Source organism: Micromonospora sp. LOL_014 (assembly GCF_048060245.1).
Classification (GTDB): Bacteria; Actinomycetota; Actinomycetes; order Mycobacteriales; family Micromonosporaceae; genus Micromonospora_E.
The window spans coordinates 172,264-227,154 of sequence record NZ_JBHMIP010000001.1; the positions used below are offsets into that span (position 1 = coordinate 172,264).

General features: G+C 69.3%; 61 protein-coding genes and 4 tRNA genes (2 of these 65 cut by a window edge). 62 read left to right on the forward strand and 3 right to left on the reverse strand.

What is annotated here, in order from left to right; all coding sequences use genetic code 11:
* On the forward strand, window positions 1-271 hold the 3' end of the coding sequence (locus ACFHW1_RS00765) for an NADH-quinone oxidoreductase subunit B (protein ID WP_416551402.1). 347 nt of this gene lie to the left of the window's left edge; only the last 271 of its 618 coding nucleotides appear in the window; its start codon lies beyond the left edge, outside the window; it ends in the stop codon at window positions 269-271.
* Window positions 272-1,218: 947 nt separating this feature from the next.
* Window positions 1,219-2,475, forward strand: a complete 1,257-nt coding sequence (locus ACFHW1_RS00770) for a DUF2252 domain-containing protein (RefSeq protein WP_416614673.1) — start codon at window positions 1,219-1,221, stop codon at window positions 2,473-2,475.
* A gap of 13 nt (window positions 2,476-2,488) precedes the next feature.
* Here ACFHW1_RS00770 and ACFHW1_RS00775 read toward each other — a convergent pair whose 3' ends face one another.
* Window positions 2,489-3,526: a glucose 1-dehydrogenase gene (locus ACFHW1_RS00775; protein WP_416567398.1), complete on the reverse strand. Its 1,038-nt coding sequence runs from the start codon at window positions 3,524-3,526 to the stop codon at window positions 2,489-2,491.
* 86 nt (window positions 3,527-3,612) lie between these two features.
* Here ACFHW1_RS00775 and ACFHW1_RS00780 point away from each other — a divergent pair, with 86 nt between their 5' ends.
* From ACFHW1_RS00780 to ACFHW1_RS00830, 11 genes are all read left to right on the forward strand, one after another.
* On the forward strand, window positions 3,613-4,335 hold the full coding sequence (locus tag ACFHW1_RS00780) for an NADH-quinone oxidoreductase subunit C (protein ID WP_416614643.1): 723 nt from the start codon (window positions 3,613-3,615) through the stop codon (window positions 4,333-4,335).
* Window positions 4,335-5,300: an NADH-quinone oxidoreductase subunit NuoH gene (gene nuoH / locus ACFHW1_RS00785; protein WP_416551248.1), complete on the forward strand. Its 966-nt coding sequence runs from the start codon at window positions 4,335-4,337 to the stop codon at window positions 5,298-5,300. Before ACFHW1_RS00780 ends, nuoH begins: the two co-directional genes overlap by 1 nt.
* Window positions 5,297-7,057 (forward strand): hypothetical protein, encoded by a 1,761-nt coding sequence (locus tag ACFHW1_RS00790; protein WP_416551249.1) that lies wholly within the window; start codon window positions 5,297-5,299, stop codon window positions 7,055-7,057. The genes nuoH and ACFHW1_RS00790 overlap by 4 nt, the downstream gene beginning before the upstream one ends.
* A 126-nt stretch (window positions 7,058-7,183) precedes the next feature.
* Window positions 7,184-7,810 (forward strand): NuoI/complex I 23 kDa subunit family protein, encoded by a 627-nt coding sequence (locus ACFHW1_RS00795; RefSeq protein ID WP_416567402.1) that lies wholly within the window; start codon window positions 7,184-7,186, stop codon window positions 7,808-7,810.
* Window positions 7,807-8,379, forward strand: coding sequence for an NADH-quinone oxidoreductase subunit J (locus tag ACFHW1_RS00800; protein ID WP_416551251.1), 573 nt, complete (start codon window positions 7,807-7,809; stop codon window positions 8,377-8,379). The genes ACFHW1_RS00795 and ACFHW1_RS00800 overlap by 4 nt, the downstream gene beginning before the upstream one ends.
* The gene (gene nuoK, locus ACFHW1_RS00805; protein ID WP_416551252.1) at window positions 8,379-8,753 is read left to right on the forward strand and encodes an NADH-quinone oxidoreductase subunit NuoK; all 375 of its coding nucleotides are present in this window, start codon (window positions 8,379-8,381) and stop codon (window positions 8,751-8,753) included. Before ACFHW1_RS00800 ends, nuoK begins: the two co-directional genes overlap by 1 nt.
* A complete protein-coding gene (locus ACFHW1_RS00810; protein WP_416614645.1) occupies window positions 8,750-10,639 on the forward strand; it encodes an NADH-quinone oxidoreductase subunit L in 1,890 nt (629 codons plus the stop codon). The genes nuoK and ACFHW1_RS00810 overlap by 4 nt, the downstream gene beginning before the upstream one ends.
* A gap of 16 nt (window positions 10,640-10,655) precedes the next feature.
* A complete protein-coding gene (locus ACFHW1_RS00815) occupies window positions 10,656-12,242 on the forward strand; it encodes a complex I subunit 4 family protein (RefSeq protein WP_416614675.1) in 1,587 nt (528 codons plus the stop codon).
* Window positions 12,239-13,825 carry an NADH-quinone oxidoreductase subunit N gene (locus ACFHW1_RS00820; protein ID WP_416614648.1) on the forward strand — a complete coding sequence of 529 codons (1,587 nt, stop codon included), beginning with the start codon at window positions 12,239-12,241 and terminating at the stop codon, window positions 13,823-13,825. Before ACFHW1_RS00815 ends, ACFHW1_RS00820 begins: the two co-directional genes overlap by 4 nt.
* 143 nt (window positions 13,826-13,968) lie before the next feature.
* Complete coding sequence (gene htpX / locus ACFHW1_RS00825) at window positions 13,969-14,856, forward strand: zinc metalloprotease HtpX (RefSeq protein ID WP_416551405.1); 888 nt, start codon at window positions 13,969-13,971, stop codon at window positions 14,854-14,856.
* A 92-nt stretch (window positions 14,857-14,948) separates the two neighbouring features.
* Complete coding sequence (locus ACFHW1_RS00830) at window positions 14,949-16,223, forward strand: MFS transporter (protein WP_416551255.1); 1,275 nt, start codon at window positions 14,949-14,951, stop codon at window positions 16,221-16,223.
* A 6-nt stretch (window positions 16,224-16,229) separates the two neighbouring features.
* Here ACFHW1_RS00830 and ACFHW1_RS00835 read toward each other — a convergent pair whose 3' ends face one another.
* Window positions 16,230-16,724: a YajQ family cyclic di-GMP-binding protein gene (locus tag ACFHW1_RS00835; RefSeq protein WP_123607343.1), complete on the reverse strand. Its 495-nt coding sequence runs from the start codon at window positions 16,722-16,724 to the stop codon at window positions 16,230-16,232.
* A 165-nt stretch (window positions 16,725-16,889) separates the two neighbouring features.
* On the opposite strand from ACFHW1_RS00835, the gene ACFHW1_RS00840 reads away from it, so the two are divergent.
* Window positions 16,890-16,973 (forward strand) — tRNA-Tyr (locus ACFHW1_RS00840).
* Window positions 16,974-17,373: 400 nt separating this feature from the next.
* Here ACFHW1_RS00840 and ACFHW1_RS00845 read toward each other — a convergent pair.
* On the reverse strand, window positions 17,374-17,730 hold the full coding sequence (locus ACFHW1_RS00845; RefSeq protein ID WP_416551259.1) for a hypothetical protein: 357 nt from the start codon (window positions 17,728-17,730) through the stop codon (window positions 17,374-17,376).
* A 27-nt stretch (window positions 17,731-17,757) separates the two neighbouring features.
* On the opposite strand from ACFHW1_RS00845, the gene ACFHW1_RS00850 reads away from it, so the two are divergent.
* From ACFHW1_RS00850 to infA, 48 genes are all read left to right on the forward strand, one after another.
* On the forward strand, window positions 17,758-17,973 hold the full coding sequence (locus ACFHW1_RS00850) for a hypothetical protein (protein WP_416589859.1): 216 nt from the start codon (window positions 17,758-17,760) through the stop codon (window positions 17,971-17,973).
* A gap of 28 nt (window positions 17,974-18,001) precedes the next feature.
* Window positions 18,002-20,527: a putative bifunctional diguanylate cyclase/phosphodiesterase gene (locus ACFHW1_RS00855; protein ID WP_416614649.1), complete on the forward strand. Its 2,526-nt coding sequence runs from the start codon at window positions 18,002-18,004 to the stop codon at window positions 20,525-20,527.
* Between the two features lie 139 nt (window positions 20,528-20,666).
* Window positions 20,667-20,739: transfer RNA gene (locus tag ACFHW1_RS00860), tRNA-Thr, on the forward strand.
* Window positions 20,740-20,764: 25 nt separating this feature from the next.
* Window positions 20,765-20,837: transfer RNA gene (locus ACFHW1_RS00865), tRNA-Met, on the forward strand.
* 134 nt (window positions 20,838-20,971) lie between these two features.
* Window positions 20,972-21,139 carry a 50S ribosomal protein L33 gene (gene rpmG / locus ACFHW1_RS00870; protein ID WP_046567246.1) on the forward strand — a complete coding sequence of 56 codons (168 nt, stop codon included), beginning with the start codon at window positions 20,972-20,974 and terminating at the stop codon, window positions 21,137-21,139.
* Between the two features lie 63 nt (window positions 21,140-21,202).
* Window positions 21,203-21,652, forward strand: a complete 450-nt coding sequence (locus tag ACFHW1_RS00875; protein ID WP_416551262.1) for an FAS1-like dehydratase domain-containing protein — start codon at window positions 21,203-21,205, stop codon at window positions 21,650-21,652.
* A gap of 1 nt (window position 21,653) precedes the next feature.
* A complete protein-coding gene (locus ACFHW1_RS00880) occupies window positions 21,654-22,046 on the forward strand; it encodes a MaoC family dehydratase (RefSeq protein ID WP_416551263.1) in 393 nt (130 codons plus the stop codon).
* 156 nt (window positions 22,047-22,202) lie between these two features.
* Window positions 22,203-22,275 (forward strand) — tRNA-Trp (locus ACFHW1_RS00885).
* A 134-nt stretch (window positions 22,276-22,409) separates the two neighbouring features.
* A complete protein-coding gene (secE, locus tag ACFHW1_RS00890) occupies window positions 22,410-22,793 on the forward strand; it encodes a preprotein translocase subunit SecE (protein WP_416551264.1) in 384 nt (127 codons plus the stop codon).
* A 23-nt stretch (window positions 22,794-22,816) separates the two neighbouring features.
* Window positions 22,817-23,632: a transcription termination/antitermination protein NusG gene (gene nusG / locus ACFHW1_RS00895; RefSeq protein WP_416551265.1), complete on the forward strand. Its 816-nt coding sequence runs from the start codon at window positions 22,817-22,819 to the stop codon at window positions 23,630-23,632.
* Window positions 23,633-23,871: 239 nt separating this feature from the next.
* On the forward strand, window positions 23,872-24,303 hold the full coding sequence (gene rplK / locus ACFHW1_RS00900) for a 50S ribosomal protein L11 (protein WP_416551266.1): 432 nt from the start codon (window positions 23,872-23,874) through the stop codon (window positions 24,301-24,303).
* 92 nt (window positions 24,304-24,395) lie between these two features.
* Window positions 24,396-25,112, forward strand: coding sequence for a 50S ribosomal protein L1 (gene rplA / locus ACFHW1_RS00905; RefSeq protein WP_416551267.1), 717 nt, complete (start codon window positions 24,396-24,398; stop codon window positions 25,110-25,112).
* A gap of 336 nt (window positions 25,113-25,448) precedes the next feature.
* A complete protein-coding gene (rplJ, locus tag ACFHW1_RS00910; protein ID WP_416551268.1) occupies window positions 25,449-25,991 on the forward strand; it encodes a 50S ribosomal protein L10 in 543 nt (180 codons plus the stop codon).
* A 46-nt stretch (window positions 25,992-26,037) separates the two neighbouring features.
* Window positions 26,038-26,424 carry a 50S ribosomal protein L7/L12 gene (rplL, locus tag ACFHW1_RS00915; RefSeq protein WP_416551269.1) on the forward strand — a complete coding sequence of 129 codons (387 nt, stop codon included), beginning with the start codon at window positions 26,038-26,040 and terminating at the stop codon, window positions 26,422-26,424.
* Window positions 26,425-26,997: 573 nt separating this feature from the next.
* Window positions 26,998-30,429 (forward strand): DNA-directed RNA polymerase subunit beta, encoded by a 3,432-nt coding sequence (locus tag ACFHW1_RS00920; protein ID WP_416551270.1) that lies wholly within the window; start codon window positions 26,998-27,000, stop codon window positions 30,427-30,429.
* 86 nt (window positions 30,430-30,515) lie between these two features.
* Entirely contained in the window at window positions 30,516-34,403 is a 3,888-nt protein-coding gene (locus ACFHW1_RS00925; protein WP_416551271.1) for a DNA-directed RNA polymerase subunit beta', read from the forward strand.
* An 82-nt stretch (window positions 34,404-34,485) separates the two neighbouring features.
* Window positions 34,486-34,851 carry a hypothetical protein gene (locus ACFHW1_RS00930; protein ID WP_416551272.1) on the forward strand — a complete coding sequence of 122 codons (366 nt, stop codon included), beginning with the start codon at window positions 34,486-34,488 and terminating at the stop codon, window positions 34,849-34,851.
* 196 nt (window positions 34,852-35,047) lie between these two features.
* Entirely contained in the window at window positions 35,048-35,422 is a 375-nt protein-coding gene (locus tag ACFHW1_RS00935) for a hypothetical protein (protein WP_416551406.1), read from the forward strand.
* A 483-nt stretch (window positions 35,423-35,905) separates the two neighbouring features.
* A complete protein-coding gene (rpsL, locus tag ACFHW1_RS00940) occupies window positions 35,906-36,280 on the forward strand; it encodes a 30S ribosomal protein S12 (RefSeq protein ID WP_123606153.1) in 375 nt (124 codons plus the stop codon).
* 1 nt (window position 36,281) lies between these two features.
* Window positions 36,282-36,752: a 30S ribosomal protein S7 gene (rpsG, locus tag ACFHW1_RS00945; RefSeq protein ID WP_278112081.1), complete on the forward strand. Its 471-nt coding sequence runs from the start codon at window positions 36,282-36,284 to the stop codon at window positions 36,750-36,752.
* A 67-nt stretch (window positions 36,753-36,819) separates the two neighbouring features.
* On the forward strand, window positions 36,820-38,916 hold the full coding sequence (gene fusA / locus ACFHW1_RS00950; RefSeq protein WP_416551273.1) for an elongation factor G: 2,097 nt from the start codon (window positions 36,820-36,822) through the stop codon (window positions 38,914-38,916).
* A gap of 187 nt (window positions 38,917-39,103) precedes the next feature.
* Complete coding sequence (gene tuf, locus ACFHW1_RS00955; protein ID WP_281551894.1) at window positions 39,104-40,297, forward strand: elongation factor Tu; 1,194 nt, start codon at window positions 39,104-39,106, stop codon at window positions 40,295-40,297.
* Between the two features lie 408 nt (window positions 40,298-40,705).
* On the forward strand, window positions 40,706-41,014 hold the full coding sequence (rpsJ, locus tag ACFHW1_RS00960) for a 30S ribosomal protein S10 (RefSeq protein WP_007073037.1): 309 nt from the start codon (window positions 40,706-40,708) through the stop codon (window positions 41,012-41,014).
* Between the two features lie 10 nt (window positions 41,015-41,024).
* Entirely contained in the window at window positions 41,025-41,690 is a 666-nt protein-coding gene (rplC, locus tag ACFHW1_RS00965; RefSeq protein ID WP_278173677.1) for a 50S ribosomal protein L3, read from the forward strand.
* Complete coding sequence (gene rplD, locus ACFHW1_RS00970) at window positions 41,687-42,346, forward strand: 50S ribosomal protein L4 (RefSeq protein ID WP_416551274.1); 660 nt, start codon at window positions 41,687-41,689, stop codon at window positions 42,344-42,346. Before rplC ends, rplD begins: the two co-directional genes overlap by 4 nt.
* On the forward strand, window positions 42,343-42,645 hold the full coding sequence (rplW, locus tag ACFHW1_RS00975) for a 50S ribosomal protein L23 (RefSeq protein WP_416551275.1): 303 nt from the start codon (window positions 42,343-42,345) through the stop codon (window positions 42,643-42,645). Before rplD ends, rplW begins: the two co-directional genes overlap by 4 nt.
* Before the next feature lie 12 nt (window positions 42,646-42,657).
* Window positions 42,658-43,497, forward strand: a complete 840-nt coding sequence (gene rplB, locus ACFHW1_RS00980) for a 50S ribosomal protein L2 (protein ID WP_416551276.1) — start codon at window positions 42,658-42,660, stop codon at window positions 43,495-43,497.
* 17 nt (window positions 43,498-43,514) lie between these two features.
* The gene (gene rpsS / locus ACFHW1_RS00985; protein ID WP_123606145.1) at window positions 43,515-43,796 is read left to right on the forward strand and encodes a 30S ribosomal protein S19; all 282 of its coding nucleotides are present in this window, start codon (window positions 43,515-43,517) and stop codon (window positions 43,794-43,796) included.
* 37 nt (window positions 43,797-43,833) lie between these two features.
* Window positions 43,834-44,373 (forward strand): 50S ribosomal protein L22, encoded by a 540-nt coding sequence (gene rplV / locus ACFHW1_RS00990; protein WP_416551277.1) that lies wholly within the window; start codon window positions 43,834-43,836, stop codon window positions 44,371-44,373.
* Complete coding sequence (rpsC, locus tag ACFHW1_RS00995; protein ID WP_416551278.1) at window positions 44,373-45,239, forward strand: 30S ribosomal protein S3; 867 nt, start codon at window positions 44,373-44,375, stop codon at window positions 45,237-45,239. Before rplV ends, rpsC begins: the two co-directional genes overlap by 1 nt.
* Window positions 45,240-45,242: 3 nt before the next feature.
* A complete protein-coding gene (rplP, locus tag ACFHW1_RS01000; RefSeq protein ID WP_123606142.1) occupies window positions 45,243-45,668 on the forward strand; it encodes a 50S ribosomal protein L16 in 426 nt (141 codons plus the stop codon).
* Window positions 45,668-45,904, forward strand: a complete 237-nt coding sequence (gene rpmC / locus ACFHW1_RS01005) for a 50S ribosomal protein L29 (protein ID WP_416551279.1) — start codon at window positions 45,668-45,670, stop codon at window positions 45,902-45,904. Before rplP ends, rpmC begins: the two co-directional genes overlap by 1 nt.
* Window positions 45,901-46,191 (forward strand): 30S ribosomal protein S17, encoded by a 291-nt coding sequence (rpsQ, locus tag ACFHW1_RS01010; RefSeq protein WP_123606140.1) that lies wholly within the window; start codon window positions 45,901-45,903, stop codon window positions 46,189-46,191. Before rpmC ends, rpsQ begins: the two co-directional genes overlap by 4 nt.
* Window positions 46,192-46,322: 131 nt before the next feature.
* Window positions 46,323-46,691: a 50S ribosomal protein L14 gene (rplN, locus tag ACFHW1_RS01015; RefSeq protein ID WP_123606139.1), complete on the forward strand. Its 369-nt coding sequence runs from the start codon at window positions 46,323-46,325 to the stop codon at window positions 46,689-46,691.
* On the forward strand, window positions 46,688-47,008 hold the full coding sequence (rplX, locus tag ACFHW1_RS01020; protein WP_123606138.1) for a 50S ribosomal protein L24: 321 nt from the start codon (window positions 46,688-46,690) through the stop codon (window positions 47,006-47,008). Before rplN ends, rplX begins: the two co-directional genes overlap by 4 nt.
* A complete protein-coding gene (rplE, locus tag ACFHW1_RS01025) occupies window positions 47,008-47,577 on the forward strand; it encodes a 50S ribosomal protein L5 (protein WP_278173693.1) in 570 nt (189 codons plus the stop codon). The genes rplX and rplE overlap by 1 nt, the downstream gene beginning before the upstream one ends.
* A gap of 3 nt (window positions 47,578-47,580) precedes the next feature.
* The gene (locus ACFHW1_RS01030; protein ID WP_007465272.1) at window positions 47,581-47,766 is read left to right on the forward strand and encodes a type Z 30S ribosomal protein S14; all 186 of its coding nucleotides are present in this window, start codon (window positions 47,581-47,583) and stop codon (window positions 47,764-47,766) included.
* Window positions 47,767-47,844: 78 nt separating this feature from the next.
* Window positions 47,845-48,252: a 30S ribosomal protein S8 gene (rpsH, locus tag ACFHW1_RS01035; protein WP_123606136.1), complete on the forward strand. Its 408-nt coding sequence runs from the start codon at window positions 47,845-47,847 to the stop codon at window positions 48,250-48,252.
* Window positions 48,253-48,269: 17 nt separating this feature from the next.
* Complete coding sequence (rplF, locus tag ACFHW1_RS01040; RefSeq protein ID WP_416614650.1) at window positions 48,270-48,812, forward strand: 50S ribosomal protein L6; 543 nt, start codon at window positions 48,270-48,272, stop codon at window positions 48,810-48,812.
* Between the two features lie 64 nt (window positions 48,813-48,876).
* The gene (rplR, locus tag ACFHW1_RS01045; RefSeq protein WP_416551407.1) at window positions 48,877-49,260 is read left to right on the forward strand and encodes a 50S ribosomal protein L18; all 384 of its coding nucleotides are present in this window, start codon (window positions 48,877-48,879) and stop codon (window positions 49,258-49,260) included.
* A gap of 69 nt (window positions 49,261-49,329) precedes the next feature.
* Window positions 49,330-49,944: a 30S ribosomal protein S5 gene (gene rpsE / locus ACFHW1_RS01050; protein WP_123606133.1), complete on the forward strand. Its 615-nt coding sequence runs from the start codon at window positions 49,330-49,332 to the stop codon at window positions 49,942-49,944.
* 28 nt (window positions 49,945-49,972) lie between these two features.
* Window positions 49,973-50,155, forward strand: a complete 183-nt coding sequence (gene rpmD / locus ACFHW1_RS01055) for a 50S ribosomal protein L30 (protein ID WP_416551281.1) — start codon at window positions 49,973-49,975, stop codon at window positions 50,153-50,155.
* Window positions 50,155-50,598: a 50S ribosomal protein L15 gene (gene rplO / locus ACFHW1_RS01060; protein ID WP_278173697.1), complete on the forward strand. Its 444-nt coding sequence runs from the start codon at window positions 50,155-50,157 to the stop codon at window positions 50,596-50,598. Before rpmD ends, rplO begins: the two co-directional genes overlap by 1 nt.
* Window positions 50,599-50,828: 230 nt before the next feature.
* Window positions 50,829-52,160 carry a preprotein translocase subunit SecY gene (gene secY / locus ACFHW1_RS01065; RefSeq protein WP_416551282.1) on the forward strand — a complete coding sequence of 444 codons (1,332 nt, stop codon included), beginning with the start codon at window positions 50,829-50,831 and terminating at the stop codon, window positions 52,158-52,160.
* Window positions 52,161-52,814, forward strand: coding sequence for an adenylate kinase (locus ACFHW1_RS01070; RefSeq protein ID WP_416551283.1), 654 nt, complete (start codon window positions 52,161-52,163; stop codon window positions 52,812-52,814).
* 6 nt (window positions 52,815-52,820) lie between these two features.
* Entirely contained in the window at window positions 52,821-53,669 is an 849-nt protein-coding gene (gene map / locus ACFHW1_RS01075) for a type I methionyl aminopeptidase (protein WP_416551284.1), read from the forward strand.
* Window positions 53,670-53,752: 83 nt separating this feature from the next.
* Complete coding sequence (locus ACFHW1_RS01080; protein WP_416551285.1) at window positions 53,753-54,331, forward strand: DUF1707 SHOCT-like domain-containing protein; 579 nt, start codon at window positions 53,753-53,755, stop codon at window positions 54,329-54,331.
* 382 nt (window positions 54,332-54,713) lie between these two features.
* Window positions 54,714-54,891, forward strand: partial view of a translation initiation factor IF-1 gene (infA, locus tag ACFHW1_RS01085; RefSeq protein ID WP_007073013.1) — the 5' portion only. Its footprint extends 44 nt past the window's final position; only the first 178 of its 222 coding nucleotides appear in the window; its start codon is at window positions 54,714-54,716; the stop codon falls past the right edge of the window.

The following is a 54,891-nucleotide window of genomic DNA, read 5'->3' on the forward strand; positions in this document are numbered from 1 at the left end:
CCAGCTGATCCCGGTCGACGTGTACGTGCCCGGCTGCCCGCCCCGGCCCGAAGCCCTGCTGCACGGCATCCTGCGGCTGCAGGACAAGATCGCAGCCGAACGGTCCGGCATCGGCGGCGTGCACCGGCCCGACCCGCTCGCGTCCCCGGCCGACGTCTCCGTCGAGCGGGCCAGCGACCCGACCGACCCGGGGCCCGGTCCGGCACCCGGCTCGCAGCCCGCGCGCGGCGTTGACGCGCTCACCGCACCGGTCGTCAAGCCGCCGAGCTGAGCGGTCTCGCCTCGGGTGGCTCGGCAGGATCCGATCGGATCCCGCGCCGGTCGGTCTTGTCCGCTGACTCTGGCAGCTTGCGGCATGCCGCGACAGCATTTCAATCACCTGCCGGGGAGAAGGTCCAGCCGGCTCCAATCGTGATGTTGGCCCCGCCTTCGTCCGGCAGCACCAACGGCGACTCATTACGCCCTCCCTCAATTAATGGCGAGATCGCGATGATGCGTACCTCGCCAGTCGCATCATTTCTCGGGAGTAGAGCCCTTCCGGCGGCGTCCGACCTTCCAGTCGCCAAGACCTGACCTTCCAAGTTCACCAACGACACATCCGCTTCCGGGACTCCGAGTGCGAAACAACCACCGTCGCTGTCCGCACAAACATTCACCCGCAGCTGCACCTCGACGCTGGCGGCCTCCTCGCCCCCACTACAACCGGCTGCGCCCGTCACCACGAGCATGACCCCGACGAGGGCACTGATCCTTGCGTGCGATCTTCCCACCAAAGCCTCCGTTGTAGAGGTTGACCGAACTCGCCGGAACCCTACCGGCACGACCCTCTCTCCGTATTCTCTGAATCTGACAGATGTCAATCAGGAGGTCTTGACGGCGGATGGTGTGAACTGCGTGAGCGCGCGACCCGGCTGGTGGTCGAAGCCCACCGGGAACCCGGCCGATGCGGTCGGTGCGATCCGGCTGCTCGCCGACCAGGCCGGGGGTCCATCCCGAGGCGTCGCGGGTCTGGATGTAGCAGGCCGAGACCGAGGCCGGACAGCGGCCGATGACCGTGCCCGACCCGCTGAACGGGCCGAGCTGACTCGGCGTACCGCCGGGATCTGACCCGGCGCTCAGTGGCGCGGTTGCTGAAGCGCGGTAGCCTGCGCGAACGTGAGTGATTCTCAGCGCGCGACGCAGATCGTCGACATCCTGACCGCCGAGTTCGGCGAGCTGATGGCGGTGGACCCGGCCGCCTTCCGCCGCAAGTTCCGCAAGATGGCCGCCAGCCCGTTCGCGTTCTACCGGGGCACCGCCTGCCTGTTCTACGCCGACCAGACCGAGCCCGACGGGCCGTTCAACGACGACAGCTTCTGCGACAAGCAGACCAGCCGGGTCTGGATCCACGGCGACCTGCACGCCGAGAACTTCGGCACCTACATGAACGGCTCCGGCGAGCTGGTCTTCAACGTCAACGACTTCGACGAGGCGTACGTCGGCCCGTTCATCTGGGACCTGCGCCGCTTCGCCGCCAGCCTCGCCCTGATCGGCTACGCCAAGGCGCTCTCCGACGAGATCATCGGCACCCTGGTACGCACCTTCGCCACCGCCTACCTGGCCGAGCTGCGGGCCATCGTCGCCGGTGGTGAGGAGGCGATCGGCTCGATCACCCTCGCCAACGCCGACGGGGTGCTGCGCCACGTGCTGCAGGAGGCCCGGCTCAACACCCGCGTCGGCCTGCTGGAGAACCTCACCACCATCAACGACTACGAGCGGCGGTTCATCATCCGCGACGGGGTGTACGAGGTCGACGACGACACCCGGGCCGCGGTCACCGCCGCGTTCGGCGAATACCTGGCCACGCTGCCGCACCGGGCCGGTGGCGGTCGCGCCGTCGCCGCCCAGATCAAGGACATCGTGCTGCGCAAAGGCGTCGGCATCGGCTCGGCCGGGCTGCCGTCGTACAGCATCCTGCTCGAAGGCCACACCCAGGCGCTGGAGAACGACGTCGTCGTCTACATGAAGCAGGCCCAGGTGCCGGCCGTCGCCCGGCACGTCCACGACGAAGGCGTCCGGGCGTACTTCCGGCACCAGGGCCACCGGACCGCCGAGTCGCAGCGTGCGTTGCAGGCCCACGCCGACCCGTGGCTCGGCTACACCGAGCTGGCCGGCGTCGGCCAGCTCGTCGCCGAAGTGTCGCCGTACGCCGCCGACCTGGACTGGTCCGACGTCAACGAGCAGGACGAGCTGACCGGCGTCGTCACCGACCTGGCCCACTCGGTGGCCCGGATGCACTCGGTCGCCGACGACGAGTCCAGCCACGACCTGGTCGACTACTCGACCGAGGAGGCGATCGTCGCGGCGATCGACGCCGACGAGGCCGGCTTCGTCGCGGGCCTGGTCGACTTCGCCCACCGGTACGGTGCCCGCGCCCGCACCGACCACCGGATCTTCGTCGACCTGTTCCGCAACGGCCAGCTGCCCTGGGTCTGAGGGGTCGAAACGGTCAGAACTCGATGACCGTCTTGATGCCTTCCTCCTCGGCGTACGCCAGCTGGTAGTCGTCCAGACCGTACCGGTGGGTGATCATGCTCGTCAGCCAGTCGTTGTCGGCGCGGGCCAGCGCGTCGGCGGCCTGCTGCCAGTGCCGGCGGTTGGCGTTGACCGTGCCGAAGATGACGTTGTTCTTCAACACCAGGCACCGGTTCAACTCGTTGAGGTCCAGCTCGGTGTGGTGGGCGTGGGCGTTGATCCCGGTCAGACAGCCGATGCCGTTCGGCGCCAACCTGTTGAACACCTCACGCACCACCGGCGGCGCGCCGGTGCATTCGATGATGATGTCCGGGTCGAAGTCCAGCTCCTCCACCGGCACCGCGTGGTACGTCGCACCCAGCCTGCGGGCCAGCTCCGGCTTCGGCCCCGACGTGCCCCGGGCCAGCACATGCGTCTCCAGACCGCGCTGCACGCTCAGCAGCGCCGCCAGCAGCCCGATCGGTCCGGCCCCGGTGACCAGCACCCGCTGCGGCGCCCAGAAGCCACGGGCGCCGATCCGGTCGACGTGGTCCCAGGCCTTCGCGACCACACTGGTCGGCTCCAGCAGCACCCCGGCCAGCCCCAGCTCCGGCCGCAGCGGTACGGCGTACTCGGCCGGCACCCGCCACCGCTGCCGGGCGAACCCGTCGATCCCCTTGATCCCGCACTCGGTGTACCGCCCGTTGGTGCACATGTCCCACTCGCCGGCCGCGCAGTACCGGCACGGCACCGGGTCGGGCCGCCGGACGATCCCGGCGACCAGGTCACCCGGCCGCGTCGTCCCACTCGGGTCCTCGATCACCCGGCCCAGCGACTCGTGGCCGAGGACCAGCGTGTCCCGGCCCGGCGGCGGTTCGCCGTAGTCACCGGCGAGGATCTCCCCGTCGGTGCCGCAGATGCCGACCGCGACCGCCTCGACCAGCACCTCACCCTCGTCGGGTGACGGCTCCGGCGCGTCGTCGACGAGCCGCAACGAGTCGGCCTTGCCCGGGGTGACAGTCAGCGCACGCATGCCAGGGGTGTTTCCCCGCAGGTCCGGACCTACACGGGAAATGTCGGACCCGCTCGCGCCCCACCCGCGCCCTTAGGATCAGACCCATGACCCCCGAGGAGATCGGCGCGCACCTGGTCAGCCTGCTCGGCCGGCCGGCGGCTGCGTCGGCGACTGAGGCCGAGGCGGAGGCCGCGCAGGTCACCGCCACGGTCTCCGGCGGCGGCGACCGGTACGCCCGGGCCACCGTCGACGTACCGGCCGACAGCTGGCCGGCCGCGCTCGCCGCCGCCCGCGACGACGCCGACCTGGCCTGCGACTTCTTCGACTGGCTCTCCGCCGTCGACGAGCTCGACGACGGCTTCGCGATCGTCGCCCACCTGTGGTCCACCCGGCACCGGCACGGCCTGCTGCTGCGCACCCGGGTGCCGCGCGAACGCCCCGAACTGCTGTCCGTGGTCGACGTCTTCCCCGGCGCCGACTGGCACGAGCGGGAAACCCACGAGATGTTCGGCGTCCACTTCGTCGGCCACCCCGCCCTCACCCCGCTGCTGCTGCCCCCCGAGTTCGAAGGCCACCCGCTGCGCAAGGAGTTCGTCCTCGCCGCCCGGGTCGCCAAGCCGTGGCCGGGCGCGAAGGAGCCGGGCGAACCGGCCGGCGGCGGCGGGGGAGCCCGGCGGGCCCCGATGCGGCCACCGGGCGTACCACTGCCGACCGAATGGGGTCCGCAGGCCGCCAGGTCCGCGCCCGACGCCGACCCCGACGGCGGTACGCGGTCCGCGCGCGACGCCGGCCCCGACGGCGGCCGACCCGACGGGGGTACGCCCTGATGCCGCTCTGGCTGGAGTTGACGATCCGGGTCGGTGCCGTCGTCGTCGCGTTCCTCACCCTGCCGCTGCTCGTCGGGCAGCTGGAACACAAGGCGATGGCGCACATGCAGGGCCGGCTCGGCCCGATGTACGCCGGTGGCTTCCACGGCTGGGCGCAACTCATCGCCGACGGCGTCAAGTTCGTGCAGAAGGAGGACATCACCCCGCGCGCCGCCGACCGGCCGGTGTTCCGGCTCGCCCCGGCGATCGCCCTGGTGCCGTACCTGCTGGTCCTGCTCGTCATCCCGCTCGGGCCGGGCGACCTCGTCGGCCAACCGCTCGACGTCGGCCTGTTCTTCGTCCTGGCCGTGATGGGCGTCGGCGTCGTCGCCGTGCTGATGGCCGCCTGGGCGTCGGCCAACAAGTACAGCCTGCTCGGCGGGCTGCGCGGCGCCGCCCAGCTGCTCGCCTACGAGTTGCCGCTGGTGCTCGCCGCCGCCAGCGTCGCGATGGCTGCCGGCACCCTGTCGCTGTCCGGCATCGTCGAAGCGTGGCGGCCCTGGTGGCTGCTCTGGCAGGCACCCGCCCTGATCGTGTTCTTCCTCGCCGGCATGGCCGAGATCCGCCGCCCACCGTTCGACATGCCGATCGCCGACTCCGAGCTGGTCTTCGGCTACCTGACCGAGTACACCGGGCTGCGGTTCGCGTTCTTCCTGCTCGCCGAGTACGCCGGCATCGTCGTCATCGCCGCGCTGACCACCGTGCTGTTCCTCGGCGGCTGGCAGGGGCCGTTCGGCGTCGAACAGCTCGGCTGGCTGTGGACGCTGCTGAAGGTCTTCGCCGTCGCGTTCGTGATCATCTGGCTGCGGGTGTCGTTCCCCCGGCTGCGCGAGGACCAGCTGCAACGGTTGTGCTGGCTGGTGCTGGTGCCGCTTGCCCTGGCCCAGCTGGTGCTCACCGCAGGGGTGAAGGTGACCATCGGATGACCGGCGTCACGTCCACCCAGGAGCGTGTGGACGGTCGGGTCGACCAGCCCGACGGATCGCCGTCGGCCAGCACCGGGCGGACGCCCCGGCACCGGCTGCGCCAGCTGGCTCGGCACCGGCTGCGTTGGCCGGCCCGGGTCGCCCTCGCCGTGACCCTGGCCGCCGGCGCCGCCGGGCAGATCATGGTCTGGGCCGCCGGCAACTGGCTGTGGAACGACGAGACCGCCATCGCCATCAACCTGCGCCGCACCTTCCTCGAACTGACCCGGGGGATGGAGTTCCAGCAGGTCGCCCCGGTCGGCTGGCTCTGGCTGGAAAAGACCCTGTGGTGGGCGTTCGGCGACGGCGAACGGGTGCTGCGGCTGCCGTCGCTGGCCGGCATGCTGGCCGTCCTGGCGCTGACCGCGATCATCACCCGCCGGGTGGCCGGGTGGTGGGCGGCGGTCGCCGCGACCGCGCTGGTCGCCGCCGCGCCGATGATCCTGACCTACGTCGGCGAGCTCAAGCAGTACGCCGTCGAGTCGGCGGTCGCCCTGGCGGTACTGCTGCTCGGTGACCGGTACCTGGCGTCGGTCGGCCCCCGCCGGGGCCGGTGCCGCTGGCTGGTCCCGGTCGGCTGGGCGGCGGCCACCTTGGTCGCCGTCTTCATCAGCCTGACCGCGGTGCTGGTGCTCGCCGGTGCCGTCGCCGGGATGACCCTGCTGCTCGCCCTGCGCCGCCGCTGGACCGACGCGGTGGTCCTGCTCGCCGGCTCCGCGCCGGCGGTCGCCTTCGCCGGCTACCTGATCCACCGCCGCCGCCGGTTCCCGTTCATGCCCGGCCAGTCCGACTACTTCGCCGACGGCACCCCACCGGCCGGCTCCGGGCCGGTGGAGATCCTCGCCTGGCTGCCCCGGATGTGGTCCAGCTTCGTCACGGTGACCCTGGACTGGCGGCAACCGCTGCTGGTCCTGCTGTTCGCCGTGGCCGGCGTCGCCGTGCTGATCTGGCGGCGCCGGCCGTTGTGGGCGGCGATGCTCGGCGGGACCCTGCTGGTGGCGGTGGCCGCCGCGGCGGCCCGTGGTCTGCCGCTCGCCGACCGGGTGGCGACCTGGCTGATCGCCCCGACGGTGATCCTGGTCGTCGCCGGCCTGGACGGCGGCGTCCGGCTGGCCCTGCGCGCCAGCGCCGGGCTGACTTCGCGCGTTGGCACCGGGGTGCGGCGGGTCGGCCGGGTGGCGGTGGCGTCCCTGGCACTGCTGGTGGCCGCCGCCGTGCTGCCGGTGATCGCCCACCCGGCGGCCGTCGCGGCGTACCGGCAGGCGATCGACCCACGGATGAAGGACGCCGGACCCGCCGCGCTCACCGACGTGGCCGACCGGGCCCGGCCCGGCGACGTCGTGCTGTTCTACTGGTTCAGCTACCGGATGGTGGTCTGGTACGGGCCGCAGTACGACCTGGCGCCGCGTACCGTGCGGCTGTACCCGTCCGGTCACGACAAATGCGACCCGCAGGCGTTCGGTGAGTGGCTCGGTGACGCCGACCGGGTCTGGTACGTGCACGGCCGCAACCTGAGCAGCGCGCCGGACGACTACGTGACCCGGGTCGCCGCCGAGTTCGCCGAGTACGGCACCATCGTGGAGATCCGCGACTTCCCCGCCGACCGCTGGTCGACGTCCACGGCGGCCTGGGTGCTGGTCGATCTGACCGCCGGCCCGGACCCGCAGCCGCCGGTCGTCGCACCGGATCCGGAACACGCCTGCCTCGGCCGCTGGTGACAGCGTGGCAATCGGCGACGGAGACCGGAAACAGCGGAGATCGAAGGCAACGGAGATCAGGTGCTCGCGTGCCCGGCACGGATTCGGCAGGATGAGGCGCATGGACCGACGCGGCGGACGACCGGCATGAGCGGCGACGAGCACGACACCGGACACGGCGCGACCGGACACGGCGCGACCGGGCACAGCGGCGGCCACGGCGAAGGGCTGCTGAAAGGTCTGGCGACGACCTTCAAGACGATGGTCTCCCCGGCCCACACCCAGCAGTACCCGGACGTCGCCCCCGACCTGCCGCCCCGCTCCCGTGGGGTCATCGCGCTGCTGGCCGAGAACTGCACGGTCTGCATGCTCTGCGCCCGCGAATGCCCCGACTGGTGCATCTACATCGACTCACACAAGGAGGAGGTGCAGGTGCCGGGGGCGGCCCGGGCCCGGCAGCGCAACGTCCTCGACCGGTTCGACATCGACTTCTCGCTCTGCATGTACTGCGGCATCTGCGTCGAGGTCTGCCCGTTCGACGCGCTCTACTGGTCGCCCGAGTTCGAGTACGCCGAGTACGACATCCGGAACCTGCTGCACGACAAGGAACACCTCGGCGAGTGGATGGCGAGCGTACCGCCGCCACCGGCGCACGACCCGAACGGCGAACCAGCCAAGGAGGAGACCGCCGCCGCCCGCAAGGCCGCCGCACCCGGCCGACCCGCACCCGGCCGACCCGCACCCGGTCGGCCTGCCCGTGGGGCGACCACGTGACCGGTACGGACGTGCTGCTGCTCGCCCTCGGCGCGGTCGCCGTCGGTGCCGCCGCCCTGGTGGTGACCACCCGGCACATCGTCCGCGCCGGCCTCTACCTGGTCGGCTGCCTCGGTGCCGTCGCCGGCCTGTACCTGGTGCTGACCGCCGAACTGGTCGCCTGGGTGCAGGTGCTGATCTACGTCGGCGCGGTCGTGGTGCTGCTGCTGTTCGCGGTGATGCTCACCCGCGCACCGATCGGTGCCGCCACCGACCTGGACCGGCCCGGCTGGCCGGCCGCGCTGATCGGCGGCGGGGCCGGGCTGGGGCTGGCCGCGCTGTTCGTCGACGCGTACCGCTGGTCGCGCGTCGACCTGCCCGACGCCGGCACCGCCGACCGGCTCGGTGAAGCCGTCTTCGGTAGCTGGGTGCTGCCGTTCGAGGTGCTGTCGGTGCTGCTGCTGTCCGCGCTGATCGGCGCGATCGTGCTGTCCCGCCCCGACGTCGGCGCGGCGCCGAGCCCCGACGTCGGCGCACAGCCCGAGCAGGCCGGGCAGGCTGAACGGCCCGAGCCGGGCGGGCGCGGCTGATGCGCCCGGTCATCCCGTACCTCGTCGCCGCCGCGCTGTTCGGGCTCGGCCTGTACGGCGTGCTGCGCCGCCGCAACGCCGTCCTGCTGCTGATGTCGGTCGAGCTGATGCTCAACGCCGTCAACCTGGTCCTGGTCACCGCCGACACCACGGTGCGCGCCGCACTGCCGTACACCGGGCAGACGTTCGCCCTGTTCATCATCGTGATCGCCGCCGCCGAGGTGGGTGTCGGGCTGGCCATCGTGCTGCACCTGTACCGGCTGCGGGCCAGCGTGGTCGTCGACGACGTGCCGCTCGCCGGTGACGCAGCCGGGCCGCTCGACGCAGACCAACAAACCGGCAGCGTCGCCGAGCGGCAGGAGGTGACCGGGTGACCGGGTCGACCCTGGGCCACCTGCTGCCCGCCGTACCGTTCGTGGCCGCCCTGGTCGGCCTGCTGGTCAGCCTGCGACCCGACCCGCTGCCCGCCACCCGACGGCGGGTCGCCGCCGGGCTCGGCGTCGGCGGTGCCGCCGCCGCGCTGGCCGTCGCCGTCGCGCTGCTGGCCAGCGGGGCACCGACCGTCGAGCAGTCCCGGTCGTGGGTCGACGTCGGCGGGCTGGCGGTCACCTTCGGCGTACGGCTGGACGGCCCCGCCGCCCTGGTCGCCGTCGCGGTCGGCGCGGTCGCGCTCGCCGTACAGCTGTACTCCGTCGCCTACCTGGCCGGCGACGACCGCTACCCGGCGTACGCCGCCCAGGTCAGCCTGTTCACCGCCGCGATGCTGCTGGTCGTCGTCGCCGGTGACCTGATCATGCTGCTGGTCGGCTGGGAGGTGATGGGCGCCTGCTCGTACCTGCTGATCGCGCACGACCGGCGGCTGCCCGAGGCACCGGCGGCGGCCATGAAGGCGTTCCTGGTGACCCGGGTCGGTGACGTCGGATTCCTGCTCGGCATCGCGGTGCTCGGCATCGGTGCCGGCAGCTTCCAAATCGCCGAGGTGCTCGCCCACGACTACCCGCCGGCCACGGTCACCACGGCGGCGCTGCTGCTGCTCGCCGGGGTGGCCGGCAAGAGCGCCCAGTTCCCGCTGCACACCTGGCTACCGGACGCGATGGCCGGCCCGACGCCGATCTCCGCGCTGATCCACGCCGCCACCATGGTCGCCGCCGGGGTCTACGTGGTGACCCGGCTCTACCCGGTCTTCGTCGCCGCCCCGGCCGCGCTGATACTGCTCGGCGTGCTCGGCGTCGTCACCCTGCTGCTCGGCGCGTTCGCGGCCACCGCCGCCGACGACATCAAACGGGTACTGGCCTGGTCGACCGTCTCCCAGCTGGGCTACATGACCGGCGCGTTGGCCGTCGGCTCCCCACCGGCCGCCCTGTTCCACCTGCTCACCCACGCCGCGTTCAAGGCGCTGCTGTTCCTCGCCGCCGGCTGCGTGATCCACGCCGTCGGCAGCAACCTGATGTCGGCGATGGGCGGGCTGCGCCGGCCGATGCCGGTCACCTTCGCCGCCACCGCCGTCGGGCTCGGCGCGCTCGCCGGGCTGCCGCCGCTGGCCGGCTTCTGGAGCAAGGAGAGCGTGCTGTACGCGGCCGCCGAAGCCGCCCGCCACCCCGGCGACGGGCCGGTGCCGGCGTGGCTGGGCTGGCTGGTCTGGGCCGCCGGGCTCGTCGGGGTGGCGGTCACCGCCTGGTACGCCACCCGGCTGCTGCTGCGTACCTTCCTCGGGCCGTCCCGGGTGCCCGCCGGCGTGCACCCGCACGACCCGCCGGCGTTGATGCGCTGGCCGGTGCTGGCCCTGGCCGTGCCGGCCGGGCTGCTCGGCCTGGCCGCGTTCAGCCCCACCTTCACCGGCTGGCTCGGTGCCCCGCCGGACGAGCTGGTCCACTTCGGTCCCGATCTGGTGCTGCCGGTGCTGCTGCTGGCCGTCGGCGTCGGCGCGGCGGTGTGGCTGCACCGACGTGACCCGGCCGCCGACCCGGCGCGGGTGCTCGGCCCGCTGCGGCCGGCGTTCGCGGCGGCGTTCTGGCTCGACGCGGTGCAGCGGGCCGTGGTGGTCCGCCCGGTGACGGCGCTCGCCGCCGCGGCCCGGGTCGGCGACGAGTCCGGCGTCGACGGCGCGGTCACCGGCACCGGCCGGGCGGTGACCGGGCTGGGCGACTGGCTGCGCCGCCGGCACACCGCCCCGCTGCCCCGGGCGGTCACCATGGTCCTCGCCGGCGTACTGCTGATCGGGTTGGCGACCGCCGCCGTCGCCCTGGGGAGCGCGGGATGAGCGGGGGCCGCCGATGATGACGTACGCCGACGACGGGTGGACCGTCGGGCAGTTCGCCCTGCTGGCCGTGCTGGTCGTGCCGGCTCTCGGCGCGCTGCTGCTCGCCCTGCCGGTCGGCGGCGACCGGGCCGGCCGGATCACCGGCACTGTCTTCGCGGCGGTGACGTTCCTGGTCAGCCTGCTGTTGCTGGGGGATCCGACCGGGGTCGGCTGGTTCGCGTACGGTCCACCGCTGGACGGCCCGCCCGGGGTGCTGCCCTGGCATCAGCTCGACCTGCCCTGGGTGCCGGCCCTGGACCTGCGGTTCCACCTCGGCGTCGACGGGATCTCGTACCCGCTGGTGCTGCTCACCACCGGGCTGACCCTGCTCTGCTGCGCGTACACCGTCTGGCGCGCCCCGCAGGGTCGCAACGGGCGGGCGTTGGTCGCGTTGCTGCTGGTCGTCGAGGTCGGCATCGTCGGCACCTTCCTCGCCCTCGACCTGGTGCTGTTCTTCGTCTTCTTCGAGGTCGTGCTGCTGCCGATGTACGCGATCATCGCCGGCTGGGGCGGCGGCGGCCGTACCGCCGATGGCGGCGACCGGGCCGACGGCGCGCACCGGCGGGCGGCGACCAAGTTCGCCGTCTACACCCTGGCCGGGTCGGTGCTGCTGCTGGTCGGCGTGGTGACCGTGACGACCGCCGCCGGCACCGCCGACCTGACCGTGCTCACCGGCGGCGACGGACTCGGCCGGGGCACCCAGCTCTTCGCGTTCACGCTGCTGGCGCTGGCCTTCGCGGTCAAGGCACCGCTGTGGCCGCTGCACAGTTGGCTGCCCGACGCGCACAGCCAGGCACCCACCGTCGGCAGCGTGATCCTCGCCGGGGTGCTGCTCAAAATGGGCACGTACGGGCTGATCCGGGTCGCCGTCGGCGTCGCCCCCGAAGGAGCCCGCTGGGCCGCCCCGGTGCTCGGCACCCTCGCCGTCGCCGCGATCATCGTCGGCTCCCTGGTGTGCCTGGCGCAGACCGAGCTGAAACGGCTGATCGCCTACTCCAGCGTCGGACACATGGGGTTCGTGCTGCTCGGCATCGCCACGCTGAGCGCCACCGGCATCCAGGCCGCGCTGATCGGCAACATCGCCCACGGCGTCATCACCGGCCTGCTGTTCTTCCTCGCCGGGGCGGTCAAGGACCGCTACCACACCGGCGAGCTGGCGGATCTCGGCGGACTGCGGGAACGCTCCCCGGCGCTGTCCGGGCTGCTCGGCTACGCGGCGATCGCCTCCCTCGGCCTGCCCGGCCTGGCCGGCTTCTGGGGTGAGGCGTTCGCTGTCGTCGCCGCCTGGCAGCGCGGTGGGGCACTGTGGACGACGCTGGCCGTGGCGGCGGCGGTCGGCGCGGCGCTGACCGCCGCGTACCTGCTGCGGATGCTGCGCCGGGTCACCCACGGCCCGGCCGGCCCGGCGGTCCGGGCCGTGACGCCCGCCCCGGCGATCAGCCGGCCCGAGGCGCTGGCCTGGGCACCGCTGGTGCTGCTGGCGCTGGCCATCGGGCTGGTACCGGCGCTGGTGCTCGGCGTCGCCGAGTCGCCGGTCACGATCCTGCTGGAGGTGATCCGGTGACCGACGGGACTGCCGCACAGACGATCGACCACCTGGCGCTGCTGCCGGCGTACCTGGCGGCGGCGACGGCGGTCGCGGTGCTGCTGGCCGACCTGTTCGTCGGCCGGCGGGCGGTCACCGGGGCGACCGCTGTCGCCGGTGCCGCCGGGGTCGGCCTCGCCGCGCTGGTGGCGCTGGCGCATCCGGCGCGGGCCACCTTCTGCGGTACGCCGTCCGGCGTACCCGCCGAGGGCGGACTGCCCGGCGGCGGGCTCGTTGACGGTGGGTTCGCCTGCTCGTACGTCGCCGACAGCCGGGCCGCCCTGGTCACGTTGCTGTTCGCGGCGCTCACCGCTGCCGTGCTCGCGCTGTCCGCGCCGCTGCTGAACTCCGGTGCGGTGCCGGCCGGCGAGTACTGCTTCCTGCTGGCCTGCTCGATGACCGGCGGGGTGGTGCTCGGTGCCGCCGGGGACCTGATCACCCTGGTCGTCGCGGTGGAGACGCTCACCCTGCCGCTGTACATCCTGGTCGGGCTGCGCCGGCAGCGGGCCGCCTCGGCCGAGTCGGCGGTGAGCTTCTTCGTGGTCAGCGTGGTGTCCACGGCGGTGGCGCTGCTCGGCGTCGCGTTGCTGTACGCCGCGTACGGCGCGGTGCACCTCGACCTGCTCGCCGGCGCCAGCGGCCTGGCCGAGCCGGCCGGTACGGTCCTCGGCGGCTCGGCCGACGGGCAGGCCCGGCTGGCCCGGGTCGGTGTGGTGCTGCTGCTGACCGGCCTGGCGTTCAAGGTGGCGGCGGTGCCGCTGCACGCCTGGGCACCGAAGACCTACGACGGTGCGCCGCTGCCGGTCGCCGCGTACCTGTCGACCGCGTCGAAGCTCGGCGGCGTGGTGGCGATCGTCGCGGTGGTGACCGAAGGGCTCACCCCGCAGCTGGCCGCGTCCGGGCCGGTGCTGGCGGTGCTGGCGGTGGCGACCATGACGGTCGGCAACCTGGTCGCGTTGCGGCAGCGGCGGATGGTGCGGCTGCTGGCCTGGTCGTCGATCGCGCAGGCCGGCTACATCCTGGTGCCGCTGGCGGCGGCCGCCGGGGTGGCCGGTCGGGGTGTCGAGGAGCAGGCGGTGGCCGTCGCGGCGGTCTTCGCGTACACCGTCTTCTTCGTGTTGTTGGAGCTGGCCGCCTTCGCTGCGGTGGTGGCGTTGCGGCCGGCGGCCGGCGACGGCGGTCCGATCGCCGCGTATGCGGGCGCGGCCCGCCGTCGGCCGTGGGTCGGTGCGGCGCTGACGCTGGCGTTGATCGGGCTGGCTGGTCTGCCGCCGGGCCTGGCCGGGTTGTTCGCCAAGGTGGCGGTGGTCCGGTCGCTGCTGGTCGGCGGGGCCGGCTGGCTGGCGTTGGTGGTCGCGGCGAATGCGGTCCTCGGCCTGGTCTACTACCTGCGGGTCAGCGCCACGCTGTACGCCCGGGAGCCGGCGCCGAAGTCGACACCGCCACCGGCACCTGGTGGCGCGGTGGCGTGGCCGGTGGTGGCGACGCTCGCCGTCGCGACCGTTCTGGCTGTTCTGCTCGGATTCGCACCACAGGTGGTCTTTGGCGTCGTCGCGGGCTGAGTGAGAGTTTCTGAATGAGTGAAACATGCCCGCCAGGTCTTGATTGACAGCTAATTCTCAGCTATTGCGGGATGCGCTGTGGGTACGTGAGCGTTGCACCTGCCGTGGGGTCCTCCAGACGACCCGGTGGAGAGGGAGTGAACGTGCACAGCCACCACAACGGTCTCAAGACGGCAGCCCTGCTCGGCCTGCTCACCGCCATGATCCTCGGCGTTGGCTACTGGTTCGGCGGCAGCGGCGGCTTGATGATCGCCGTCGGAGTCTCGCTGGCGATGAACGCCGGCACCTACTTCTGGTCCGACAAGATCGCGCTGCGCTCGATGCGGGCCCAGCCGGTCAGCGAAGCGCAGTTTCCGGCGCTGCACCAGATGGTCCGGGAGTTGGCCGCCGAGGCCGGGCAGCCGATGCCCCGGCTCTACGTCAGCCCGACCATGCAGCCCAACGCGTTCGCGACCGGGCGTAACCCGGCCAACGCGGCGGTCTGCGTCACCCAGGGGATCGTGCAGATCCTCGACTACCGCGAGCTGCGCGGGGTGATCGGGCACGAACTGTCCCACGTCTACAACCGGGACATCCTGATCTCCAGCGTCGCGGCGTCGCTCGCCAGCATCGTCACCATGCTGGCCCACCTTGCCTGGTTCCTGCCGCTCGGCGGCGGGGACGACGACGAGGGCGCGAACCCGGCGGCGCTGCTCGCCATGCTGATCCTCGGCCCGCTGGCCGCGTCGATCATCCAGCTGGCGATCAGCCGCAACCGCGAGTACCAGGCGGACGCTTCCGGCGCCGCACTGACCCGCGACCCGCTCGCGCTGGCCAGCGCGCTACGCAAGATCCACATGGGTACGCAGCGCATGCCGCTGCCGGCCGAGGGCCAGCTGGCCAGCTCGGCCCACCTGATGATCGACAACCCGCTGCGCAAGGGCGGGTTCGCCGCGCTGTTCTCCACCCACCCGCCGATGGAGCAGCGGGTGGCCCGGCTGGAGCAGCTGGCGTACGCCGGTGCCGGCGGCCCAGTGCAACGCCGGTTGTGAACTCGCCTATGTGAGCGGCCTCGCACCCCGTACCGGACATAATGCGGTGGGGTGCGGGGCCGTCAGCGGGTCAGGGTGAAGGGAACGGAACAGTGTCCGGATTGCGGAAGTACGTTGCCGTCTGGCGCATCCCCGGCGGACCCACCCTGCTGATTCCAGGCGTCATCGGCCGGCTCAGCATCGGCATGACCCCGCTCGCCCTGCTGCTGGTGATCAGCGACTCCACCGGCCGGTACTCACTCGCCGCGATCGCCGGCGGCGTCTACGCCCTCGCCGGTGCGGCCCTCAGCCCGGTCGCCGGGCGGATCGCCGACCGGCTCGGCCCGAGCCCGGTGCTGCTGGCCACCGGGATCGCCCACCCGGTCGCCCTGATCGCCCTGCTGTTCGCCACCCGCAGCGGCGGCTCGATCCTGGCCGTGTTCCTGGTGTCCGGCCTCGCCGGTGCCAGCTATCCGCCGCTCAGCGCCGCGATCCGGGGCGCCTGGAACAACCTGACCAGCCCGGCCAGCGGCCGGTACCCGCTGCGCAACACCGCGCTCGCCGCCGAGACCACCATCTTCGAGGTGGTGTTCGTAATCGGCCCGCTGCTCGTCGCCGGGCTCGTCGTGATCGCCGACGCCGCGGCCGCACTGGTCGCCGCGGCCGTACTCACCCTGGCCGGCACCACCGTGGTTGCCCTCGGTAGGGCGATGCGCGGCTGGCGACCCCACCTGCGGGAAGGTCACGCCCGGGGTCTCGGCCCGCTGCGGGTGCCCGGCTTCCCGGCGTTGCTCGCCTGCGTCGGCGGGCTGGGCATCGGCTTCGGTACGGCCGGCGTGGCGGTGCCCGCGTACGCCTCCAACTACCTGGGCGCCAACGACGACGGCGGCAGCCTCGCCGGCGTACTGCTGGCGGTCTGGGCCGTCGGTAGCGCCACCGGCGGGATCTACTTCGGTATCCGCCGACCGGCGGTCGACGCCTCCCGGCAGTTCGCCTGGCTGCTCGCCGGGGTCGCCGCCAGCTTCGTCGTGTACGCGGTGATGCCGCACCCGCTGGCCCTGGGCGTGGCACTGACGCTCGGCGGCGCCGTGATCGCCCCGGCGCTGACCGTCGAGAACACCATGGTCGGCCGGATCGCCCCGGTCAGCATGCTGAACGAGGCGTACACCTGGGTGACCACCATGGCGGTCGGTGCCAGCGCGGCCGGCGGCGCGGTCGCCGGGGTGCTCGTGGACCGCGTTGGTGGCCCGGCGGCGGCGTTCCTGTTCGCCGCCGCCGCGCTCGCCCTGGCTGCGCTGCTGGCCGGCTGGCCGGCCGGTCCGATCAGCCGGGCCGAGGCCCGTGCGTCGGTCGACCTGGACCGAGCCCTGCTCGGCGATCCGGCCTGAGCCGGGTCAGCGGTAGTTGGTGAACTGCAGGGCGATGCCGAAGTCCTCCTGCTTGAGCAGGGCGATGACCGCCTGCAGGTCGTCCTTCTTCTTGGCGGTGACCCGGAGCTGGTCGCCCTGGATCTGTGCCTGGACACCCTTGGGCCCGTCGTCGCGAATCTTCTTGCTGATCGCCTTGGCCTTGTCCGACTCGATGCCCTGGATGACCTTGCAGTCGATCTTGTAGGTCTTGCCCGACGAGCGTGGGTCACCGGCGTCCAGCGACTTGAGCGAGATGTTCCGCTTGACCAGCTTCTCCTTGAACACGTCCAGGCTGGCCTTGACCCGCTCCTCGGTCTCCGCCTGCAACGTCACGGCCTCCTCGCCGGACCAGGTGATCTCAGCGCCAGTGCCACGGAAGTCGAAGCGGGTGGACAGCTCCTTCTCGGTCTGCCGGAGGGCGTTGTCGATCTCCTGCCGGTCGACCTTGCTCACGATGTCGAACGACGGGTTGGCTGCCATGGTCTGCTCCCTGCCAGTGCGGGTCTCGGACGGTGCGCGGGTCTCGGACGGTGTATCGGTCGTTGCCGGACAGTTGACTCCCGCTGACGGTACCCGGTTGCGGGAGAGCCCCGGCATGCCGCTATCCTTTCCTGCGTCGCCCCGCGTGACGAGGCGGCACGCCCTGGCGGGTTGCCCGAGCGGCCAATGGGAGCGGACTGTAAATCCGTCGCGAAAGCTACAGAGGTTCGAATCCTCTACCCGCCACCAGGCGCACCAACAGCCCTTGACCTGCACCAACAGGTCAAGGGCTGTTGTCGTACGGGCGGCGAGTCGTCCCGCCCGGTCCGGCCAGATCCAGCCGTCCCTGGCTCCCAGGACCAAGGCTCCGGACCCCAAGGTGCGGCGGATGTTGGGAACCAACGACAGGCCCGGGTGCTCCCAGTCGGCAGGAGAGAGGTGCATCAACTGGTCGCGCCCGCCGGCGCTGTCGATCCGACTGGTGGTGTTCTTGGCCGCAGTACACCGTTTGGGCTGCGATTACCGAACTGGTGAGTAGCCACCGACACCGAGCCGTGACCGAAAAGGGCGCCATCGAGTGGCCGGCAGGGCTTAGCGTCGAGACCCTGCGATGGTCTGTTGTCGGCTGGCTGATGACTCGGCCAGTTGATCATCTATCCCGAATTTTAGTTGCATAAAAGAGCAACAAATCACTTCCCTCGTTGATTCGTAATAAATCCGGCATGTCGGTCATGATATTCACCCAGTCGCGTCGCTCAGTGCGGGGTTTGCCTAGTGTTCGTGCCCGCCAATCCTCTTCGCGGCGCCACCGGCTGTCGTCGAGCCGGATCACCCGGCTGGAGCAGCAGCGGGACGAAAGCCGCAGGGCAAAGCTGCCGCTAAGGTTCTCCTCGTCCGATTGGCTAGGATGGGCGGTGCTGAAGGTGCAGGCCGGCCGCGTCAACCTACCGTTGGTGCGGTCCGGTGTGGCACCATCGGGACTCTGCCCCTCATTCGCGTAACTCATTCGCCTCCTTGGACGGGAGTCTGTAACATGCGTGGACACACGATGGGCCGCCGGCTCGGCAGGGTCGTCGCGGTCGCCGCACTCGGGATTGCTGTCTCGTTCACCGCTGGGACCGCCGCCCAGGCTGCCCAAGCCTGGGTTACGGTCGGTGACGAAGTGCCTGTGGTTTCCCCGGTGGACAAGTACGGCTTCGACGCCATGGTGGATTCGCGGCTCTCGCTCTACGACTTCAGCTGGACCTGATCGCCGCATCCGACACCAAGGGGATCGAGTGCCAAGGCCACAGGCGATCTCACGGCATTCTTCCAGGCGGGCCTGGTTCGTAACCGGGCCACTCGCTCTGATAGCCGTACTCATCTCTGTGGCCTTGGCCATCAACCACCCCAATCCGACCGGAGATTGGCCGCTGGGCCTGCTGTTCTTCGGGCTGTTCCTCGCCGCGCACGCGGCAATCCTGCTGTTCGAGGTACGCCGGCAGTCGTTCACCCTGAACATCGGTGAGATCCCGTTCTTGCTGGGTCTGTTCTTCCTGCCGCCACTCACTCTGATCATCGGTCGGGTGCTGGCCGCCGTGGTCGGTCATCTGAGCCGGCGGCAGCCGCCCGTCAAGTTGTGGTTCAACGTGGCGAACGTGGCCGCCAGCACGTCCATCGCCACCGCGATCGTCGTCAACGCCGACGTGCTCGACGCCGCCGAGCCGCGTACCTGGTTGACGCTGGTCGGGGCGATGATCGCCTGCCAGATCATCACCCTGGTCGCCGTGCTCGTGGTGATCACCCTGGCCCAGGGCCGGCTGTCCACCAAGGAACTCACCACCACGACGGTCCCCGCCCTGGTCGTCGCATCCATCAACATCACTTTTGGTCTGGTGGTGCTGATCCTGCTGGCGCAGAGCGACTGGGCGCTGATCCTGCTGGTCGCGCTGATCACCTTCTTCGTGCTGGCCTACCGGTCGTACGCGAAGTCACTGCGGCAGAACCGCACCCTCTCCGAGATCTACGCGTTGACCCGGGCGATCGCCGACACGCCGCACGACGGGACGATCGTCGACGTACTGCTCAAGCGGGTCCGCGAGGTGCTGCAGTCCGAGTACGCGACACTCTGGCTGCCGAAACAGGGGCGTTATCCCGAGGTGCTGCTGTCCGCGACCGCCGACGGACAGGGGCTGGTTGACACGGTCGGTGCCCCGGAATCGATCCGCGAACACGTCTTCGAGACCGGGAGTTCGCTGGCCGTCGGGGCGAAGTTCGGCGACAGCCCGTTCGATAAGGCACTTCGTCAATGGGGCACGAAGGACGCCGTCGTGGTGCCGCTACGAGCCGGCTCCCTGGTGATCGGCTGCCTGGAGGTATCCGGCCGGCTCGGGGACATCTCCCACTTCGTGCCCGGTGACCTGCGGCTACTCGAAGCGATCGCCGTGCACGCCGCGGTCGCCGTGGAGAATTCGCGCCTGGTCGACCGGCTGCGCTACGACGCGGCCCACGACGGGTTGACCCGGCTGGCCAACCGCCGCCGGCTGACCGCCGCGCTTGACGAGTCGGTGGCCATCCGGACCCCGGGTGAAGTGGTTGCCGTCCTCCTCTTCGACGTCGCCGGGCTGCGGCAGGTCAACGAGTCGCTCGGCCACGCGGCCGGCGACAAGGTCCTGGCCGAGGTCGCCCGGCGGCTGCGGGCCAGCGCCCCGTCGGCGGCGCTGGTCGGTCGCAGCGGCGGGGACGAGTTCGTGGTCACCTTGCGGATGGAGGCTGCGGAGTACGCCGTACAGCTCGCGGTCGAGCTCCGCGACCAGATCCGCGACCAGATGGTCTTCGGTGCGTTGACCCTGGACGTCGACACCGTGGCCGGTGTCGCGGTGCACCCCGATCACGGCAGCGACGCCGCGACGTTGCTGCAGCGGGCGGACCTGGCCGCAACGGCGGCGAAGTCGGTGTCCGGCGGCGTCCAGCTGTTCAACCCGGCGTTGGAGTCCCGTTCGGTACGCCGGCTCGGCCTCGCCGGTGACCTGCGGGTCGCGCTCGATGAGACGCAGCTGGAGGTCTACTACCAGCCGAAGGTGACGCTGCACGGCCGCCGGCTGGTCGGGGTCGAGTGTCTGACCCGGTGGGAGCATCCGACCCACGGTTCGGTCTCGCCGGAGGACTTCGTCGCGGTCGCCGAACACACCGGTCAGGTCGGTCGGCTGACCGAGTTCGTGCTGCGCGAAGGGCTGCGCCGCAGCCGGGAGTGGAATGTCGGTCAACAGCCGTTGCCGGTGGCCGTCAACCTGTCCGCACGTACCCTGACCGATCCGGAGTTTCCCGAGCTGGTCCGGACCCTGCTGGACGAGGCGCAGGTCGCTCCGGAGCTGCTCACCCTGGAGATCGCCGAGCCCGGTGTGCTGGACGGTACGGACCGGCCGGTGCCGACCCTGCGGCGGCTGCGCGACCTCGGGGTACGGCTGTCCGTCGACGATTTCGGCACCGGCTACACCTCGCTGGCGCACCTGCGCCGGCTGCCGGTGCACGAGGTGAAGGTCGACCGGTCGTTCGTGCAGGGGATGGCAACCGACCCGGGGGACCTGGCGATCGTCAACGCGGTCGTGACGTTGTCCCAGCAGTTCGGGCTGACCGTGGTGGCCGAAGGGGTGGAGAGCGAGTTGACCCTGGAGCTGCTGCAGGACATCGGCTGCCAGGTCGGGCAGGGCTTCCTGTTCAGCCGTCCGTTGCCGTACGAGCGGTTGGCCGCCTGGTACGAGGCCCAGGCCGACCCGGAGAGCCTGCAGTCCAGCGAGGTTCGCCGGCTGCGGGCCGTGCCTTGAACGCCGACCGGTAGCGCCTGATTCGCGACGGGCAGGGCCTCTGACCTGCGGCGGCGTGGCCGGGCCAAGCTGATTTCACCTCGCGGGGCGGGCCGTGTACTCTTACCCGTGCACATCCGTCCTGGCGGGTGGGTGTTCGGCCCCCTTAGCTCAGTCGGCAGAGCGTCTCCATGGTAAGGAGAAGGTCTACGGTTCGATTCCGTAAGGGGGCTCAGAGGGTTCCACTGGACCCGTCACGGCGGTGTAGCTCAGGTGGTAGAGCAAACGGCTCATAATCGTTGTGTCGCCGGTTCAAGTCCGGCCACCGCTACGGTCGGCTTCGTGGGTGAGGCCGGTGGTACGAAGTACGGGTGGGCGCCGCAGGCGCCCGCTTTGCATGTCCGCGCTGCCGCAGGCTACGCTGGCACGCTGTAGTTGTTCCGATAGCGAGGAAGGCACCCCGCCGTGGCCAAGGCGACCGACGTCCGTCCAAAGATCACTTTGGCGTGTGTGGAGTGCAAGGAGCGCAACTACATCACGCGGAAGAACCGCCGCAACGACCCGGACCGCATCGAGCTGAAGAAGTTCTGCCCCCGGGACGGCAAGCACACGCTGCACCGCGAGACCCGCTGACCATCGCCGTTCCGGGCGGCCCGCACGTCGTCCGGGCGCCGGCCAGCGGGTAGGTTTCTGCGCATGCCCATGGATCCGTCCTTAGTCGGTCGCAGTTACCCGCCCGGCGGTACGTACCTGGTGGGGCGGGAGAAGATCCGCGAGTTCGCCGCCGCCATCGGGGCCAGCGATGCCGTTCACCACGATCCGGACGCCGCCCGCAAAGCGGGCCATCCGGACGTGGTCGCACCACCGACCTTCCCGGTGGCGGTCACCATGTCCTCGGCCGAGCGGGTGATCTCCGACCCCGATCTCGCCATCGACTACAGCCGGGTCGTGCACGGCGACCAGCGGTTCCGGTACGTCCGCCCAGTGGTCGCCGGCGACGAACTGGCGTGTACCGACACCATCGAGGAGATCATGTCCCGGGGCGGACATGACTTCCTGACCGTCCGTACCGAGGTCGCCACTGCAGCCACCGGTGAGCCGGTGGTCACCGTCTGGATGAAGCTGGTCGTCCGGGGGGAGGACTGAGATGGAGCTGACTCCGCAACGGTTCCGGGTCACCCGGGCCGACCTCGTCCGCTACGCCGGGGCCTCCGGCGACTTCAACCCCATCCACTGGAGCGACCGGTTCGCCACCGGGGTCGGCCTGCCAGGGGTCATCGCCCACGGCATGCTCACCATGGCGTTGGCCGGGCGCGCGGTGACGCAGTGGGCCGGATCGGCGGACGCGGTGGTCGAGTACTCGGTCCGGTTCACCCGCCCGGTGGTGGTCCCGGACGACGACGAAGGCACCGAGATCGAGGTGACCGGGGTGGTCAAGGGCACCACCGAGGAGGGGTTGACCCGGATCGACGTGACGGCCGCCTGCGTCGGCGAAAAGGTGCTCAGCCAGGCCCGGGCACTGGTTCGTACCTCGCGCTGACGGCCGGTGGTACCGGCCCGGGTACGCGCGGTGCCGGTACCGGTTGGGAAAGTGGTGGTTCTACCCGTACACTGGTCCGCCGTGGGGCCTGTGACCCCTGTTCAGTCCTGCGTGGCCCTGCGCCTCGCGGGGTTGGGTGGGGTTACCGACCCGCACAGGGGTGTAGCTCAATTGGCAGAGCAGCGGTCTCCAAAACCGCAGGCTGCAGGTTCAAGTCCTGTCACCCCTGCGCCCAAGGCCTGACCGACCCGGTGGGTCGGCTGCCGTCCCCGTTGGCGGCCGTCCCGCAAGGGGAATGGCCGACGTGCACGACGCAGCGCGTCTGACCTGGCGCGCGACCCGACCACCGCGACGGAGGGCGAGATGGCCGAGAGGAACCGGCGTGGCGATGACGCCGCGGACGACCGCCCCGAGGACGAGTCGATCGACGAGACGTCGGTCGAGGACGAGGTCGACGACGACGAGCCGGCGGCACAGGGTGGCACGGCCACTCGGAGCAAGGCCAAGGCGGAGTCGTCGGAGGGACGACCGAAGGCGAAGGCCGGGGTGGGGTTTTTCGGGCGGATCATCCGGTTCGTCCGCGAAGTGGTCGCCGAGCTGCGTAAGGTCATCTGGCCGACTCGTAAGGAGTTGCTGACCTACACCGCCGTGGTGGTCGTGTTCATCGCGGTCATGCTGACCATCGTGGCCGGGCTGGACTTCGTGTTCGCCAAGGGTGTGCTGTGGGTATTCGGCAACCCCAGCTGATTTTGTGACGGAAGTGAGCAAGCGTGCCTGAGTACGACGAGACCGCCGGCGTCACCGACGACCAGTCGACGGTGGCCACGGCGGCGGCTGATGAGTCGGTTGAGGCCGCCAGCGCACCACCGGTCCCCGCTGCCGGGGCGGAGGACGAGTCCCCGGCCGACGCCAACGGGTCCGCCGTTGGGCCGGACAGTCCGGACAGTTCCGCGACCGACGTCGCCGAACCCGCCGCCGAGGCCGACGACGAGGAGTTCGACCCGGTCGCCGAGTTGCGGCAGAAGCTGCGCTACGCGCCAGGCGACTGGTACGTGGTGCACTCGTACGCCGGCTACGAGAACAAGGTCAAGACCAACCTCGAGACCCGGATCACCAGCCTCGACATGGAGGAGTACATCTTCCAGGTCGAGGTGCCGACCCGGGAGGAGGTCGAGGTCAAGAACGGCAAGCGGCTCCAGGTGCAGAACAAGGTCTTTCCCGGCTACATCCTGGTCCGGATGGACCTCACCCCGGAGTCGTACTCCTGCGTGCGTAACACTCCGGGCGTCACCGGCTTCGTCGGGGCGACCGACCGGGCCGACCGGCCGGCGCCGTTGTCGCTCAACGAGGTGCTCAAGTGGCTCGTCCCGGCGGTGACGGCCGAGCCCAAGAAGGCCAAGCCCGAGGTCAAGGTGCTGGACTTCGAGGTTGGCGACTCGGTCACCGTTACCGACGGCGCGTTCGCCTCGTTGCCGGCCACGATCAGCGAGATCAACGCCGACCAGCAGAAGCTGAAGGTGCTGGTGTCGATCTTCGGCCGGGAGACCCCGGTGGAGCTGAACTTCAACCAGGTCGCCAAGATCTGACTCCGGCTCAGCCGGGCCGGCGGGTCTTTCGGAGCCTGCGTAACCACTGCTGCACCGACGGCGGCAACCCCAGCTGGGGTTGCCGCCGTCAGCTGCGCTAACCTAGAACGTCGGCCCTGGGCCGCGCCTGACCGTGCGCGCGTGTCGAGGGCTCGCCAGCCCGTGCCGGACGACGGCCAGTCGCCGGTGACGTCCCGCAGATCCGGTGCGGAACACCAGATCAAGCCCCAGGAAGTGACATGCCTCCGAAGAAGAAGCTCGTCAAGACGTTCACGCTGCAGTTGCCGGCGGGTCAGGCCACCCCGGCACCGCCGGTCGGTCCGGCGCTGGGTCAGCACGGCGTGAACATCATGGAGTTCTGCAAGTCGTACAACGCGCAGACCGAATCCCAGCGGGGCGACATCGTGCCCGCTGAGATCAGCGTGTACGAGGACCGGTCCTTCACCTTCGTGCTGAAGACCCCGCCCGCTGCCCGGCTGCTGCTCAAGGCCGCCGGGATCCAGAAGGGCTCGGGTGTGCCGCACACCACCAAGGTCGGCCAGGTGACCGCCGCCCAGCTGCGGGAGATCGCCGAGAAGAAGATGGCCGACCTCAACGCGAACAGCATCGAGCAGGCGGAGAAGATCATCACCGGGACCGCCCGGTCGATGGGCATCACCGTCAAGGAGTGACCGTCCCGACCCGCGACTGCGGGTCGGAGCCGACCGACGTGGGAGGGCGCGCGCACGGCGTCGCCCGCCAGTGACCACAGGAGCCAGAGACAATGCAGCGCAGCAAGAACTACCGCAAGGCCACCGAGCAGATCGACCGGACGAAGCTCTACGCCCCGGCCGAGGCGGTGAAGTTGGCCAAGGAGACCAGCTCGGCGAAGTTCGACGCCACGGTCGAGGTCGCGATGCGCCTCGGCATCGACCCGCGTAAGGCGGACCAGATGGTCCGCGGCACGGTCAACCTGCCGCACGGTACGGGCAAGACGGCCCGGGTGATCGTCTTCGCCGCCGGTGCGAAGGCGGAGGAGGCCGTTGCCGCCGGCGCGGACGAGGTCGGCACCGACGAGCTGGTCGCCCGGATCCAGGGCGGCTGGCTGGACTTCGACGCGGCGATCGCCACTCCGGACCAGATGGCGAAGATCGGCCGGATCGCGCGGATCCTGGGCCCGCGCGGCCTGATGCCGAACCCGAAGACCGGCACGGTCACCATGGACGTGACCAAGGCCGTCTCGGACATCAAGGGCGGCAAGATCGCCTTCCGGGTGGACAAGCACTCCAACCTGCATCTGATCATCGGGAAGGCCTCGTTCGGCGAGGCCCAGTTGATCGACAACTACGCGGCCGTACTCGACGAGGTGCTGCGGGCCAAGCCGTCCGCGGCCAAGGGCAAGTACCTCAGGAAGGTCGTGCTGACCACCACCATGGGGCCGGGCGTGCCGGTGGACCCGAACGTGGTCAAGGACCTGCACGAGGCGACCAGCGAAGGCTGAGCGGTCCAGATCGACAGACGGTGGGGTGGGATCCGGCGGATCCCACCCCACCGTCTGTCGTGTCGGGCGGATTTGGTGCCGGACCGTGCCGTGCCGTACGCTTGCCGTATCCACACCCAAAGACCGCTGGTCACCGTGCCTCGGCACGGTTGAAGGTCCCGTTTCCACGGGCGGCCCGCGCAGGGGCGGAACGGACGATGAGTCATCGCCGTCAACTGACGGCTGTCTCGCCCCGTGCGCCCTGCGCCCGGGGCGTTTTTCGTGGGCGCGGTACTTTCCCGGCCGGCCGGCCACCCGCCGGCCGTCCACCAGCCTGGAGCACCAGAGAGGAGGGACATGGCGGACAAGCCGGTTCGTGCCGACAAGGCGACCGCGGTCGCCGACCTGACCGAACGGTTCCGTGAATCGGGTGCCACGGTGCTCACCGAGTACCGGGGTCTCACCGTCGCCCAGCTGATCCAGCTGCGCCGTTCGCTGGGACAGAGCGCGACCTACTCGGTGGCGAAGAACACCCTGGCCAAGCGGGCCGCGTCGGACGCGGGCATCGACGGACTAGACGAGCTGTTCACCGGTCCTACCGCGCTCACCTTCGTCTCCGGCGACGTGGTCGAGGCCGCGAAGGGCCTGCGCGACTTCGCCAAGGCCAACCCGATGCTGGTCATCAAGGGCGGGGTCTTCGAGGGGCGCGCGATCACCGCGACCGAGGTCAACAAGCTGGCCGACCTCGAGTCCCGCGAGGTGCTGCTGGCCAAGCTGGCCGGTGGCATGAAGGCGAACCTGAGCAAGGCCGCGGCCGTGCTGCAGGCCCCGCTGTCGAAGACCGCCCGCCTGGCGGCAGCGCTGCAGGACAAGCGCGAATCCGAGGGTACGCAGGCCTGACCCGCCGGTGCCCCGTTAACGTCATCAATTCGAAAGGAAGCCGACCATGGCGAAGCTCAGCACCGACGAGCTGCTCGACGCGTTCAAGGAGATGACGCTGATCGAGCTCTCGGAGTTCGTGAAGCAGTTCGAGGAGACCTTCGACGTGACCGCCGCCGCGCCGGTGGCCGTCGCGGCCGCCGGCGGCCCGGCCGCCGCCCCGGCCGAGGCCGAGCCGGAGAAGGACGAGTTCGACGTCATCCTCGACGCGGACGGCGGCAAGAAGATCCAGGTCATCAAGGTGGTCCGGGAGCTGACCGGCCTCGGCCTCAAGGAGGCCAAGGACCTGGTCGAGGCCGCGCCGAAGCCGGTCCTGGAAAAGGCCAACAAGGAGACCGCCGACAAGGCCAAGGCCAAGCTGGAGGCGGAGGGCGCCAAGGTCACCCTCAAGTGACCTGACCCACACCGAGGTTGGTTGCGGGCGGCGATCCCCGACGGGGGTTGCCGCCCGTTCCCGTTCGCACACCCGGTGCGACTGCCCGATGATCAGGGCATTTCGCCCTTGGCCGGGTCGACGGGCTGCCCGGCCGGCCGGCAACCGGCTGACGTAGTAGGCGATCTCCCCGTACGACAGGCCTTGACGCGGCACGGACCGGCAGGCACGCTGACTACAGCAAGCTGTTTCACGGGCTTGCGACGGCCAAAGCTGGGTAATGGCACCAGCAGCGGGTCGCCGGATCGGGAGACCGGTCCAGGGGTCCCGGTGTTCGCCAGCCCCCACCAGGCTCCGTGGGAACGCCGCGTTCCGAGCGGTACGGAGGCACCGGTCCCGGTCGCCCCGACCAGCTCCGCGACGTCCTTCGGCGTCGGGCTGGACAGCGGTTAGCCGCTCGGCTACACTGCTAGTTTGCGCTGCCTTCCGACTTGCCTCGCGCCCGGAATGTCCGATCCTGGATATTTTGACCGAGGTTCTTTGGAGTGCGCGCGAAACAGCCGTCTGCAGCACCGGTCCTCGGAAGGACGCATCTTGGCAGCTTCCCGCCCTGCGAAGACCAGTCGTACGTCGAGCGCTTTCGCTCCTCGCCGAATCTCATTCGGCCGGATCACCGAACACCTCGAGGTCCCCAACCTTCTCTCCATCCAGACCGAGTCGTTCGACTGGCTGGTGGGCAACGAGGCTTGGCAGGGCCGGTCGGCTGACGACCCGCACGCACGATCCGGCCTCGCGGAGATCCTCGACGAGATCAGTCCCATTGAGGACTTTTCCGGCACCATGTCACTCTCCTTCTCCAGCCCGCGCTTCGACGAGGTCAAGGCCTCGATCGAGGAGTGCAAGGAGAAGGACCTGACCTACTGCGCACCGCTCTTCGTCACCGCGGAGTTCACCAACAACACCACCGGCGAGATCAAGAGCCAGACGGTGTTCATGGGTGACTTCCCGATGATGACGCCGAAGGGCACCTTCATCATCAACGGCACCGAGCGCGTGGTGGTCAGCCAGCTCGTCCGGTCCCCTGGCGTGTACTTCGACAAGCAGCCGGACAAGACCTCTGACCGCGACCTGTCCAGCGTCAAGGTGATCCCGAGCCGGGGCGCCTGGCTGGAGTTTGACATCGACAAGCGCGACACCGTCGGTGTCCGCATCGACCGTAAGCGGCGTCAGGCCGTCACCGTCCTGCTCAAGGCCATCGGTTGGTCCGCCGACCGGATCCGGGAGCGGTTCGGCTGGTCCGAGCTGATGATGACCACCCTGGAGAAGGACCACATCGCCGGGGTGGACGAGGCGCTGCTCGACATCTACCGCAAGCTCCGTCCCGGTGAGCCGCCGACCCGCGAGAACGCGCAGACGCTGCTCGACAACCTGTTCTTCAACCCCAAGCGGTACGACGTCGCCAAGGTCGGCCGGTACAAGTTCAACAAGAAGCTCAACCTCGACGTCCCGATCAACTCGGGGACGCTCACCGAGGACGACATCGTCGCCACCGTCGAGTACCTCTGCCGGCTGCACGCCGGTGAGGAGGGCTACGAAGCCGACGACATCGACCACTTCGGCAACCGGCGGCTGCGTACCGTCGGCGAGCTGATCCAGAACCAGGTACGGGTCGGCCTGTCCCGGATGGAGCGGGTCGTCCGCGAGCGGATGACCACGCAGGATGTCGAGGCCATCACGCCGCAGACCCTGATCAACATCCGCCCGGTGGTGGCGGCGATCAAGGAGTTCTTCGGTACCTCGCAGCTGTCCCAGTTCATGGACCAGACCAACCCGCTGGCCGGGTTGACCCACCGTCGGCGGCTCAGCGCGCTCGGCCCGGGTGGTCTGTCCCGGGAGCGGGCCGGCTTCGAGGTCCGTGACGTGCACCCGTCGCACTACGGCCGGATGTGCCCGATCGAGACCCCGGAAGGCCCGAACATCGGTCTGATCGGGGCGTTGTCCACCTTCGGGCGGGTCAACCCGTTCGGCTTCATCGAGACCCCGTACCGCAAGGTCATCGACGGCCGGGTCACCGACCAGATCGACTACCTGACCGCGGACGAGGAGGACCGGTTCGTCAAGGCGCAGGCCAACGCGCCGCTGATGGCAGACGGCACCTTCGCCGAGGACCGGGTCCTGGTCCGACGCAAGGGTGGTGAGGTCGACTTCGTTTCGCCGGCCGCCGTCGACTACATGGACGTCTCACCGCGGCAGATGGTCTCCGTAGCCACCGCGATGATCCCGTTCCTGGAGCACGACGACGCCAACCGGGCGTTGATGGGCGCGAACATGCAGCGCCAGGCGGTGCCGCTGGTCAAGGCGGAGTCCCCGCTGGTCGGCACCGGCATGGAGTACCGTGCCGCGGTTGACGCCGGCGACGTGGTGATCGCCGAGTCCGGCGGCGTGGTCGAGGACCTGTGCGCCGACTACGTCACCGTGCACCAGGACGACGGCCACCGCCGGACCTATTTGCTGCACAAGTTCCGTCGCTCCAACGCCGGCTCCTGCGTCAACCAGAAGCCGACCGTCTTCGAGGGCGACCGGGTCGAGGCCGGCCAGGTCATCGCAGACGGCCCGTGCACCGACGACGGCGAAATGGCCCTCGGCCGCAACCTGCTCGTGGCGTTCATGCCGTGGGAGGGTTACAACTACGAGGACGCCATCATCCTGTCCCAGCGGTTGGTGCAGCAGGACGTGCTCACCTCGATCCACATCGAGGAGCACGAGGTCGACGCCCGGGACACCAAGCTCGGCCCGGAGGAGATCACCCGCGACATCCCGAACGTCAGCGAGGAGATGCTCGCCGACCTCGACGAGCGCGGCATCATCCGGATCGGGGCCGAGGTGGTCCCCGGTGACATCCTGGTCGGCAAGGTCACCCCGAAGGGCGAGACCGAGCTGACCCCGGAGGAGCGGCTGCTGCGGGCGATCTTCGGCGAGAAGGCCAGGGAGGTCCGGGACACCTCGCTGAAGGTGCCGCACGGCGAGACCGGCACGGTGATCGGCGTACGGACCTTCTCCCGCGACGACGGCGACGAGTTGCCGCCCGGCGTCAACGAGCTGGTCCGGGTCTACGTCGCGCAGAAGCGGAAGATTCAGGACGGCGACAAGCTCGCCGGCCGGCACGGCAACAAGGGCGTCATCTCCAAGATCCTGCCGGTCGAGGACATGCCGTTCCTCTCCGACGGCACCCCGGTCGACATCGTGCTCAACCCGCTCGGTGTGCCGGGCCGGATGAACATCGGCCAGATCCTGGAGACCCACCTCGGGTGGGTGGCCAAGACCGGGTGGAAGGTCGAGGGCGACGACGCCGAGTGGAAGGCCGCGCTGCGCGCCATCGGCTCGGACGACGCCGAGCCGGACACCAACGTCGCGACCCCGGTCTTCGACGGTGTCCGCGAGGAGGAGATCACCGGCCTGCTGGGCAGCACCCTGCCCAACCGGGACGGCGTGCAGCTGATCGGCAGCTCGGGTAAGGCCCAGCTGTTCGACGGGCGCTCCGGTGAGCCGTTGCCGGACGCGATCGCGGTCGGCTACATCTACATCCTCAAGCTCAACCACCTGGTCGACGACAAGATCCACGCGCGGTCGACCGGCCCGTACTCGATGATCACCCAGCAGCCGCTCGGCGGTAAGGCGCAGTTCGGTGGCCAGCGCTTCGGTGAGATGGAGTGCTGGGCGATGCAGGCGTACGGCGCCGCCTACGCCCTGCAGGAGCTGCTCACCATCAAGTCGGACGACGTCCTGGGCCGGGTCAAGGTCTACGAGGCGATCGTCAAGGGCGAGAACATCCCCGAGCCGGGCATCCCGGAGTCGTTCAAGGTGCTGCTCAAGGAGCTGCAGTCGCTGTGCCTCAACGTCGAGGTGCTGTCCAGCGACGGCGTGGCTCTGGAGATGCGCGAGACCGACGACGAGGTGTTCCGGGCCGCGGAGGAACTCGGTATCGACCTGTCCCGGCGGGAGCCGAGCTCGGTCGAGGAAGTGTGAGGCGCGGTCGGCGGCCCTGACCCCAGGGCCGCCGACCGGGGCCCCGTGAACCAGCAGTAGCGACGACGACATAGGGGACACGAAACGTGCTCGACGTCAACTTCTTCGACGAGTTGCGCATCGGTCTCGCCACCGCCGACGATATTCGTCAGTGGTCCCACGGCGAGGTCAAGAAGCCCGAGACGATCAACTACCGCACCCTCAAGCCGGAGAAGGACGGGCTCTTCTGCGAGAAGATCTTCGGTCCGCAGCGGGACTGGGAGTGCTACTGCGGCAAGTACAAGCGCGTCCGCTTCAAGGGCATCATCTGTGAGCGGTGCGGCGTCGAGGTGACCCGGTCCAAGGTCCGTCGTGAGCGGATGGGGCACATCGAGCTCGCCGCTCCGGTCACCCACATCTGGTACTTCAAGGGCGTCCCGAGCCGGCTCGGCTACCTGCTCGACCTGGCGCCAAAGGACCTGGAAAAGATCATTTACTTCGCGTCGTACGTGGTGACCGGGGTCGACGCCGAGGCACGCCACCGTGACATTTCGACGATCGAGAACGAGATTTTCGCGGAGAAGCGTCAGTCGGAGAACAGCCGCGACTCGGAGATCGAGAAGCGGGCCGCCAAGCTGGAGGCCGACCTGGCCGAGCTGGAGGCCGAGGGCGCCAAGGCCGACGTACGCCGCAAGGTCAAGGAGTCCGGCGAGCGGGAGATGCGCCAGATCCGCGACCGGGCGCAGCGGGAGATCGACCGGCTCGACGAGGTGCTCGACACTTTCCGCAAGCTGGAGCCGAAGCAGCTGGTCACCGACGAGCTGCTGTACCGGGAGCTGCGCGACCGGTTCGGCGAGTACTTCACCGGCGGGATGGGCGCAGAGGCGATCAAGACCCTGCTGCAGCACATGGACCTGGACGCCGAGGCGGACAACCTGCGGGAAATCATCCGTAGCGGCAAGGGCCAGCGCAAGATCCGGGCCTTGAAGCGGCTCAAGGTGGTCGCCGCGTTCCTCAGCACCCGGAACTCGCCCGGGGGCATGGTCCTCGACTGCGTACCGGTGATCCCGCCGGACCTGCGCCCGATGGTGCAGCTCGACGGTGGCCGGTTCGCCACCAGCGACCTCAACGACCTGTACCGGCGGGTGATCAACCGGAACAACCGGCTCAAGCGGCTGATCGACCTCGGCGCACCCGAGATCATCGTCAACAACGAGAAGCGGATGCTGCAGGAGGCCGTCGACGCGTTGTTCGACAACGGTCGCCGCGGCCGGCCGGTCACCGGCCCGGGTAACCGTCCGCTGAAGTCGCTGTCCGACATGCTCAAGGGCAAGCAGGGCCGGTTCCGGCAGAACCTGCTCGGCAAGCGGGTCGACTACTCCGGCCGATCGGTCATCGTCGTCGGTCCCAAGCTGAAGCTGCACCAGTGCGGTCTGCCCAAGCAGATGGCGCTGGAGCTGTTCAAGCCGTTCGTCATGAAGCGGCTGGTCGACCTCAACCACGCGCAGAACATCAAGTCGGCCAAGCGGATGGTCGAGCGGCAGCGGCCGGTGGTGTGGGACGTGCTCGAAGAGGTCATCTCCGAGCACCCGGTGCTGCTCAACCGGGCACCGACCCTGCACCGGCTGGGCATCCAGGCGTTCGAGCCGCAGCTGGTCGAGGGCAAGGCGATCCAGATCCACCCGTTGGTCTGCACCGCCTTCAACGCCGACTTCGACGGTGACCAGATGGCGGTGCACGTACCGCTGTCGGCCGAGGCGCAGGCCGAGGCCCGGATCCTGATGCTGTCGTCGAACAACATTCTCAAGCCGTCCGACGGCAAGCCGGTGACCATGCCGACCCAGGACATGATCATCGGGCTGTACCACCTCACCCACCGGACCGAGGGTCTGGTGGGGGCGGGTCGGGTGTTCAGCTCGGACGCCGAGGCCCGGATGGCGTTCGACAACGGTGAACTGCACCTGCAGTCGCCGGTCCGGATCCGGCTGCACGGCGTGGTCGAGGTCGACAACGGTGCTGGCGCGTCCCGCTGGGCGGCCCCCGAGGGGTGGCAGCCCGGCGAGCCGCTGATCGTCGACACCACCCTCGGCCGGGTGCTGTTCAACGAGGTCATGCCGATCGGCTACCGGTTCGTCAACTACGAGGTCCGCAAGAGCCAGCTGTCGGCGATCGTCAACGACCTGGCCGAGCGGTTCCCGAAGGTGGCCCTGGCCGCCACTCTGGACGGGCTCAAGGAGGCCGGCTACCACTGGGCCACCTGGTCCGGTGTGACCATCGGCATGCAGGACGTCGTCGCACCGCCGCACAAGCAGGAGACCCTGGAGCGGTACGAGGCGGAGGCCGCCCGGATCGACAAGCAGTACCAGCGTGGTCTGATGACCGGCGAGGAGCGGCGCGGCGAGCTGATCGAGATCTGGACCAAGGCGACCAACGAGATTGCCAAGGACCTGGAGACCTCGCTGCCGCACGAGAACCCGCTGTGGAAGATGATCCACTCGGGTGCTCGAGGCAACCTGCTGCAGCTGCGGCAGATCGCGGCGATCCGTGGCCTGGTGGCCAACCCGAAGGGCGAGATCATCCCGCGGCCGATCAAGTCGAGCTACCGGGAGGGTCTGTCGGTACTGGAGTACTTCATCTCCACCCACGGTGCCCGTAAGGGTCTCGCCGACACCGCCCTGCGGACCGCCGACTCCGGTTACCTGACCCGTCGACTGGTCGACGTGTCGCAGGACGTCATCATCCGCGAGGAGGACTGCGGCACCGACCGGGCGATCACCATGCAGGTCGGTGAGCGGCTCGACGGCAAGCTGGTGGTGCACGAGTTCGCCGAGACCGGCGTGCACGCCCGTACCCTCGCCGAGGACATCAAGGGTGCCGACGGCGAGGTCGTGGTCGAGCGCGGCGCGGACCTCAACTCGATCCTGGTGGACAAGCTGGTCGCCGCCGGGGTCGAGACGGTGCGGGTACGCAGCGTGCTTACCTGCGAGTCGAAGCTGGGTGTCTGCGGCGCCTGCTACGGGCGTTCGCTGCCCACAGGCAAGACGGTGGACATCGGCGAGGCGGTCGGCATCATCGCCGCCCAGTCGATCGGTGAGCCGGGCACCCAGCTGACGATGCGGACCTTCCACACCGGTGGTGTCGCCGGTGAGGACATCACCCAGGGTCTGCCCCGGGTGCAGGAGATCTTCGAGGCCCGGGTGCCGAAGGGCAAGGCACCGATCGCCGACACCCCGGGCCGGGTGCGGATCGAGGACGGCGAACGGTCCCGGAAGATCGTCGTCATCCCGGACGACGGCAGCGACGAGATCGTCCACGACAAGGTCTCCAAGCGGGTCCGGCTGCGGGTGCACGACGGTGACCACGTCACCGTCGGGGAGAAGCTCACCGAGGGCACCATCGATCCGCACGAACTGCTGCGGATCCTCGGCCCGCGGGCGGTCCAGGTCCACCTGACCCAGGAGGTCCAGGAGGTCTACCGCTCGCAGGGTGTGCTGATCCACGACAAGCACATCGAGATCATCATCCGGCAGATGCTCAAGCGGGTGACGGTCATCGACTCCGGCGGCACCGAACTGCTGCCCGGTGTGCTCGTCGACCGCGCGGTATTCGAGTCGGAGAACCGTCGGCTCGTCTCCGAAGGCGGCGAGCCCGCCGCTGGTCGGCCGATGCTGATGGGCATCACCAAGGCGTCGCTGGCCACCGACTCCTGGCTCTCGGCGGCCTCCTTCCAGGAGACCACCCGGGTGCTGACCGACGCGGCGATCAACGCCCGCAGCGACTCGCTGATCGGCCTCAAGGAGAACGTGATCATCGGTAAGCTCATCCCGGCCGGTACCGGCATCAGCAAGTACCGCAACATCAGGGTCGAGCCGACCGAGGAAGCGAAGGCGAAGGTCTACTCGATGACCGGCTACCCGGAGACCGACTACGGGTTCGGGCCGGCCAGCGGGCAGGCCGTACCGCTGGACGACTTCGATTTCGGTTCCTACCGCTGATCAACGGCAGGTACGACTGTCCAGGCGCCTGCCCCGCCGCGACCGCGGCGGGGCAGGCGTTTTCAGCTTGTAGGCTGGCACCGTGCAGGTGACCCCGGTGCCCCAGGCCGCGCACCCGACGCCACGGCATCCGGCGGACCCCGATCCGGTGCGGTCCACCAAGGCCGGAGCCGTCTTCGCGCTCGGGCTGGTCGCGGTGATCACCGGGCTGCTGGTCGGCGGCGTGGTACCGGCCGTGGTGGCGCTGCTGCTGGCCAACCAGGCGCGCCGGGAGGCGTACTCGTCGCGGGGTTACCTGACCGGGGCGGGCTGGCTGCGCCGCGGCGAACGCCTGGCCTGGACGGGCCTGCTCCTCGCCGCCGTGACGTTGACCCTGGCGCTGGTGCTCGGCATCTTCGACTGGGCCACCGGTCCGGTCGGGCAGGACTTCGGCCCCGGTATCGACTGACCGCAGCGGCACTGGGCCGGCCCGAGGGGCCGTCCGGTCCCGGACCACGGCCGGGCCGGTCGCAGGACGAGGAGGAACGCAGGTGACCCAGTTCCCGGGGTACGGGACCGCAGCGCCGCCGGCCGGGCCGCCCGGTGCCCGACCGGTGGCGCCGCCACCGCCGGAGGGACGGCTGTCACCACGGCGAGTGGAGCAGGTGCCCGGCACGAGTTTCGGGCTGGTGCACCTGGAGGTACCGCCGGTGGTGTCCGGCCTGGCGGTGACGTCGTTGATCGCCGGTGTCATCTCGGTGCTGGTGTCGCTCGCCGTCGGCTGCCTGGGCCTGGCCGGCGCGGACGGCGGCTGGGGTGGTTGGGCCGCCGGGGCGTTCACCCTGCTCGGCGCCGCCTTCGGAGCGGCGGCCGTCGGTCTGGGCCTGCTCGGTCTGCGCCAGGTTCGGCAGAACGCGCCGCCGCCGGCGGTACGGTTCACCGGCCGTGGTCTGGCGATCGCCGGGATCAGTAGCGGCGGGGCGGGGCTGGCGGTGACCCTGTTCGGCTTCGCCCTCGCGCTCCTGCTGGTCGCCGCCTGACAACCGCGGGAGCATCCGGTTGGTGCGCAGTACGCCGCCCGCCGGGCCGGCACCCGGGCGAACCGGTACACTTGGTGACCGGAGCGGTCCGCTGCGGCGGAGCAGACAGACGGCCGATCCGAGGTCCGGGGTTCGGGTTCGGAGATTGCGGAGCCGGGGTCAGGAGTTCGGTGTCGCCGTTTTGACCTGCGCGCGGGTGGTGGGTACTCTACCCTCTTGTGCCCGGCCTGCCCGGGCAAGTCGTGCGTGCGCCCGATCCAGACCGGCGGCCCGATCCGGGCCGATGGTCATCGAGCAGCGCAACGGCGAAGTGCAGATCCCGGTGGTTGACAGCTGACGGCCGGGACCGTGTGCGGGCGACACGCCCGACCGCGGGTGCCGGGGCCCTGGTGGGTGGCCGGTCGGAGTGTAGGAGAGTCGGCCTGCGGGGCGGCTGAGGAAGAGTGCGGCCGCCCGTGCGGCCGGAGGGAGCAAAGGAACCCGGTGCCAACGATCCAGCAGCTGGTCCGTAAGGGCCGCCAGGACAAGACGAGCAAGACCAAGACGCCGGCGCTCAAGGGCAGCCCGCAGCGTCGTGGCGTGTGCACCCGTGTGTACACCACCACCCCCAAGAAGCCGAACTCCGCGCTGCGCAAGGTCGCTCGGGTGAAGCTGAGCAGCCAGATCGAGGTGACCGCCTACATCCCCGGCGTCGGCCACAACCTGCAGGAGCACTCCATCGTGCTGGTGCGCGGCGGCCGGGTGAAGGACCTTCCGGGCGTCCGCTACAAGATCGTCCGCGGTTCGCTGGACACCCAGGGTGTCCGCAACCGCAAGCAGGCTCGCAGCCGCTACGGCGCGAAGAAGGAGAAGAGCTGAGATGCCGCGTAAGGGCCCTGCTCCGCGTCGCCCCCTGGTCGCGGACCCGGTGTACAACTCCCCGCTGGTGACCCAGCTGGTCAACAAGATCCTGCTGCGAGGCAAGCGTCAGCTCGCCGAGCGGATCGTCTACGGCGCCCTGGAGGGTTGCCGGGAGAAGTCCGGCACCGATCCGGTCGTCACCCTCAAGCGCGCCATGGACAACGTGAAGCCGACCCTGGAGGTCCGCAGCCGTCGGGTCGGCGGCGCGACGTACCAGGTTCCGGTCGAGGTGCGCCCGTCCCGGGCGACCACCCTCGGGCTGCGCTGGCTCGTCCAGTACTCCAAGGCCCGCCGGGAGAAGACGATGATCGAGCGGCTGATGAACGAGCTGCTGGACGCGAGCAACGGTCTCGGCGCGGCGGTCAAGCGTCGCGAGGACACCCACAAGATGGCGGAGTCCAACAAGGCCTTCGCTCACTACCGCTGGTAAGCCGCTGTCATGCCCGCCGGCATAGCCGCGCAGACACAGTCGACGACGAGACGAAGTAGGGATTGAAGTGGCCGCCGTAGACGCGCTCGCCAAGGTACGCAACATCGGCATCATGGCGCACATCGATGCCGGTAAGACCACGACCACTGAGCGGATCCTGTTCTACACCGGTATCACGTACAAGATCGGTGAAGTCCACGAGGGCGCTGCCGTCATGGACTGGATGGAGCAGGAGCAGGAGCGGGGCATCACCATCACCTCCGCCGCCACCAAGTGCGAGTGGAAGGGCCACACGATCCAGATCATCGACACACCGGGCCACGTCGACTTCACGGTTGAGGTCGAGCGGTCGTTGCGGGTGCTCGATGGGGCGGTCGCGGTCTACGACGGCGTGGCCGGTGTGGAGCCGCAGACCGAGAACGTGTGGCGGCAGGCGGACAAGTACAAGGTCCCCCGGATGTGCTTCGTCAACAAGCTCGACCGGACCGGGGCCGACTTCTTCCGCTGCGTGCAGATGATGGTGGACCGACTCAACGCCACCCCGCTGGTGCTGCAGATCCCGATCGGCCTCGAAAGCGGTCACATCGGTGTCGTCGACCTGGTCGAGATGCGGGCGCTGACCTGGCGTGGTGAGACGATGAAGGGCGAGGACTACGCGGTCGAGGAGATCCCGGCCGACCTCGCCGACTCGGCCGCCGAGTGGCGGGAGAAGCTGCTGGAGACCCTCGCCGACGTGGACGACTCCATCATGGAGAAGTACCTCGAGGGTGAGGAGTTGTCGGTCGAGGAGGTCAAGGCGGCGATCCGCCGGGCCACCCTCGCCGACAAGGGCAACCCGGTGCTGTGTGGTTCGGCGTTCAAGAACAAGGGCGTTCAGCCGATGCTGGACGCGGTGGTCGAGTACTTGCCGTCGCCGCTCGACGTGCCGGCGATCGAGGGCACCGCGACGGACGGCGAGACGCCGATGCTGCGGAAGCCGTCAACGACGGAGCCGTTCTCCGGCCTGGCGTTCAAGATCCAGACCGACCGGCACCTCGGCAAGCTGACCTATGTACGGGTCTACTCCGGCTCGCTGGACTCCGGGTCCCAGGTGATCAACTCCACCAAGGATCGCAAGGAGCGGATCGGCAAGATCTACCAGATGCACGCGAACAAGCGTGAGGAGCGGGCGACGGCGGTCGCCGGCGACATCATCGCCGTCCAGGGCCTGAAGCAGACCACCACCGGCGACACCCTGTCCGACCCGGCGAACCCGGTCATCCTGGAGTCGATGACGTTCCCGGAGCCGGTCATCGAGGTGGCGATCGAGCCCAAGACAAAGGCCGACCAGGAGAAGCTCTTCACCGCTATCCAGCGGTTGGCCGAGGAGGACCCGACCTTCCGCGTCAAGAACGACGAGGAGACCGGGCAGACGGTCATCGCCGGCATGGGCGAGCTGCACCTGGACATTCTGGTCGACCGGATGCGCCGCGAGTTCAACGTCGAGGCCAACATTGGTAAGCCGCAGGTGGCGTACCGGGAGACCATCCGCCGGAAGGTGGAAAAGGTTGAGTACACCCACAAGAAGCAGACCGGTGGGTCCGGCCAGTACGCCCGGGTGATCATCAGTCTGGAGCCGCTGCCGCTGGACAACGAGGCGCCGACCTACGAGTTCGCCAACGCGGTGACCGGTGGTCGGGTGCCGCGGGAGTTCATCCCGTCGGTCGACGCCGGTGCCCAGGACGCCATGCAGTACGGCATCCTCGCCGGCTTCCCGCTGGTCGGGGTCAAGCTGACCTTGGTCGACGGGCAGTACCACGAGGTGGACTCGTCCGAGATGGCGTTCAAGATCGCTGGTTCGATGGCGCTCAAGGAGGCCGCCCGTCGGGCGGATCCCGCGCTGCTCGAACCGATGATGGCCGTTGAGGTCACCTCTCCAGAGGAGAACATGGGTGACGTCATCGGCGACCTTAACTCCCGGCGTGGCATCATCCAGGCGATGGAGGAGCGCGGCGGAGCCCGCGTCGTCCGTGCCCTGGTGCCACTGTCGGAGATGTTCGGCTACGTCGGCGACCTGCGGTCGAAGACCCAGGGCCGGGCGAGCTACAGCATGCAGTTCGACTCCTACGCCGAAGTGCCGCAGAGCGTGGCGAAGGAGATCATCGCGAAGGCGACGGGCGAGTAACGGGTCGGGGAGTTGACCCTCCCCGGCCCGTCTCGGGCGAATTGCATACCGGGCCTGAAGGCGTGACCGCCGCAAGACCCGAGCACTTCCCGGTCGCCGACATTGGACCGGAAAGGCTGTCGACAGAGTCCTAAGCGCCGAACGGCGCGCCGGGCGTACGAACCAAGAAGTCCACAGGAGGACACCAGTGGCGAAGGCGAAGTTCGAGCGGACTAAGCCGCACGTCAACATCGGCACCATTGGTCACATCGACCACGGTAAGACGACGCTGACGGCGGCCATCACCAAGGTCCTGCACGACAGGATGCCGGACCTCAACCCGTACACGCCGTTCGACGAGATCGACAAGGCGCCGGAGGAGAAGGCCCGCGGCATCACGATCTCGATCGCGCACGTCGAGTACCAGACCGAGGCGCGGCACTACGCGCACGTCGACTGCCCCGGGCACGCCGACTACATCAAGAACATGATCACCGGTGCCGCGCAGATGGACGGCGCGATCCTGGTGGTCGCGGCGACCGACGGCCCGATGCCGCAGACCCGCGAGCACGTGCTGCTGGCCCGTCAGGTCGGCGTCCCGTACATCGTCGTGGCGCTCAACAAGAGCGACATGGTCGACGACGAGGAGCTGCTCGAGCTGGTCGAGCTTGAGGTCCGTGAGCTGCTGTCGGCCCAGGAGTACCCGGGTGACGACCTGCCGGTGGTTCGGGTCTCCGCGCTGAAGGCGCTGGAGGGCGACGAAGAGTGGTCCGACAAGCTCATGGAGCTGATGAACGCGGTCGACACCGCGATTCCGCAGCCCGAGCGGGAGACCGAGAAGCCGTTCCTGATGCCGATCGAGGACGTCTTCACGATCACCGGTCGGGGCACCGTGGTGACCGGTCGCGCCGAGCGTGGCGTGCTCAAGCCGAACGAGGAGGTGGAAATCGTCGGCATCCGTGAGAAGTCGATGAAGACCACCTGCACCGGTATCGAAATGTTCCGCAAGCTGCTCGACGAGGCGCGGGCCGGTGAGAACGTCGGTCTGCTGCTGCGTGGTATCAAGCGCGAGGACGTCGAGCGCGGCATGGTGGTCATCAAGCCGGGTACCACCACCCCGCACACGGAGTTCGAGGCGACGGTTTACATCCTCTCCAAGGAGGAGGGCGGCCGGCACACCCCGTTCTTCCAGAACTACCGTCCGCAGTTCTACTTCCGGACCACCGACGTGACCGGTGTGGTCACGCTGCCGGAGGGCACCGAGATGGTCATGCCCGGTGACAACACCTCGATGAGCGTGAAGCTGATTCAGCCGATCGCCATGGAGGAGAACCTGAAGTTCGCGATCCGGGAGGGTGGCCGCACCGTCGGCGCCGGCCGGGTCACCAAGATCATCAAGTGAACTGGTAACCCGATTGGCCATGCCGTGCCTCGGTACGGCATACTAGTCAGGTTGCGTCCGCGTAGGGTGGCTGGCTGCCCGGCAGCCAGCCACCCTCGCACGGCGTCCGGGGCAGATTTGCCGCGGCACCCGCACTGATCGGCAGCGTACGGCTTTCGCCGTTTCGTCGACCGGGGTGGTGATGCCGCCGGCCTGGCCCGGTGCCCAAGACCTCAGCGGTGGGGATCGTCTCCGCGTGGGGCCAGATCGCTCCGGAGTCCCGGGGTGGAGCCTGGTCAGCGGTTGCGACACGCCCGACCGCGGGGGTCGGACACCGAAATGAAACGGCAGCGCCGGGGTCCGACCGGCGGCATCCGCTCCGGCGAGCGGGCTCCATTGCGGGCGGAGAGAGAAGGAACAGAAGCCACCATGGCGGGACAAAAGATCCGCATCCGGCTCAAGGCCTATGACCACGAGGTCGTGGACTCCTCGGCGCGGAAGATCGTCGAGACGGTGACGCGCACCGGCGCTCAGGTCGCAGGCCCGGTGCCGCTGCCCACTGAGATCAACCGTTTCTGCGTCATCCGTTCGCCGCACAAGTACAAGGACTCGCGCGAGCACTTCGAGATGCGCACGCACAAGCGTCTGATCGACATCATCGACCCGACTCCGAAGACGGTCGATTCGCTGATGCGCCTCGACCTGCCGGCTGGCGTCGACATCGAGATCAAGCTGTAGGGACCGGACAATGGACAGGCAAGTGAAGGGCATCCTGGGCGCCAAGCTCGGCATGACCCAGGTCTGGGACAACAACCGGGTCGTCCCGGTGACAGTGGTGCAGGCCGGCCCGTGCGTGGTGACCCAGGTGCGGACCGCCGACAAGGACGGTTACTCCGCGGTCCAGCTCGCGTTCGGCGCGGTCGACCCGCGCAAGGTGAACAAGCCGGAATCCGGGCACTTCGCCAAGTCCGGCGTGGCGCCGCGGCGGCACCTGGTCGAGCTGCGCACCACGGACGCCAGCGAGTACGAGCTGGGCCAGGAAATCACCGTCGAGACCTTCGAGCCGGGTGCCCGGGTCGACGTCACCGGCCGGACCAAGGGCAAGGGCTTCGCCGGTGTCATGAAGCGGCACGGCTTCCACGGCCTGCGGGCCAGCCACGGTGTCGAGCGCAAGCACCGCTCGCCCGGTTCGATCGGCGCCTGCGCTACCCCGGGTCGCGTCTTCAAGGGCGTCAAGATGGCCGGTCGCATGGGCAGCGTGCGCTACACCGTGCAGAACCTCACTGTGCAGGCGGTCGACCCGGAGAGCAACCTGCTGCTCGTCAAGGGCGCGATCCCGGGCCCGGCGGGCGCGCTGATCCTGGTCCGCAGCGCGGCGAAGGCGCAGGCGAAGAAGGGCGGTGCCGCCAAATGACCACCGTTGACGTGATCAACCCCGAGGGTGCCAAGAGCGGCACCGTCGACCTGCCGGGCGAGGTCTTCGACGTACAGGCCAACATCGCCCTGATGCACCAGGTCGTGGTCGCCCAGCTCGCCGCCGCGCGGCAGGGCACCCACAAGACCAAGACCCGCGGCGAGGTCGCCGGCGGCGGCAAGAAGCCGTACAAGCAGAAGGGCACCGGCCGGGCCCGGCAGGGCTCGATCCGCGCGCCGCAGTTCGCCGGCGGTGGCGTGGTGCACGGCCCGGTGCCGCGTGACTACAGCCAGCGGACCCCCAAGAAGATGAAGGTCGCCGCGCTGCGCGGTGCCCTCTCCGACCGGGCGCGGTCCGGGCAACTGCACGTCGTGGAGGCGTTCGTCACCGGCGAGCAGCCGTCGACCAAGAGCGCCCTGGCCACGCTGCGCAAGGTCAGCTCCGCCACGCGGGTGCTGGTCGTGCTGAGCGCGACCGACGAGCTCAACTGGCTGTCGCTGCGCAACCTGCGCAACAGCACGCCGTTGGTGCACCTCATCGAGGTGGGTCAGCTCAACACGTACGACGTGCTGGTCGCCGACGACGTGGTCTTCACCAAGGGAGCTCTCGACGAGTTCCTCGGTGTTCCGGCGCAGACCGAGGAGGGCGACAAGTGAGCACGATTGCCGACCCGCGCGACATCATCGTGGCGCCGGTGGTCTCGGAGAAGAGCTACGCCGAGCTCAACCGGAACTGGTACACGTTCCTGGTCAACCCGGACGCCAACAAGACCCAGATCAAGATCGCGATCCAGCAGATCTTCGACGTCCGCGTGCTGACCGTGAACACGCTCAACCGCGAAGGCAAGCGCAAGCGCACCCGTACCGGCTTCGGTCAGCGCAAGGCGACCAAGCGGGCGATGGTGAAGCTGGCCGACGGTGACCGTATCGAGGCCTTCGGCGGCCCGGTCAGCTGAGGGGTGTAGACAATGCCAATCCGTAAGTACAAGCCGACGACGCCGGGCCGCCGTGGTTCGTCCGTCGCCGACTTCGTCGAGATCACCCGGTCCACACCGGAGAAGTCGCTGCTGGTGCCGCTGCCCAAGAAGGGCGGTCGGAACACGCACGGCCGGATCACCGCCCGGCACCACGGCGGTGGCCACAAGCGCCAGTACCGGCTGATCGACTTCAAGCGGGTCGACAAGGACGGCGTACCGGCGAAGGTCGCGCACATCGAGTACGACCCGAACCGGACCGCTCGGATCGCGCTGCTGCACTACGCCGACGGTGAGAAGCGCTACATCATCGCGCCGAAGGACCTGAAGCAGGGCGACACCGTCGAGTCCGGTCCCGGCGCCGACATCAAGCCCGGCAACAACCTGGCGCTGCGCAACATCCCGGTCGGTTCCACCATCCACGGTGTGGAGCTGCGGCCGGGTGGCGGCGCCAAGCTGGCCCGCTCGGCCGGCACCGGCATCCAGCTGCTCGGCCGGGAGGGCGCCTACGCGACGCTGCGGATGCCCTCCGGCGAGATCCGCCGGGTCGACGTGCGCTGCCGGGCCACCATCGGCGAGATCGGCAACGCCGACCAGTCAAACATCAACTGGGGCAAGGCGGGCCGCATGCGGTGGAAGGGCAAGCGCCCGACTGTCCGTGGCGTCGCGATGAACCCGGTCGACCACCCGCACGGTGGTGGTGAGGGCAAGACCTCCGGTGGTCGCCACCCGGTGAACCCGAAGGGCAAGCCGGAGGGCCGGACCCGTCGTAAGGGCCAGCCGAGTGACCGGCTGATCGTCCGCCGCCGCTACGCCACCCGCAAGCGCGGCTAGAAGGAGTCTGGTAGCACATGCCTCGCAGCCTGAAGAAGGGCCCGTTCGTCGACGACCACCTGATGAAGAAGGTGGAGACGCAGAACGACAAGGGCTCGAAGAACGTCATCAAGACCTGGTCGCGGCGCTCGACGATCACCCCGGAGATGCTCGGGCACACGATCGCCGTGCACGACGGGCGCAAGCACGTCCCGGTGTTCATCACCGAGTCGATGGTCGGGCACAAGCTCGGCGAGTTTGCCCTGACCCGCACCTTCAAGGGTCATGAGAAGGACGACCGCAAGAGCCGTCGGCGCTGAGTCGCGGGCACGGATAGAGGATCAAGGGGTTACAGCGATGCCAGTGAAGGGCGACGCTCCGGTGCTTCCGGGCGCGCGGGCGGTTGCGCGGTACGTGCGCATCTCGCCGATGAAGGCGCGTCGGGTGGTCGACCTCGTCCGCGGTCTGCCCGCGAAGGAGGCACTCACCGTCCTGCAGTTCGCGCCGCAGGCCGCCAGTGAGCAGGTGTACAAGGTGCTGGCCAGCGCGATCGCCAACGCCGAGAACAACGAGCAGCTGGACCCCGACGCGCTGCTGGTCAGCGAGGCGTTCGTGGACGAGGGTCCGACGCTGAAGCGGTACCGGCCACGGGCGCAGGGCCGGGCGTACCGGATCCGTAAGCGGACCTGCCACATCACCATCGCGGTGGAGGCCGTCGTCGCGGCGAAGCCGACGCGGCGCGCGGCCAAGGCCCAGCCGGCGAAGGCCGCGAAGAAGGCCCAGCCGACCGACGCGCAGCCGGCGGCCGTGGAGCAGACCGAGAGCACGGCGCAGGGCGGCACGACCGCGAACGAGCCGGCCGGCGGCAAGCAGAGCAGCACGGAGGGTGCCGAGTAATGGGTCAGAAAGTTCACCCGCACGGGTTCCGGCTCGGCATCTCGACCGACTGGAAGTCGCGCTGGTACGCGGACAAGCTGTACAAGGACTACATCGCCGAGGACGTCAAGATTCGCCGGATGATGTCCAGCGGTCTCGAGCGGGCCGGCATCTCCAAGGTGGACATCGAGCGGACCCGTGACCGGGTCCGGGTCGACATCCACACCGCCCGCCCGGGCATTGTCATCGGCCGCAAAGGCGCCGAGGCGGACCGGATCCGGGGCAAGCTGGAAAAGCTCACCGGCAAGCAGGTGCAGCTGAACATCCTCGAGGTGAAGAGCCCCGAGTCGGACGCACAGTTGGTCGCGCAGGGCGTCGCCGAGCAGCTGGCCAGCCGGGTCAGCTTCCGGCGGGCGATGCGTAAGGCCATGCAGTCGGCGATGAAGAACCCGATTGTCAAGGGTATCCGGGTGCAGGTCTCCGGCCGGCTCGGCGGTGCGGAGATGAGCCGTACCGAGTTCTACCGCGAGGGTCGGGTGCCGCTGCACACGCTGCGGGCCAACATCGAGTACGGCTTCTTCGAGGCCCGGACCACCTTTGGCCGCATCGGCGTCAAGGTGTGGATCTACAAGGGCGACGCGGTCCCGGGGCGGGAGGCTCCGGCCGAGGCGCCCAGCCGTCCCCGCCGGGAGCGGCCGGACCGGCCCCGTCGCGGGCGTTCCGGCTCCAGCGGGACGACCGCCGGTGGCACCGAGGCCGGCCGAGCGGCCGCCGCGGGGATTTCCGGTGGCCCGTCGACCACGACCAGCAGTGCCGCGCCGGCTGATGCCGCGCCGGCCACTCCGGCCGCTTCGGCCGGAGCGGACAGCTCAGCGCAGGAGGGCTGACAGATGCTGATCCCGCGCAAGCCCCCGAAGGGCTTCCGCAAGCCGCATCACCCGAGCCGTACTGGCGCCGCCAAGGGCGGCACCCGGGTGGTGTTCGGCGAGTTCGGTATCCAGGCGCTCGAGCCGGCGTATGTGACCAACCGTCAGATCGAGTCGGCCCGTATCGCCATGACCCGCCACATCAAGCGTGGTGGCAAGGTCTGGATCACGGTCTTCCCCGACCAGGCGCTGACCAAGAAGCCGGCCGAGACCCGGATGGGGTCCGGTAAGGGCTCGCCCGAGTGGTGGGTCGCCAACATCAAGCCGGGACGGGTGCTCTTCGAGATGTCCTTCCCGAACGAGCAGATCGCGCGTGAGGCGATGCGTCGTGCGATCCACAAGCTCCCGATGAAGTGCCGCATCGTGACGCGCGAAGTGGGTGAAAGCTGATGGCAGCGGGCGTTTCGGCCGCCGAGCTGCGTGAACTCTCCGAGCAGGAGCTGGTCACGAAGCTGCGGGAGGCCAAGGCGGAGCTGTTCAACCTCCGCGTGCAGGCCGCGACCGGTCAGCTGGACAACAACCGCCGGCTGCAGGTCATTCGTCGGGAGATCGCCCGGATCTACACGATCATGCGTGAGCGTGAGTTGGGACTCTCCGCCGCGCCGACTGAGGTGGCTGCATCATGAGTGAGAACACCGCCCCCGAGCAGGGCGCAACGGTCGTCCGGGCCCGCCGCAAGGTTCGCGAAGGGCTCGTGGTCAGCGACAAGATGGAAAAGACCGTCGTCGTCGAGGTCGAGGACCGGGTCAAGCACCGGCTGTACGGCAAGGTCATGCGCCGTACCAGCAAGCTGAAGGCACACGACGAGCAGAACGCGTGCGGGGTCGGTGACCGGGTGCTGCTGATGGAGACCCGGCCGCTGTCCGCCACCAAGCGGTGGCGGGTCGTCGAGATCCTCGAGAAGGCGAAGTAGCCGGGCGACCCGTCCGCCGCCGTCGCGCGGCGTTCGGGTCGGTCGGGTCCGGATGGCAGCCCGCGCGTAGCGCGGACCAGGTTCTTCCAAGCTCCGGGTGACCGGAGGACTGGCAGACATAGGAGATAGACGTGATCCAGCAGGAGTCGCGACTGCGTGTCGCCGACAACACGGGTGCCCGGGAGATCCTGTGCATCCGGGTGCTCGGTGGCTCCGGTCGGCGCTACGCAGGCATCGGCGACGTGATCGTCGGGACGGTCAAGGACGCGATTCCCGGCGCCGGCGTGAAGAAGGGCGACGTGGTGAAGGCCGTCGTGGTCCGGACCGCGAAGGAGAAGCGGCGGCCGGACGGGTCGTACATCCGCTTCGACGAGAACGCTGCCGTCATCATCAAGGACGGTGGGGACCCGCGCGGTACCCGCATCTTCGGCCCGGTCGGGCGTGAGCTGCGGGACAAGCGGTTCATGAAGATCATTTCTTTGGCGCCGGAGGTGCTGTGACCGTGAAGGTGAAGAAGGGCGACACGGTCGTCGTCATCGCCGGTAAGGACAAGGGTGCCAAGGGCAAGGTCATCGCGGCCTACCCACGGCAGGACAAGGTCCTCGTCGAAGGCGTGAACCGGATCAAGAAGCACACCCGCATCCAGACCACCCAGCGCGGCGGGCAGACCGGTGGCATCGTCACCCAGGAAGCTCCGATCCACGTCTCGAACGTGCAGGTGCTCGACTCCGACGGCAAGCCGACCCGGGTCGGTTACCGGTTCGACGACAGCGGCCAGAAGGTGCGGATCGCGCGTAGCAACGGTAAGGACCTGTGATGACCACCGCTACCCAGACCAGGCCGGCGCCGCGCCTCAAGCAGCGGTACCGCGAGGAGACCATCGCGCAACTGCGTGAGCAGTTCCAGTACGCGAACCCGATGCAGGTTCCGGGGCTCGTCAAGATCGTCGTGAACATGGGTGTCGGCGAGGCCGCCCGGGACGCCAAGCTGATCGACGGCGCCATGCGTGACCTGGCCACCATCACCGGTCAGAAGCCGCAGGTGCGTCGGGCGACCAAGTCGATCGCGCAGTTCAAGCTCCGCGAGGGGATGCCAATCGGGGCGAAGGTCACCCTGCGCGGCGACCGGATGTGGGAGTTCCTGGACCGGCTGCTGTCCATCGCGCTGCCCCGGATCCGGGACTTCCGCGGGCTGGACGGTCGCAAGCTCGACGGCAACGGCAACTACACCTTCGGGCTCACCGAGCAGTCGGTGTTCCACGAGATCGACCAGGACCGGATCGACCGCACCCGGGGCATGGACATCACGGTGGTGACCACCGCCAAGACCGACGACGAGGGCCGGGCGCTGCTCAAGCTCCTGGGCTTCCCGTTCAAGGAGAACTGAGCTATGGCCAAGAAGGCGCTGATCATCAAGGCCGCCGCGAAGCCGAAGTTCTCGGTGCGCGCGTACACCCGCTGCCAGCGGTGCGGGCGGCCCAAGGCGGTCTACCGCAAGTTCGGCCTCTGCCGGGTCTGCATCCGGGAGATGGCGCACCGCGGTGAGCTGCCCGGCGTGTCCAAGGCTTCCTGGTAACCCCACCTTGACAGGTCTTCGCCGTAGGCCCGGTGGCACAGCCACCGGGAACCCCGGCGAGAAAGGTTGACGAGACCCATGACGATGACCGACCCGATCGCAGACATGCTGACCCGTCTGCGCAACGCCAACCAGGCGTACCACGACCGGGTGACGATGCCGTACTCGAAGGTCAAGGCGAACATCGCCGAGGTCCTCAAGGCCGAGGGTTACATCTCGACCTGGCAGGTCGAGGACCCCGCAGAGGGTGCCGTCGGCCGGCGGCTGGTGGTCGATTTGAAGTACGGCCAGAACCGGGAGCGCAGCCTCGCCGGGATCAAGCGCGTGTCCAAGCCGGGTCTGCGGGTGTACGCCAAGTCGGATGAGCTGCCCCGGGTGCTCGGCGGCCTGGGCGTGGCGATCATTTCGACGTCCCAGGGGCTGCTCACCGACCGGCAGGCCCGTAAGCGGAGCGTGGGCGGGGAAGTCCTCGCCTTCGTCTGGTAATCGGGAGACTGGTAACAATGTCGCGTATTGGACGTAAGTCGATCCCGGTGCCGGCCGGCGTCGATGTCAAGATCGATGGCCCGACCATCACGGTCAAGGGCCCCAAGGGCGAGCTGTCGCACGTCCTGCCCGAGTCGATCACCGTTGAGCGGGCCGAGGACGGTCAGCTCCAGATCAACCGGGCCAACGACGAGCGCCAGGCCAAGGAACTGCACGGGCTGAGCCGCACCCTGGTGTCGAACATGGTCATCGGGGTGACCGACGGTTACCGAAAGACCCTGGAGATCGCGGGTACGGGTTACCGGGTCACCGCCAAGGGCAAGGACCTGGAGTTCGCGCTCGGGTTCTCGCACCCGGTGCTGGTGTCGGCCCCGGAGGGGATCACCTTCACCGTGGAGCGGCCGACGCTGTTCCACGTGGCCGGGATCAGCAAGTGGCAGGTCGGTGAGGTCGCCGCCAACATTCGGAAGATCCGCCCGCCGGAGCCGTACAAGGGCAAGGGCGTGAAGTACCAGGGCGAGGTCATCCGCCGCAAGGCCGGAAAGGCCGGTAAGAAGTGAGTGCGAGGAGCGAGCTTGCGAGCCCCGCAGTCACGAACGGAGGGAAAGCACAGTGAGCGCTACGTTGCTGAAGCGTCGGGCGGGCGGCAGCGTCTCCGCGCGGCGTGCCATCGGGCGGGCGCGCCGGCACTTCCGGGTGCGCAAGAACCTCAGCGGGACCGCGCAGCGGCCGCGCCTGGTGGTCACCCGTTCCCTGAAGCACATGGTCGCCCAGATCGTCGACGACACCAAGGGCCACACCCTGGCGTCCGCGTCGACCATGGACGCGTCGCTGCGGGGTACCGCGGGTGCCAAGAGCGAACTGGCCGGCAAGGTGGGCGCGCTGCTCGCCGAGCGGGCCAAGGCGGCAGGTATCTCCAAGGTCGTGTTCGACCGTGGGGGCAACCGGTACGCGGGGCGGATCGCCGCGCTGGCCGACGCCGCCCGCGAAGCCGGACTCGAGTTCTAGCGGCCGTCTGATGCCTGTCCAGACGCAAATCGAAGCAAACCCCGTCACGAGTAGGAAGGAAGGCTGCTGATGCCAGGTCAACAGCGTCGTGGCGGCGGGTCCGGTGGCAACGAAGGTGGTCGCCGCGACAACCGCCGTGAGGGCGGTCGCGGCAACGCGCCCGTCGAGAAGACCCCACACCTGGAGCGCGTCGTCGCGATCAACCGGGTCGCCAAGGTCGTGAAGGGCGGTCGGCGTTTCAGCTTCACCGCCCTGGTGATCGTGGGCGACGGTGACGGCACGGTCGGCGTGGGTTACGGCAAGGCCAAGGAGGTGCCGGCGGCGATCGCCAAGGGCGTCGAGGAGGCCAAAAAGCACTTCTTCAAGGTGCCCCGGATCGCCGCGTCGATCCCGCACCCGGTGCAGGGCGAGGACGCCGCCGGCGTGGTCCTGCTCAAGCCGGCGAGCGCCGGTACGGGTGTGATCGCCGGTGGCCCGGTGCGTGCGGTGCTGGAGTGCGCGGGCATCCACGACGTGCTCTCCAAGAGCCTCGGCTCGTCGAACCCGATCAACATCGTGCACGCCACGGTCGCCGCGCTGAAGAGCCTGGAGTCGCCGGAGGCGGTCGCCACCCGGCGTGGCCTGCCGGTCGAGGACGTGGCCCCAGCCGCGATGCTCGCGTCCCGCGCGGGCGCAGGGGCGTGACAGCGAAGATGAACGGAGGGCGGCTGTGATGGCACGTCTCAAGGTGACCCAGGTCCGGTCCGGGATCGGGACCAAGCGTAACCAGCGGGAGTCGCTGCGGTCGCTCGGTCTGAAGCGGATCAACGACGTGGTGGTCAAGGAGGACCGGCCCGAGATCCGGGGCATGATCTTCACCGTGAACCACCTCGTGACGGTCGAGGAGGTCGAGTAATGGCGATCAAGGTCCACCACCTCCGGCCGGCGCCGGGGGCCAAGACCGCGAAGACCCGGGTGGGCCGCGGTGAGGGCTCCAAGGGCAAGACCGCCGGTCGGGGCACCAAGGGCTCCAAGGCCCGCAAGAACATCCCGGCGGCGTTCGAGGGCGGGCAGATGCCCATCCACATGCGTCTGCCGAAGCTGAAGGGCTTTAAGAACCGGTTCAAGGTCGTCTACCAGGTGGTCAACCTGGACCGGTTGGCGGAGCTCTTCCCGAACGGTGGTGAGGTCGGTCCGCAGCAGTTGGCCGAGTCCGGTGCGGTCCGCAAGGGCCAGCCGGTCAAGGTGCTGGGCAGCGGCGACCTCGGTGGTGTATCTCTCCAGGTGTCGGCGCACGCGTTCAGCGGGTCGGCCAAGGAGAAGATCACCGCAGCTGGCGGCTCGGTCACCGAGCTCTGAACGCCCAGCTTGGACGTGGCGCTCGCTCAGTTGTCCGCGACTGACGGGCGCCACGGCCTACTGGTGAAGCCTCCGTCCCGTTAATATCGGGACCGGTGTATGTTCTAGGCACGCCTGCCCAGACCGACGCCGGACTGTTAGAGTCCGATGCCAGCCATGGATATCGGGCGCTCCGCACCCATCCCGACCCGCCAGAACATCCGGCGGCCGCCTCGCGCAGGAGGAAGAAGTTGCTCTCCGCCTTTCTCAGTGCGTTTCGCACGCCTGACCTGCGCAAGAAGCTGCTGTTCACGGTCTTCATCGTCGCGGTCTACCGGCTCGGCGCCACGCTGCCGAGCCCAGGCGTGTCGTACGGCAACGTGCAGCAGTGCATCACCGTCATGGAGTCCGGGGACTCCAGCGGGGTCTTCACCCTGCTGAACCTCTTCTCCGGCGGTGCGTTGCTGTCCCTGTCCGTCTTCGCGCTGGGCATCATGCCCTACATCACCGCGTCGATCATCCTGCAGCTGCTCACGGTGGTCATTCCGCGGCTGGAGCAGCTCCGCAAGGAGGGGCAGTCCGGCCAGGTCAAGATCACCCAGTACACCCGTTACCTGACCCTGGGCCTGGGTATCCTGCAGGCCTCGGCGTTCGTCGCGTTGGCCCGCTCCGGTCAGCTGTTCAACAACCTGTGCGACGACTACCCGATCATCCCCGACGGGACCGGCCTGCCGACCTGGCTGACGCTCAGCGTGCTGGTCATCACGATGACCGCCGGCACCGGCATGGTGATGTGGCTCGGCGAGCTGATCACCGACCGGGGTGTCGGCAACGGCATGTCGGTGCTGATCTTCACCTCGATCGCGGCACGGCTGCCCAGCGAGGGGTGGACGATCAAGAACACCCACGGCTGGGGCATGTTCGGTCTGGTGATCGTGCTGGTCCTGGTGGTCATCACCGCCGTGGTCTTCATCGAGCAGGCACAGCGCCGGATCCCCGTGCAGTACGCCAAGCGGATGATCGGCCGGCGGATGTACGGCGGCACCTCGACCTACATCCCGTTGAAGGTCAACCAGGCCGGGGTCATCCCGGTGATCTTCGCCTCGTCGGTGCTCTACCTGCCGCAGCTCGGGCTGCAGTTCTTCGATCCGAACGACCCTGGTCAGGTCCAGGCGTGGATCCAGAACAACTTGGCGAACCCGACCAGCCCGATCTACATCATCACGTACTTCTTTATGATCATCTTCTTCACGTACTTCTACGTGTCGATCACGTTCAACCCGACCGAGGTCGCGGAGAACATGAAGAAGTACGGTGGCTTCGTGCCCGGCATCCGGCCGGGCCGGCCCACGGCCGAGTACCTCGACTTCATCCTCAGCCGGATCACCCTCCCCGGTGCGCTCTACCTCGGCATCATCTCTGTGCTGCCGAACTTCTTCTTCATCTGGCTGGACAGCGACCAGTACGTGAACTTCCCGTTCGGCGGCACCGCCGTGCTCATCATGGTCGGTGTCGGTCTGGAAACCGTGAAGCAGATCGAGAGCCAACTCATGCAGCGCAACTACGAAGGGTTCCTCCGGTAGATGAGGCTGGTACTGGTCGGTCCCCCCGGGGCGGGGAAGGGGACCCAGGCCGAGTTCATCGCCGCTCACCTGGTCGTGCCCAAGATCTCGACCGGGGACATCTTCCGGGCCAACGTCTCCCAGGGCACGCCGCTGGGTGTCGAGGCCAAGCGATACATGGACGCCGGCAAGCTGGTTCCGGACGAGGTGACCATCAACATGGTCCGGGACCGGCTGGCCGAGCCGGACGCCGCCGAAGGCTTCCTGCTCGACGGCTTCCCGCGGACCACTCCGCAGGCTGCCGCGCTGGACAAGCTGCTGGCCGACCTCGGCACCGCGCTGGATCTGGTGCTGGAGCTGGTCGTCGACGACGACGAGGTGATCCGGCGGCTGTCCGGTCGCCGTACCTGTCGCGGCTGCGGCAAGATCTGGCACGTCGAGTTCGACGCGCCGGCGACCGAGGGCCGCTGTGACCGGTGCGGCGCCGAGCTGTTCCAGCGCGACGACGACAAGCCCGAGACCATCGCCCATCGCCTGGTGGAGTACGCCGAGAAGACCGCGCCGCTGGTCGACTTCTACGGTGCCCAGGGCAAGCTGGTCGGGATCGACGCCACCGGGCCGGTCGAGGACGTCACCGTACGCGCGATCGACGCCCTGCGTTCGTACGGCGGGTAGCGTCCGATGCGCCGCCAGCAGTTGGACATCCAGCTCAAGACCCCGGAGCAGATCGACCGGATGCGTGCCGCCGGCCTGGTGGTCGCCGATGCCCTGGCCCGGATGCGGGCGGCGATCGCCCCCGGCGTCTCCACCGCCGACCTGGACGCCATCGCCGCGGAGACGATCCGCGACGCCGGCGCTGTCCCGTCGTTCAAGGGCTACCACGGCTACCCGGCGACCATCTGCTCCTCGGTCAACGAGCAGGTGGTGCACGCGATCCCGGCGGCTGGGCAGGTGCTGCGCGACGGTGACGTCATCTCGGTCGACTGCGGAGCCGTACTGGACGGCTGGCACGGCGACGCGGCCTTCACCGCTCCGGTCGGGGAGGTACGTCCGGAGCTGCTGCGGATGATCACGGTCGCTGAGGACGCGCTGTGGGCTGGGATCGCCGCTGCGGCGCGCGGGGCGGTCAGCGGCCGCGGCCGACTCACTGACATCTCGTACGCGGTGGAACGGGCGATCCGCACGGGCGGCCGGTACGGCATCGTCGAGGGCTACGGCGGCCACGGGATCGGTACCGAGATGCACCAGGACCCGCACGTGCTCAACTACGGCCGGCCGGGCAAGGGCCCGCGCCTGGTCCCGGGGATGGCGTTGGCCATCGAGCCGATGATCACCGAAGGGTCGGCCCGCACCAACGAACTCGCCGACGGCTGGACGGTGGTGACCCGGGACGGGTCGATGGCGGTGCACGTCGAGCATTCGATGGCGCTGTTGCCGGACGGTGTCTGGGTGTTGACCGAGCCGGACGGCGGGCGTTCCCGGCTCGGCGATCTGGTGACCGCCCGTCAGCCGGCCGATTCTCGACGCTGACCCGGGGCCTGCCCCGGCTCCGGCCGCCCCTCGGCCCGGTGCCGGTCTGGCCGGGCTGGCACCGGGGTGTCAAGCTGGTAGCCATGGATCGGCGGGACGGGATGCGGGCGGCCGACGCCGACCGGGAGGCAGTGGCCGAGCGGTTGCGTAACGCGCTGAGCGAGGGTCGACTGGATCTTGCCGAGTTCGACGAGCGGTTGCAGCGGGCCTATGCGGCGAAGACGTACGGTGATCTGGGCGGCCTGCTCGACGATCTGCCACCGGTGACCGCCGCCGGACGCTCGCAGTTGGCGCCGGTCGTCACCGACGGGTTGCCCGCCGAGTTGACTCCCGGCCCGGACGGGCGCTATCCCGGTGCGACCCGCCGGTGGCTGGTCAACGAGTGGGACGGGTACGGGGCGGCGGTCGGGATCACCATCGCGATCTGGGCGGTGACCTGCGTCATGGCTCAAAACCTGCTGTACTTCTGGCCGGGCTGGGTGGCCGGCCCGTGGGGTGCGGTGCTGCTGGTGACCACCGTGCTGGGCCTGATCAAGGGCGAGCCGCAGCGGTGTGCGGCCAAGCAGGCCCGGCAGCAGTTGGCCAGGCAGGAGAAGGCGGAACGGAAGCGGATCGAGCACGAGTCCGGTGGGTCCGGCGGTCCGGCCCCGGGCCAGGGGTAGCCACCCGGCCGCACACCGGACGCCAAGCGGTCGGCCGGCGGCCTGACCGACGCCCGGCGGGTCGCCGGTAAACTCCCTGCTCCTGCCGCTTTGTCGGGTATGCTGACCTGCGGCAGCGCGCGGTTTGCTGTCCGCGTGACAACCCGCGTACACTGATAGATCGGCGCACAGCGTCCACTCCAGCGTGCCTGCTCTGCGCTTCGGCAGGCCGTGTCTGATCGGGTGTCGCCTGGGTTTCCGTAACCCGGGCCGAGCCCGTCGTCAGACGTCTGGAGCCGCGGCTGGCGCGGACGAATCGGTACGGTCGGCAGGCCGGACGGGTCCGTCCGCGAATGGTGTTGTGAGCCGATCCCGAGCAACCGACGTCAGGACAGCGGAGGACATGCCGAAAAAAGACGGGGCCATCGAGATCGAAGGTCGAGTGATCGAGCCACTACCGAACGCCATGTTCCGGGTGGAGCTCGCCAACGGCCACAAGGTACTGGCTCACATCAGCGGCAAGATGCGGCAGCACTACATTCGCATCCTGCCCGAGGACCGGGTCGTCGTCGAGCTTTCGC

What these genes read in the sequence shown, in the direction of transcription:
- rpmD (WP_416551281.1), top strand. Translation starts at nt 49,973, where the DNA reads ATGGCACGTCTCAAGGTGACCCAGGTCCGGTCCGGGATCGGGACCAAG.
- rpsC (WP_416551278.1), top strand. Translation starts at nt 44,373, where the DNA reads ATGGGTCAGAAAGTTCACCCGCACGGGTTCCGGCTCGGCATCTCGACC.
- rpsJ (WP_007073037.1), top strand. Translation starts at nt 40,706, where the DNA reads ATGGCGGGACAAAAGATCCGCATCCGGCTCAAGGCCTATGACCACGAG.
- rpmC (WP_416551279.1), top strand. Translation starts at nt 45,668, where the DNA reads ATGGCAGCGGGCGTTTCGGCCGCCGAGCTGCGTGAACTCTCCGAGCAG.
- secE (WP_416551264.1), top strand. Translation starts at nt 22,410, where the DNA reads ATGGCCGAGAGGAACCGGCGTGGCGATGACGCCGCGGACGACCGCCCC.
- rplL (WP_416551269.1), top strand. Translation starts at nt 26,038, where the DNA reads ATGGCGAAGCTCAGCACCGACGAGCTGCTCGACGCGTTCAAGGAGATG.
- ACFHW1_RS00780 (WP_416614643.1), top strand. Translation starts at nt 3,613, where the DNA reads ATGACCCCCGAGGAGATCGGCGCGCACCTGGTCAGCCTGCTCGGCCGG.
- ACFHW1_RS00850 (WP_416589859.1), top strand. Translation starts at nt 17,758, where the DNA reads ATGCGTGGACACACGATGGGCCGCCGGCTCGGCAGGGTCGTCGCGGTC.
- rplV (WP_416551277.1), top strand. Translation starts at nt 43,834, where the DNA reads ATGCCAGTGAAGGGCGACGCTCCGGTGCTTCCGGGCGCGCGGGCGGTT.
- ACFHW1_RS01070 (WP_416551283.1), top strand. Translation starts at nt 52,161, where the DNA reads ATGAGGCTGGTACTGGTCGGTCCCCCCGGGGCGGGGAAGGGGACCCAG.
- ACFHW1_RS00775 (WP_416567398.1), bottom strand. Translation starts at nt 3,526, where the DNA reads ATGCGTGCGCTGACTGTCACCCCGGGCAAGGCCGACTCGTTGCGGCTC.
- map (WP_416551284.1), top strand. Translation starts at nt 52,821, where the DNA reads ATGCGCCGCCAGCAGTTGGACATCCAGCTCAAGACCCCGGAGCAGATC.
- rplP (WP_123606142.1), top strand. Translation starts at nt 45,243, where the DNA reads ATGCTGATCCCGCGCAAGCCCCCGAAGGGCTTCCGCAAGCCGCATCAC.
- rpsS (WP_123606145.1), top strand. Translation starts at nt 43,515, where the DNA reads ATGCCTCGCAGCCTGAAGAAGGGCCCGTTCGTCGACGACCACCTGATG.
- ACFHW1_RS00845 (WP_416551259.1), bottom strand. Translation starts at nt 17,730, where the DNA reads ATGAGTTACGCGAATGAGGGGCAGAGTCCCGATGGTGCCACACCGGAC.
- ACFHW1_RS00875 (WP_416551262.1), top strand. Translation starts at nt 21,203, where the DNA reads ATGCCCATGGATCCGTCCTTAGTCGGTCGCAGTTACCCGCCCGGCGGT.
- ACFHW1_RS01080 (WP_416551285.1), top strand. Translation starts at nt 53,753, where the DNA reads ATGGATCGGCGGGACGGGATGCGGGCGGCCGACGCCGACCGGGAGGCA.
- nuoK (WP_416551252.1), top strand. Translation starts at nt 8,379, where the DNA reads ATGCGCCCGGTCATCCCGTACCTCGTCGCCGCCGCGCTGTTCGGGCTC.
- rpsQ (WP_123606140.1), top strand. Translation starts at nt 45,901, where the DNA reads ATGAGTGAGAACACCGCCCCCGAGCAGGGCGCAACGGTCGTCCGGGCC.
- rpsE (WP_123606133.1), top strand. Translation starts at nt 49,330, where the DNA reads ATGCCAGGTCAACAGCGTCGTGGCGGCGGGTCCGGTGGCAACGAAGGT.
- rplK (WP_416551266.1), top strand. Translation starts at nt 23,872, where the DNA reads ATGCCTCCGAAGAAGAAGCTCGTCAAGACGTTCACGCTGCAGTTGCCG.
- rpsG (WP_278112081.1), top strand. Translation starts at nt 36,282, where the DNA reads ATGCCGCGTAAGGGCCCTGCTCCGCGTCGCCCCCTGGTCGCGGACCCG.
- ACFHW1_RS01030 (WP_007465272.1), top strand. Translation starts at nt 47,581, where the DNA reads ATGGCCAAGAAGGCGCTGATCATCAAGGCCGCCGCGAAGCCGAAGTTC.
- rplC (WP_278173677.1), top strand. Translation starts at nt 41,025, where the DNA reads ATGGACAGGCAAGTGAAGGGCATCCTGGGCGCCAAGCTCGGCATGACC.
- ACFHW1_RS00815 (WP_416614675.1), top strand. Translation starts at nt 10,656, where the DNA reads ATGACGTACGCCGACGACGGGTGGACCGTCGGGCAGTTCGCCCTGCTG.
- rpsH (WP_123606136.1), top strand. Translation starts at nt 47,845, where the DNA reads ATGACGATGACCGACCCGATCGCAGACATGCTGACCCGTCTGCGCAAC.
- nuoH (WP_416551248.1), top strand. Translation starts at nt 4,335, where the DNA reads ATGCCGCTCTGGCTGGAGTTGACGATCCGGGTCGGTGCCGTCGTCGTC.
- ACFHW1_RS00835 (WP_123607343.1), bottom strand. Translation starts at nt 16,724, where the DNA reads ATGGCAGCCAACCCGTCGTTCGACATCGTGAGCAAGGTCGACCGGCAG.
- ACFHW1_RS00790 (WP_416551249.1), top strand. Translation starts at nt 5,297, where the DNA reads ATGACCGGCGTCACGTCCACCCAGGAGCGTGTGGACGGTCGGGTCGAC.
- rplB (WP_416551276.1), top strand. Translation starts at nt 42,658, where the DNA reads ATGCCAATCCGTAAGTACAAGCCGACGACGCCGGGCCGCCGTGGTTCG.
- rplE (WP_278173693.1), top strand. Translation starts at nt 47,008, where the DNA reads ATGACCACCGCTACCCAGACCAGGCCGGCGCCGCGCCTCAAGCAGCGG.
- rplA (WP_416551267.1), top strand. Translation starts at nt 24,396, where the DNA reads ATGCAGCGCAGCAAGAACTACCGCAAGGCCACCGAGCAGATCGACCGG.
- rplJ (WP_416551268.1), top strand. Translation starts at nt 25,449, where the DNA reads ATGGCGGACAAGCCGGTTCGTGCCGACAAGGCGACCGCGGTCGCCGAC.
- ACFHW1_RS00880 (WP_416551263.1), top strand. Translation starts at nt 21,654, where the DNA reads ATGGAGCTGACTCCGCAACGGTTCCGGGTCACCCGGGCCGACCTCGTC.
- ACFHW1_RS00770 (WP_416614673.1), top strand. Translation starts at nt 1,219, where the DNA reads ATGGCGGTGGACCCGGCCGCCTTCCGCCGCAAGTTCCGCAAGATGGCC.
- rplD (WP_416551274.1), top strand. Translation starts at nt 41,687, where the DNA reads ATGACCACCGTTGACGTGATCAACCCCGAGGGTGCCAAGAGCGGCACC.
- rplO (WP_278173697.1), top strand. Translation starts at nt 50,155, where the DNA reads ATGGCGATCAAGGTCCACCACCTCCGGCCGGCGCCGGGGGCCAAGACC.
- ACFHW1_RS00795 (WP_416567402.1), top strand. Translation starts at nt 7,184, where the DNA reads ATGAGCGGCGACGAGCACGACACCGGACACGGCGCGACCGGACACGGC.
- rplF (WP_416614650.1), top strand. Translation starts at nt 48,270, where the DNA reads ATGTCGCGTATTGGACGTAAGTCGATCCCGGTGCCGGCCGGCGTCGAT.